Here is a 56,429-nt window from a genome sequence, read left to right on the forward strand (position 1 = left end):
GTCGATGATCTCCCACAGGCAGTGCATGAGTCCGCGGCCATCGGTCGAGCCGATGTACATGCCAGGGCGCTTGCGGACCGCTTCGAGGCCCTCGAGGACCTGCAGGTGGTGAGCGCTGTAGTCCGACGTCGACTTGGTGGTCGCGGCCTTCTTGGCAGTGGTGGCGGTGGCCAACGGTCCTGTGCTCCTGTGGTGGGTTCTGGCTCCCCCCGTGCTCACGGAGGTGGTCCCCACGCTATCCCGGTGACCCGCGCGCCCCGCGCAGGCACGCGGCATACGGTCCTCAAGCCCCGGAAGGGCAGATTTCCCATCCACCGGACGCCCGACCTACGAATCACCCATTGCGACATGAGATGACACACATGGTGACCCAATACCGCCCGGGAAGAAGTAGGCGTGCTTGACTGTTGACCACGGCACCGGATGGGCCACCAGGGAAGTACTCCCCACGGTGGAGCAACCAAAGTCCGGGGTAGGACGTCTCTAGGAGACAACGCGCCTCCGGGCGCAACGAAAGGAAGGCTGACGTGACCACTGCACTGGCACCCTCATTGAACGCGGCCGACCGCTGCGACCGCTGCGGCGCCCAGGCCTACGTGCGCGCTCGCCTTCACGCGGGTGGCGAGCTGCTGTTCTGCGCTCACCACGGACGCGAGCACCTGCCCAAGCTGCGCGAGCACGCCGACATCCAGGACGAGACCGAGCGGCTCCACGAGACGCCCCCAGTCGCTCCCCTCGAAGAGCGGTAGGAAAGCCACACCGGACCTCCCGCCGTGGAGGCCACCCTCTGGGTCCCCGCCGTCCTGATCCTGATCGGGATGGTGGGGATCGTCATTCCCGTCATCCCCGGGCTGTTCCTGTGCCTGGCCGCCGTGTTCGTGTGGGCCTTCGACACCCGGAGCACCCTCGGCTGGTCGGTGTTCGCCGTCTGCGCCGTCCTCTACCTCGCCGGGGTGGCGCTGCAGTATGCCGTGCCCGGACGGAGACTGCGCGAGGCCGGCGTCCGCCGGTCCACCCTGGTCATCGCCGTGGTGGTTGCCATCGTGGGGTTCTTCGTCATCCCCGTGGTGGGTGCGCCCATCGGGTTCGTGCTCGGGATCTACCTCGTGGAGCTCGGACACTCCCAGGACAGGGCCGCGGCCTGGGTCTCGACGAAGGCCGCGCTGAAGGCGGTGTTCCTGTCGATGGGGATCGAGCTGCTCGCTGCGCTGGCCATCGCCACGACGTGGGTCGTCGGCGTGCTGTTCAGCAGGGTCTGAGCGCCCGCGTCAGTAGCCCGGGGGGTCTGGATCGCCCTGGGTCCGGATCAGTCCGGGTCAGTAGCCGTCGTCGCGGCGGCGGTCCCAGCGCTCCTCGATGCGGTGCATGAACGAACCGCCGGACCGGGGTGCCTTGGACTTGGTGGGGGTGGCCCGACGCACGCTGCCATCGGGCTGGACGGTGCCCAGGGCGGCCTTGCGCCGCGGCGGCGTGAGGGCGAAGGCGACTGCCCCGACCATCACGGCGAAGCCGATCGCCCCGATCCACATGGTGGTGTTCACCCCGACCAGCACGAGCGCCAGCCCGGCGACGACACCCACCACCCCGACGGCCATCCGACGACGTGCCGACGCACGCGCCCCGGCGCCCTGCATCTGGGACGCGAACTTGGGGTCCTCGGCATACAGCGCCTGCTCCATCTGTTCAAGCAGCTGCTGTTCGTGCTCGGAGAGCGGCACGGTGACCTCCTGGACGTTCGGCGTGCACCCACTAAACGCATCAGGCCACCGAATCGTTGCCCATCTGGGAGCATCGTTGCCGGTCAGTGGCCGTCCGCTGACTTCTTCAGGATATGTCCCCGCGCGTGGTTGCACTACCCGTTCGTTCAGCCAGGTCTGGGCTGGCCGCGTTGCGTGTCGCGCTGCGTGTCGCGGGGCTTGTCGCGGGGCTTGTCGCGGTCGCTGCTGGCATCCCGATCGGGGATCAGGCTCGCCGGTCGCACGCTGCCGGCCCCGAACCGCGCACTGGCCCGGTCGACTGCCCGGTCGGCGTCGCGCCAGCCGTGGTCGGGCTCGTCCAGCGTGCCCTGGATGGGGGCCCCGACGCTCTCGACCAGGCCTTCCATCCGCACCCCGACCAGCCGGATCCGGGCCCGCTGCAGCCCCAGCGCGTCGTAGAGGCTCTTGGCGGTGTCGAAGATCTCGCGGCTCACATCGGTGGGGTCGCGCAGCGTCCTGCTCCGGGTGATGGTCGTGAAGTCGGAGAACCGCACCTTGATCGAGACCGTGCGGCCGAGGACCCCGGCCGAGCGGACGCGCGCCGCCGTGCGGTCGCTCAGCTTGAGCAGCTGCCGGTGGATGTATGCCGGGTCGTCGACGTCGAACTCGAACGTCTCGTCCGAGCCGATGCTGCGCTCGCGACGTTGGGTTTCGACGTGGCGCGGGTCGCGCCCCCAGGACAGGTCGTGCAGGTGCGGCCCGGCGCTCTCGCCCAGGGCCCGTCGCAGCGTGTCGACGGGGGTGTGGGCGATGTCGGCGACGGTGTGGAGTCCGAGGCGCAGCAGCGTCTCCTCGGTCTTGTCCCCCACCCCCCAGAGCGCCCCGACCGGGAGCTGTTGGACGAAGGTGACCACCTCGTCGCGAGGCACGACGACCATGCCGTCCGGCTTGGCCAGTCCCGAGGCGAGCTTGGCGACGAACTTGGTGGGGGCGACCCCGACCGAGCACGTGATCCCCTGCTCGTCGTGGACGATGTCGCGGATGAGCTGGCCGATCCTCGCGGGGTTGCCCAGCCGGCGCAGTGAGCCGGACACGTCGAGGAAGGCCTCGTCGAGCGAGAGCGGCTCGACCACCGGGGTGATCGTCTCGAAGGTCGCCATGACGGCAGCCGAGATCTGGCTGTAGAGGTGGTGGTCGGGGGCGATGACGGTCGCCGTGGGACACAACCGTCGCGCTCGGGACATAGGCATTGCCGAGGCCACACCGAACTTGCGGGCTTCGTAGGTCGCCGAGAGGACGACGCCGCGGTTGCCGCCACCGCCGATGATGACGGGAGTGCCCACGAGCTCGGGGCGGCTCAGCAGCGACGCTGAGGCATAGAACGCGTCCATGTCGACGTGCAGGACGGTGCACCCCGTGTCATCGGGTGGGTGCTCCGCCCCACGCTGCGGGAGCGCGTACTGGCGCCGGCTCATCGGTGGTCCCGGCTCGCCCTCAGCGTCGGGCGAGGACGTGGACGGCCGCGCCGAGCTGTCCGAGGAAGCCGAAGTCCGGGTGGCGGCTGGCGACCTGTTCGAGCTCGAGCAGGGCGATGCGGTCGGCATCGGAGTCGATCAGTGCCGACGGCACGAGGTCGCTGAACAACCGCACGCCGTGGACGTCCTCGACCACGAGCCCGGTCTGCTCGACGAGGGCCTGGAGCGCGGCGGCGTCGAACCGGCGCGGCAGCGGGTCGGCGCCACCCCAGCGGCCGTCTGCCGACGTCAGGGCGGTGTGGGCCTGGGCGAACTGGCCGGCCAGCGCCCGGGCCAGGACGACGGCGAGCCGCCCTGCGGCCACCAGGCTGAGGTACCCGCCGGGAGCCAGCACTGCGGCCAGCGCCGCGAGGGTGGCCTCGGGGTCGTCGACGACCTCGAGGGTGCCGTGGCAGCAGACCAGGTCGACCGGTTGGTCGCCCACGAAGTCGGCAAGGGAGTCTGCGTCACCCTGCAGTGCGGTGACCCGGTCGGCGACGCCACGCTCGGCGCTGCGCCTCGACAGGGAGGCGAGGGCGTCCGGACTCGGGTCGACGACGGTGACGTCGTGGCCGAGCTCGGCCAGCGGCACCGCGAGGCCGCCTGTGCCACCCCCGAGGTCCAGGACCCGCAGGGGGCGACCAAGCTCGGCCTGCTGGCGCTCGATGAGGGTGCGCACGGAGGCCCACACCGCCGAGGTCCGCAGGGCTGTCTCGACGCCACCGCGTCGGGTCCGCCACTGCTCTTCGGCCACGACGGCCACCTCCTGTGCTGGGTCTGCGGGTGCGCTGGCCAGCCTAATGGCCAGTCGTGTCGGTGACGGCCTGCCGTGCCCGACACGACTGGTGGTCAGTGACCAGAGCTGCCGGGGCTCGAGTGCCAGAGCTTGCGCGGCGGTGTGAACTGATCTGCCCCTCCCGCGTCGGGCACCGACGCCCCTTGACCGAGGCGGTGCGACCCCCGCACGTCCTCCCCCGGCGGCCGGGTGTCGGCGTAGGGCGACTGCCGGAATCCCGAGGCGTGCACCAGGACCCGCCTGCCTCCGTTCACCTCGTGCTGGTGGGCAGCCTCCAACGCCTCCGCCTGCTCGGTGGCGGCGCGCTCGCTGGCGTCCATCGCGGCATACACCGCCTCGAGGCCACCACCTCTCCACGCGTCCCACAACGGGGTGAGCTCCCACGCACCCGTCGCCCGCAGCGAGATGCCCCGCGGACCGGTGCGGCGCACGACACCACGGACGAGCAGCATCCACGAGTGGAAGACCGTTGCGGCATAAGGGCCTTGGACATCCTCGAAGAAGGTCGCGTCGATCGGTCCGGTGGAGTCGTCGAGGGTGAGGAAGACGACCCGCCGCCCTGACCGGATCGGTGGCGTCTGGGTGGCGACCTTGACCCCGCACGCCCACACGGTGGATCGGCTGCGCGCCCGCAACAGGTCTCGACTGCGGGTGACGCCGAGCGCATCGAGCATCGGAGCGTAGAAGTCGACCACGTGGGCGCTCGCGTCGAGGCCGAGGATGTCGAGCTCGGCGCGGACGCGTTCGGGGCCGCTCAGCTCGGGCAGGCCGGTGCCACTGGTGAGCTCGGGTCGGTCGCCGAGGTCGAGCGCGAGCTGGGTCGGCTGCAGGTCGGCTGCCCGCACCGGCTGCGCTGCCTGGGACTGCGCCGCCGCCCGGGCCCGCACCTGACCACCCTCGAGGTGCTGGTCCGACACCGGCAGGGCGCGGCTCCCCCTCGCCCGGCGTGGTGCCGCCCTCCGTGCGGAGCGGTCCAGCGCCCGGCCGTAGCGGTCGAGCTCTGCGACGTGCAGCAGCAGGTCACGACGGGTGGTCCTGCCACGGCGTCCCAGTCCCCCGGCATCGATGCCGGCGGAGGCCACCCGCATGCCGTAGAGGCTGTCGAACCCCCCTGCGAGGACGAGCCGTTCGGCGATCGGACGCGAGACGTGGGCGCGGTGCCAGAAGTCGGCCAGCCCGGCATAGGGCTGCCCGGCGACGATGCGGGCCACCTCGGCGTCGTTGATGCCGCGGACGTCGGCCAGGGACAGCCTGATGCCGTAGTCGCTGGCATCGGGCAGGTCGGGGTGCGGCGGGACGAACCCGGACGGGTCGCCGCCGTCCAGGCGCTCGATGCGGTAGCTGCCGGTCGAGACGTTGACGTCGAGGCCGAGCACGGCGATGCCCAGGCTCCGGGCGTCGTCGAGGATGAGCCGCTTGGGGTACATCCCCGGGTCGTGGGTGAGCACGCCGGCGAGGAACGCGGCGGCATGGTGGGTCTTGAGCCACGCGGAGTGATAGGTCGGCAGGGCGAAGGCTGCGGCGTGGGCCTTGCAGAACCCGAACGACGCGAACGCCTTGAGCACCTCCCAGATCCGGTCGACATCGGCCGGCGCATAGCCGCGGGCCGAGGCAGCCGGTCGCCACCAGGCCTCGATCTCGAGCTGTCCCTTGGGGGTGCCGAGGGCACGACGCACCTCGTCGGCCTGGGCCAGCGACACCCCGGTCGTCTCGGCGACGATCATCAGCACCTGCTCGTGGAAGACGACGACCCCCTCGGTCTCGCGCAGCGCCTCGATGAGCGTGGGGTGCAGGTAGCTGACGTCCTTCCAGCCGTGACGGGCCTCGAGGAACGGCGTGATCATGTCGGACTTCACCGGGCCGGGCCGGAACAGCGAGATGTCGATGACGAGGTCCTCGAACCGCTCCGGACCGAACTTGCCGATCAGCTCACGCTGTCCGGGGCTCTCGATCTGGAAGCAGCCGAGCGTGTGGCTGGTGCGGATGAGCCGGAACGTCGCCTCGTCGTCGAGCGGCACCTGGGCCTGGTCGTCGAGGTCGACCTCGATCCCGTCGACCCGCGCCACCTCCTGGACGGCGTGGGCCATCGCCGACTGCATCCGGATGCCGAGGACGTCGAGCTTGAGCAGCCCGAGCGTCTCGACGTCGTCCTTGTCGAACTGGCTCATCGGGAAACCCAGCCAGCTCGCCTCCACCGGCGTCCGGTCGAGCAGGCTGCCGTCGGAGAGGATCACCCCGCACGGGTGCAGCGCGATGTGGCGGGGTAGGCCGTCGAGCCGCTCGACGAGGTCGAACAGGGCTCGCAGCCGAGGACTGTCCAGGCCCCGCGAACGCAGCTCGGGCAGCTCGGCGATGGCGTTGCGGGCGTCCCGGGCCCGGATGTGCGGGAACGCCTTGGCGATCTCGTCGATCTCCACCGCGGGCAACCCGAGCGCCGCCCCGACGTCCCGGATGGCGTGCCGCACCTTGTAGGTGTCCATCATCGACACGCAGGTGACCCGCTCACCGCCGAACCGGTCGAGGATCCGCTCGTAGACCTCGGTGCGGCGGGCCGACTCCACGTCGATGTCGATGTCGGGCAGCTCGGCCCGCAGCGGCGAGCAGAACCGCTCCATCAGCAGGCCGTAGCGGATCGGGTCGACCCCGCTGATCCCGAGCAGGTAGTTGACCAGCGACCCGGCTCCCGAGCCGCGGGCCGCGACCCTGACCCCCATGTCGTGGATGAGGTCGACGACCTCGGCGACGGTGAGGAAGTAGGTCGGGTAGCCCAGCTCCGCGATGACCTTGAGCTCGTCGGTGAGCCGACTCTCCACGGCCATCAGGTCGCGCTCGCCGGCCCCGGGGTAGCGCCCGGCCACGGCCGCGCGGCACCGTTGCTCGAGCACCACCTGGGCACTCATGCCGGGATCGACCCCCACCCGCTCGGGTTCGGGCAGGTGGACCGACCCGATGCCGAGGTCGTGGCGGGCGCTCTGGGCGCAGCCGAGCCCGAGGGCAAGGGTTCGCCCGACCAGGTCGTCAGCCCGGCCGAGGTCGCCACCGGTGACCTCACGGGCGATGGCGTGCATCGTGTCGGTCGTCGCCAGGTGGGCGGCGTCGGTGACCCGGTCGAGGTGCCGGGTGTCGAGGGCGACCAGCCGCCGCGCGGCGTCGAGCACGTCGACGACGGCCGACTCCCCCGGGTCGACGTGGCGCACCGCCGCAGTGAGCACCGCGGGGACACCCTGCTCGTCGGCGAGCCCCAGCAGCCGACGGGCATGGCTGCGCGATGCCGGAGTGCCCTCGGGTCCCCCGTGGCAGACCACCTCGACGACGAGGGCGTCGGGCGGCAGCCTGCGTCGCCAGACGGCCAGCAGCTCACGCGCCCGGTCGGTGCGCTTGGCCAGCAGCGCCCGTCCCACGTCGGAGTCCGGGCCGAGCAGCACCACGAGTGGACTGGGCTCCCCTCCACCAGCTCCACCAGCTCCACCACCTCCACCAGCTCCACCAGCTCCACCTGCGCCGCCGCACGCTGCTGCGACCACGGCGGCGGAGCTCACGGGCACCCCCCGCTCGCCTCGCAGGTGGGTCTGGGTGACCAACCGGCACAGGGCCGCCCACCCCACCCCGGCGGGCACACCGGCCGCCCGCCCCCGCGCGAGGACGGTGACCCGTGGGTGGCGGGCGTCGCGCTCGGCGCCACCCCGGACCGGGGTCCGACCCACCGCAGCCGGGCCCATCGCCGGACCCATCGCATCCGGACCGACCACATCTGGGCCCACCGCGAGGTCGACTCCCAGAACGGGTGCGATGCCTGCCGCGGTGGCTGCCTGGACGAAGCGGACCGCACCGTAGAGACCATCGCGGTCGGTGAGCGCGAGGATCGGCTGACGGTGCTGGGCTGCGCGTTCGACCAGCGCCTGGGGCGTCGCGGTGCCGTAGCGCATCGAGAACCCCGACGCGACGTGCAGGTGGGCGAACTCGGTGCTCACGGGCCGGCCCCCGCCGTCACCGTGCTGGTTAGCGCGGTGGGCACCAGCAGGTGGTCGTGTGGCGACCTGGGCACCGGCAGGCCCAGGGTCCGGCAGACGAGGTCGAGGAAGAGCTCGGACTGGCGCAGCAGGTCATCGGCCTCCCGCGCACTGTGGTCGTGGTGGCGGCGAGCTCCCACGACGTCGAAGAACCCGGCCCACTCGGAGAGCTCGGGCGCGACCGTGGGCAGCAGCTCCCACAGGCTGCGTGGACCGGACTGGCCCGCGGACGGGTGGGTGGAGGTGATGCGGGTGGCGACCACGGCGGCAGCGGCGCGCAGTGCGCCGAGCTGTGCCTGGTCATAGCGTCGGGCGACCTCCTCGCTCTGGCAGGCCTCGAGCAGGGAGTGCCGCGCCCGATCCAGCAGGTCGAGCGTGGCGCCGGCTCCGGTGGCCGTCCCCTGGGCGGTCCGGGCGCCCATCAGTCCGCCACCCTCAGCAGCCGCCACTGGTTGCCTGCGTGACTGGCGGGGTCGGCGCACAGGTCGTAGACCCCGATCCCGGCGAGTCGGCCGGCGCTCGCCTCGACCCGCCAGACCTGCCGCTCCCGCGCGTCGGTGAGCACGTCGGTGCCCTCGCGCTCGCGGGCGTCGCGCCACCACGGCCGCCGCTCCTGCCAGCGGTCGAGCACGGCCCGGACGACATAGAGCCGGCCACGCCAGACGAAGGCGTTCGGGCCGCGCCCCGCCACCTCTCCCAGGCCAGGGGTGAGGTCCTCGCGAGCGCCCTCTCGGACCTCGATGGGCTCTTCGTAGCGGCGGACCACAGGTGCTCCTTCAGGGATCTGGTTCGGGTGGCGGTGGCTGTTCAGTGGTGGTGATGGTGATGTCGGCGGGCACGGGTGGAACAGAACCGGGCAGGGCACAGCGCCACCGGAACACAGCGCCACCGGGGCACAGCTCGGCTGCATCACACGGTGATGCGCTCTGGCCCTGTGAGGGGCGGGGTCGAGGCGCCTGCTCACAGGGCCAGAGCCGCAGTGGTCCCCGGGGTGACCGTCCGCCACGGTGTGGGGCCGTGTCCGGTGGATCGGTCGTCGTCGTGAACCACGAGTTCGAACAGGTGTTCGAACAAGGACAACGCTACACCCCGCCACGGACAGTCCGTCAACCCCTGGTGGACGACTGGTGACAGGCGTGTCCGGACGGCCCTAGTCTTCGGCCATGACAGCGTCCGACGTGCCGACGTCGGCCCCCGACCTCACCGGCCACCCTGCCGTCCGCAGGGTCCTGCAGACCCTTGCGGTCCACCACGTCGTCCCCGAGGTGGTCACCCTCCCGGACGCCGCGCGCACCGCGGCCGCAGCTGCCGCCGCGCTGGGCATCACCCCCGCCGAGATCGCCAACTCGCTCGTCTTCCGGGCCCACGCCCCGGACGGCACGGTCAGCCCGATACTCATCCTCACCTCGGGCGCGCACAAGGTCGACCTGGTCAAGGTCGCCGACCTCGTCGACGACGTCGACCACCTCGACCGGGCCGATGCCGACTTCGTCCTCGCGGCGACCGGGTTCACCATCGGGGGCGTGGCGCCGGTCGGCCACCGCAGCCAGGTCCGCACCCTCGTCGACGTCTCCCTCAGCCGCCACCGCCACGTGTGGGCGGCCGCCGGCCACAGCCACACCGTCTTCCGCACGACCTACGAGGAACTGCTCAGAGTGTGCGGACCGGGCGCCATGCCCATAGAGGTCTGCTGACGTCCGCAGCGCTCAGACACTCCGACGCCCATTGGTTCCGGACCCCGGATGCGATGCAGACGCGCTGGTAGGCGCCCGGCGGCGGAGGGGTCCGCGACGCCGCCACCCTGACGCTGACAGAACGACCCAGAGCAACCCGGCGAGCACGGCTGTCCACAGCGCCCAGAGCTCGAGCCTCCACCCCGGCGGATCCCACCGCACGGTGATCGTCGAGCCGGCCGCCCCTGCAGGCACAGCGGCCCGCACGAGCATGCCGTCGACCGGATCCGCGAGCTCGGCACCCTCGACCGAATAGCCCGGCCAGGCGAGTCGGCTGAGCGTGACCGTGCCGCCCTCGGACCCCACCGCGGTCACTCGCAGCCTGACCATGCGATCCGTCACGGACTCCTCCTCCACGGCGAGGTGGGCGGAGGTCGCCACCACCCCTCCGGCTGTGGCAAGGCGCACGTCACGCTTCCAGACGACGGTGAACTCCGTGCTCTCCGAGAGACTCCACCCAGGGGGTGGATGGGTGAGGTCCGAATTCGCGAAGGACGGGCGGTACATGACCAGGGTGCTGACCGAGAGCAGGTCGATCCACGGCCGCCCAGTGCCGGGCTCCGTCGACTGCAGGGCGTCGAGGGCCTTCGTGCACGTGGCACCGCTGTACACCCGGCAGAACTTGTCCTGGAACCTGCGGAAGTTGATGGTCGTGTACCCGTTCTGGACATCCTTGGTGTCGAGGTACCACGCCGACCCGATGAGCAGGTCGTGGGCGATGGCGGGATTCTGGTTGCTCTGGCTCTCCGCATTTCCCAGCACCATGACGTCGCCCCACGCCGACGTGATCCGGCCGCCGTACTGCGTTGGCGCCGCCGGCATGTGCCTGTCGGCTGCCGGAGGCACAGGTTGAAGTGCGTACTGGACGACGAACAGTGCGACCGTCCACACCGACACCACGCCAACTGTCGTTCGTGCACCCCGGTGAGCGAGCGACCACGCCGTCATCCAGAGCGCCACCACCAGCAGCACCACGCCCTCGAACACCACCTCCAGCTGCTGCGGATCACGGGCGACGACGACATAACCGGCGACACACACCCAAGCCACCGACAAGAGGAAGCGAAGCCGGGAGACTCGCGTCAGGAGGCATCGTGAGGCCACGACGGCAAGCAGCACGATGAGGGGCACCATCAGGGCCGGCATCACACGCATGGGCCACCGCAACGGCCCGACGGCGCTCGGACCCAGCACCCAGAGGGTGAGAACCACGGTCGAGACGAGCGCCCCAGTCAGGTCGCGGCGTGAGCGACGGAGCCGCCCGAAATCCATCCACAGGACCACGGGCAGGAGCCACACGAGGTAGTTCCTCTTCAGGGTCGGCAACATCGATGTGAAGAGACCCTGGAGGTCCGTCGTGAGCCGGCCTCGTCCGACGACCACCCACGGGGCGCGCGAGGTGAGGGGCGCCGTCAGCACCCCCGGCAGGTACACCGCCACCGTGACCAACCCGCTGAAGACGAGCAGGCCGAGGACCGTGAACAGCTCTCGTCGGGAGCGGGAGATCAGTGCGTCGACCAGGCAGCCCAGCAGAATCACCGTCAGGTACATCGCGCAGTAGACGTAGCCCACGGAGACGACCAGGTAGCACAGGACCAACGCGCCGGCAGGATTGCGCCCCGCCATGGCCCTGCGGGTCAACCACCACGCCCACGGGAGCAACGCGGCCCCCATCTGCCCGTTGACCCACGAGGGCCACTCGTTGAACACCGACTGGCCCGAGAACCCCACGACGAGTCCGGCCACCAACGCGAACGGCTCGCGCGCTCCGTAGCTGCGGACGACCAGGTACGTACCCAGACCGCCGAGCACGATCAGCCCGATCTTGAGAACCGTGACGAACACGACGACGTCGGGCACCACGGTGGTCACCAGACCGATGAGGATCGTCAGCGGGCTGAACAGACCCCACTGCCCCTCCGCGACGTAGTTCCCGGCCTCCCAGGCCAAGGGTTCCATGAGGGGGAGTTCGCCATCGCGCAGACGCTCGCCGAGGTGGTACCACCAGCCGACGTACGCGATCTGGGTGTCGCCACGGAAGTAGTACCGACCAACCCAGAACAGGGGGATGACACCGATACCGGTCAGCAGGAGCATGAGCACGCAGGGCCCGGCCGGTGGGCGCCACCGGTTCTGGACACGACGCGGCTCGGGTTTCGCCGACACGTGGCCAAACTACAGTCGAACCACCGCAAACGGCGGATGAGACCGCACGCAAGTGCTGTGCTGGGAACTGCAAAGTCGCAGGTCAGGGCGCTGGAAGCACCACCCCAGCGTCACCGCCGCCGCGTCGCACCGGCTCGGCGACCGCGACCAGGGCGCCGTCCTCACGCTGTTCGATCGCAGTCACCGCCCCGATCTCGGCCACAGTCACGAACGAGTGACCGCGCGCGGACAGCGCCGGCCCGAAGGAGGCGATGTAGGCCGCCTCTGCGGACACCGAAGCGGTGTTGCGTTGCGACGCCCGCGGGGCGGCCACGGCATCAAGGAGCTCGTCGCCGCGGTCGAGGCGGTTGAGCAGGGTCTGCAGCACGGTCGTGATGATCATCGACCCGCCCGGTGAGCCCACCGCCAGCACCGGCTCACCGTCGTCGAGCACGATCGTCGGGGCCATCGACGACCTCGGCCGCTTGCCGGGAGCGGGGAGGTTGGGATCCGGCGCCCCACCCTGGGTCGGGGCGAAGTTGAAGTCGGTGAGCTCGTTGTTCAACAGGAAGCCGCGTCCCGGGACGACGATGCCCGAACCACCGGTCTGCTCGATGGTCAGCGTGTAGGAGACGACATTGCCCCACCGGTCCCACGTGGTGAGGTGGCTCGTGGAGAGGCCCTCCTGCTGGCTCCGCTCGGCGCCGACAGGAGCCGGTGCGCAGGCGGCGTAGGCGCCGTCCGGCGAGCCCGGCGCCACCGGCTTGGTCGCCGCCGACGCTCCGATGAGGCAGGAGCGTTCGTCGGCGAACCCCTGCGACAAGAGCTCCGCCAAGGGGACGTCCACGTGGTCGGGGTCACCGACGAACCGGTTGCGGTCGGCGAAGGCGAGCGCCGTGGCCTCGAGGTAGCGATGCTCTGCCTCGACGCGGTCCAGCGCGCCGAGGTCGCTGCTCTCGAGGATGTTCAGGGCCTCCCCGACGGTCGACCCTCCGGAAGAAGGCGGCGCCATCCCCGCCACCGCCAGCCCGCGGTAACCGACCATGGTCGGGTCCCGGAACAGCGCCTCGTACCCCGCAAGGTCGGCGAGCCGCAGGAGGCCCGGTCGGACCGTCCTGGTCGATCCCGGGGCCACCGGCGGGTCCATCACCGTTGCCACCATCTCCTCCGCGAGCTGGCCGCGGTACAGGTAGCCGGTCCCTTGGTGGCCGAGTCGGTCGTACGTGCGCCCCAGGTCAGGGTTGCGGAAGACCGAGCCGACCTCGGGCGGAGAGCCGTCGGGCAGGAAGAGCGCTCCGGTGCTGGTGAAGTCGGCAAAGCGGGCCGCGTTGTCGATGGTCTGCTGACGGAAGGTCTGGTCGACGACGAAGCCGGACCGGGCCAGCTGCGCGGCCGGGCGAAGGGCCTCGCGCAACGACAGGGAACCCCAGGTGCGCAGGGCGAGGTCCCAGGTCGCGGGAGTGCCGGGAACGCCCACGGACAGTCCGCTGGTCACCGCCTCGGCGAAGGGGATGGGCGTTCCCCCCTCGACGAACGCGTCTGCTTCCATCAGCTGGGGGGCCGTTTCGCGGCCGTCGATGGTGTGGACCCTGCCGGATGCCGCGTCGTAGTACACCAGGAACCCGCCGCCACCGATGCCCGCGCTGTAGGGCTCCGTGACACCGAGGGCGGCGGCCGTGGCGACAGCCGCATCGACCGCGTTGCCGCCACGACGCAAGACGTCCAGGCCGATCTGGGTCGCGTAGGGATCGACCGAGGAGACGGCGCCGCCTCGACCGACGGCCAGGGGGTCCTTGGGTGGAGCGGCGGGGACGGCCGAGGCCTGGCCCCCGAACAGCAGGGAGGCCGCAAGTCCGGAGACCGCGGCCGTCACGAGTACACGCGAGCGCTGGATCATGGCAGTCCTTGGTGTGACCGAATGGCAAGCCAGCCATGGAACGACAGCCAGCATGCGCATGCTGATCGCTCCATCGTGGCCGTCCCCCGTGCGAAGCGCAACGCCAGGCGACGCCCAGGCGTGGCACAGGCGTGGCACAGGCGTCGCACAGGCGTCGCACAGGCGTCGCACAGGACGTTGCCGTCCGGGGAGCGGCACTCCCCCGAGCCGCGCACGCCACTCGGACACAATGGGCCGATGACCACACCGAAGCCCGTCGAGTGCTGGCTCACCGACATGGACGGCGTCCTCGTCCACGAGGAGAGCGCCATCCCCGGAGCCGCCGACTTCATCGCCGCGCTGCAGGAGTCAGGGCGGCGGTTCCTCGTCCTGACCAACAACTCGATCTTCACCCCGCGCGACCTGCGGGCCCGCCTGCTCGCGAGTGGTCTCGACGTGCCTGAGGAGTCGATCTGGACCTCGGCCCTCGCGACGGCGCAGTTCCTCGCCGACCAGCGGCCGGGCGGAAGCGCGTTCGTCGTGGGTGAGGCAGGGCTGACGACCGCGCTCCACGAGGTGGGCTACACGATGACCGAGCGCGACCCCGACTACGTCGTGCTCGGCGAAACCCGCACCTACTCGTTCGAGGCGATCACCAAGGCGATCCGGCTCATCGAGGCCGGGGCCCGCTTCATCGCCACCAACCCCGACGTCAGTGGGCCCAGCCCGCAGGGCATGCTGCCCGCCACCGGCTCCGTCGCGGCCCTGATCAGCGCGGCCACCAGCCACCGGCCCTACTTCGTCGGCAAGCCCAACCCGCTCATGATGCGCAGCGCCCTCAACCGGATCGACGCCCACTCCGAGTCGACCGTGATGATCGGCGACCGGATGGACACCGACGTGATCAGCGGGCTCGAGGCCGGCCTGCGGACCATCCTCGTGCTGACGGGGTCGACCCGGCGCGACCAGGTGCAGCGCTTTCCCTACCAGCCGACCCGCGTCGTCGACTCGATCGCCGACGTCGTACCGCTCGTCGGCGAGCTGCGTCCGCTGACCGGACCGTCCAGCGACTGACCCTCGACGGGCCGCGGACGGCCGGGTATGCCGCGTGGCCGGGTCAGCCGCGCGAGTCACCGAGCACGCTGGCGAGCAGTCCGGGGAAGGTCGCGTCGAGCTCCTCGCGGCGCAGCGACACCAGCCGCTCCCGGCCGCGGGGCTCGTTGCGGATGACGCCCGCCTCGCGCAGCACCTTCATCAGGTGCGACTTGGTCGACTTGGGCAGCGCCGGGTTCGTCGCACCGCACTGCGCCATCTCGAGCGGGCCGTGGGCCAGGTCGCGGACGATCTGCAGCCGGGCCGGGTCGCTGAGCGCGAAGAGCACGTCGGTGAGCGCCACGTCCGACATGGCGGGGTGTGGCAGCTCCTGGTTTGCGGGCATGGTTCGATAATACTCGAACCAATTTGGCGGAATCGGGAATGCCGCGGCCGGAATGACAGTTCGACAAATATCGAACCGTTGTTCTCGTCCGAGAGGCCCGTCATGAGTGCGACCAGCAGCATCCCGACCGGCACCACCAGCACGACCGTGACCGACACGACCAGCCCGAGCGGCAGCACACCGACGCCCACGACCGTCCGCGACCGGCAGGGCCGGCTGCGGCTCGCCCGTCGGCCCGCCTTCGTGCTCGCCCTGACGACCGTCGTCGCGATGATGGTCGGTGCGAGCGCCCCGTCGCCGTTCTACCCCGTGCTGCAGGCCGAGATCGGCTTCTCGGCCGGCACGATGACCACCATCTTCGGGGTCTACGCGCTCACCCTCCTCGCGACCCTGCTCGTGACCGGCTCCCTGTCGGACCACGTCGGCCGCCGCCCGGTGCTGGCGACCGGCTTCGTCGTCCTCGCCGTGAGCATGGTCGGGTTCTGGCACGCCGACGGCGTCGCGACCCTGATGGTGTCCCGGGCCGTGCAGGGCGTGGCCGCGGGCCTGTTGATGTCGACCATGTCCGCCGCGGTCGTCGACCTCGAGCCCCGCAACCGCCCCGGCCTGGCCGCCACCCTCAACAGCGTCACCCCGCTCTTCGGCCTCGCCGCGGGCGCCCTGCTCGCCGGGATCGCTCTCGACGCCACCACGCACGCGCTGCCGATCGTGTTCGCGACCCTCACGGTCCTCTACGCCCTCCTCGCCGTGGCGGTGCTGACCCTTCCCGAGACCTCGCCCCGGCACGAGGGCTGGCGCCGCTCGCTGCGGCCCCAGGTCGGCATACCTGTCGCTGCCCGACCTGCCTTCCGGCGCAGCGCCCCCGCGCTCTTCGCCGGCTGGGCCACGGGTGGCCTCTACCTGTCCCTCGGGGCGCCGATCGTCGGTCAGCTCCTGGGTGGCCGCAGCCACCTCGAGCAGGGCGCTGTCGTGGCGGTCCTCACCGGGGTCGGCGCGCTCAGCTCCGCGCTCGGCCGGCGTCGCTCACCCCGCGAGATCACGCTCTACGGCACGACCATGCTCGCCCTCGGCACGATCCTGACGCTCGTGGCCCTGCACGCCGAGTCGCTGGTGGGCTTCCTGCTCGCCGCCGTGGTCGCGGGCTCCGGCTTCGGGACGTCGTTCCTCGGGATCATGCGCTCGATCACCCCGACCGTCGGGCCGGAGCAGCGCGGCGAGCTGTTCTCCAGCGTGTTCGTCGTGAGCTACCTGGCGTTCGGGCTGCCGGCGGTCGCCGCCGGCTTCGCCGCTCCCCACCTCGGTCTCGAGCGGACCGCGACGATCTACGGCCTGGCCGTGGTCGTGCTCTCGGGCGCAGCCGCGCTCGCCCGGGCCTTCACCACGCGCGACTGACCGATCCGACGACTGACCGATCCGACGACCAGATCCCGCGACTTCTGGCCAGGGGTGGTGGATGCAGGCCCCCGATGCGGGCACAGATCCACCACCGGTGGCCAGAGGTTGCGATCGTTACGCGCGGGGGGTGGCAGTGCGGGCAGCGAGGTCGAGGTTGCGGTAGACCTCGAGGGTCGCCGTCGAACGGTTCATCGTGATGAAGTGCAGACCCGGCGCACCTTCGGCGAGCATTCGGTCGGCGAGCTCGGTGGCGATCTGGACGCCCACCTCGCGGGTCGCGGCGGGGTCGTGGGAGGCCGCCTCGAGCCGGCTGACGACGGCCGGCGGCAACGGGGTGCCCATCAGCTCGGACATCCGGGCGACCTGCTTGAAGTTCGTCACGGGCATCAGGCCCGGCGTGATCGGCAGGTCGCGCCGAGCCGCCACAGCGTCGCGCAGCCGCAGGTAGCTGTCGGCGTCGAAGACCATCTGGGTGATCGCGAAGCTCGCTCCTGCATCGGCCTTGCGGACCATGACCTCGACGTCGTGCTCGAAGCTCGGCGACGCGGGGTGCACGTCGGGGAACGCCGCCACCCCGATCGTGAAGTCCCCCAGGGTCCGCACCAGCGCGACGAGGTCGGTCGCGTGGTTGAGGCCCTCCGGGTGGGCCACCCACTCGCCGCCCACGTTGCCCGGCGGGTCACCCCGCAGGGCGAGGATGTTGCGGACGCCGCTCGCGGCATACAGGCCCACGACCTGGCGCAGCGCCGCCACAGACGCTCCGACACAGGTGAGGTGGGCCAGCGGCGTCAACGTCGTCTCACGAGCGATCCGCTCGGTGACGCGCACCGTGCGGTCCTGGTGGGAGCCGCCCGCGCCGTAGGTGACCGAGACGAAGTCGGGTCGCACCGACTCCAGCCGCCGGATGGCGTCCCACAGCGTGGACTCCCCCGCGTCGTCCTTGGGCGGGAAGAACTCGAAACTGATCGAGGGACGCGGCGCCGCGAGCATGCCGGGGATCGACAACGGCTGCTGCGTCGGTCGATTCACTCCCGAGGTGTGCCCCAAATCCATGGCGGTGACACTAGTGGAGGCCCTACGCCGTAGGCTCAGTGCCAGCACAGGATGAGACATTTCGCGGATCGACAGACGCCCGGGAGGAACGCGTGGTGACCAGCCCGCTCGACGCCGCCTCCCTGCGTGAGCGGGTGCAGCGCACCGTCGACGACGTCCTCGCCCACCAGGCGGGCATCCTCGCCGAGGTGGGGCCCGACGCGCAGGAGCTGCTCGGCGCCGTCGCCCGCCTCCTCACCGGCGGCAAGCGGCTGCGGGCCGCCTTCCTCTACTGGGGCTACCGCGCCACAGGACAGCCCGACTCCGACGCCCTCGTCCGCGTGGCCACCGCCATGGAGTTCTTCCAGGCTGCAGCGCTGATCCACGACGACGTCATGGACGACAGTGACACCCGCCGGGGTATGCCGGCTGCGCACCGTTCGCTGGCGGCTCGCCACGAGCGCGAGTCCTGGGCCGGCGACGCGGACCGGTTCGGCGTGGCCGGCGCGATCCTCGCGGGCAACCTGTGCCTCAACTGGACCGAGGAGATCTACGCGACCTCGGGCCTGCGCTCGGACCACCTTGCGCGGGGGCGCGGCGTCTTCGACGTGATGCGGACCCAGCTCATGGGCGGACAGTTCCTCGACGTCGTGGAGTCCGCCCGGTCGTGGGACGGCGTGTCCACCCAGGAGCGCATCGACCGGGCCGAGCACGTGATCCGGTTCAAGAGCGCCAAGTACACCGTCGAACACCCCCTCCTCATCGGAGCCACCGCCGGCGGCGCCTGCGACGAGGACCTCTCGGCCCTGTCCCGCTACGGCCTCGACCTGGGCCAGGCGTTCCAGCTGCGTGACGACCTGCTGGGCGTGTTCGGCGACCCGGCCGCGACGGGCAAGCCTGCCGGCGACGACCTGCGTGAGGGCAAGCGCACGGTGCTGATCGCGCACGCCCTCGCCGGTGCCGACCAGGCCGGGGTCGAGCTCATCGAAGCCCGACTGGGCGATCCCGCGCTCGACGACGAGACGGTGCAGCGGCTGCGCGAGGCGATCACCGCCGCGGGCGCGGTCGACGCGGTCGAGGCCGACATCGCCCGCCTCGCCGGCTCGGCCCGGATGGCGCTCAAGTCGACCCGGGAGCTGTCACCCGAGGCCGCCGGTGTGCTCGACCAGCTGATCGACAGCTCGACGACCCGGGCCCACTGACCCCGACCCCCCACCAGTTTCCTTTGCTAGCCAAGGAAACTGGTTGACGTACAGGTTGCAACCTGTCCGTCAACGAGCAACCTTTGCTAGCAAAGGTTGCTGGAGGGGAGCTAGAAGGCCTGCTCCATCGCGCGGCGACGCACTTCGGTCTTGAACCCGGCTGCGAGGTTGTCGACGGGAGTCCCGCCGATCCGCAGCGTCTCGTCCGGGGTGAACAACCAGCGGAGGATCTCCGCGTCGTTCAGGCCCCCGTCCGCGAGCACCGTGAAGGTGCCCCGCAGGTGACGGAAGACGTCCTCCTCGAGGAACTGCGCCGGGACCGCGACGACCTTGCGCTCGCCGATCCTGGAGCTGAGCAGTTCCCGGTCCTCGATCAGCTTGCGCACCGAGGACAGCGGGATGCCGAGGCGCTCGGCGATGTCGGGCACGGTCAGCCAGGAGCCGACGAGGTCTTCGAGCGGGGTCTCGGCGGAGGCCGCGGGCTGATCAGTCACGGGACAAGAGTGCCAGCGAAGTCAGGCAAAGCAAATCGCGTCCCCAGGAGCGAATTACATCGATGTAAGTCGATATGGAGGGCCCAGATGGTGTACCTTTCACAATCGTCACAGAAGTCCCACTGTTCACTCCACCACCGGCTCCACCACCTGCCCCACCACGTCTCGCCTCACCTGTTCCATCACGTGCTCCACACCCGTTCCACCGCCTGTTCCGCCACCGCCCGAAAGGCAGCCCCCGATGTCCCCAGTGATCGCTCCGGCAGCGCTCCCTTCGGCCACCCCCCAGGCGGCGGTCGCCGTCGTCCAGAAGGCCAAGCCGGCTCCCTACGGCTGGGCGACCTACACCGTCCGCAGCGGAGACACCCTGGCCGACATCGCCGCCCGCACGAGCACCACGACGGGCACCCTGGCGGCGCGCAACCACCTGAGCCACGGTGGCAACCACCTGTCCGTCGGGCAGCGCCTGTCGGTGCCCAAGACCGCCGCGCAGGCCCGCGCCGAGGCAGCCAGGGCGCGTGCCGCGGCCGCTGCGAGGGCCGCAGCGATCAAGCGCGCGACCTACGTCGTCCGATCCGGTGACACGCTGAGCCACATCGCCGCGCGCAAGGGCGTGTCCCTTGCTGCCCTCCTCAAGGCCAACAGGCTCTCCACCCGCTCGGTCCTGCACATCGGCCAGAAGGTCCGCATCCCCGGTGTCGGCGCCGCCAGCGCCAGCCGCCCGGCGGCAGCCGCAGCACGGTCCATCACGACCTACCGCGTGCGCAGCGGCGACACGCTGAGCGCCATCGCCACCCGCACCAGGACGGCCCTCGCGACGGTGTACTCGCTGAACCGGCTGAACGCCCGCAGCGTCATCCACCCCGGACAGGTGCTCAGGGTCCACGGCACCACACCGGCGGCCACCCGCCGTGCCGGCACCGCGGCATACGCGGTCCGCGCCGGTGACACGCTCAGTGGCATCGCCACCAAGCACAGCGTCACCCTCGCCGCCCTGCTCAAGACCAACCGGCTGTCGGCGGCCTCTGTCATCTACCCGGGCCAGCGGCTCAAGGTGCCGGCCAAGCCGGCCAAGTCGGCCGCGAGCGCCAACTCGTTCGCAGGACGCACCTACCCCAGCTCGATCGTCAACGCGGCCAACCGCAACCGCGCCGCGCTGGCCCGCCACGCAGTCCCCAGCCGTAGCCAGACCAAGGCGATGATCGTCGCCACAGCGCGCCGCCACGGCGTGGACCCCAAGCTCGCGCTGGCCGTCGGGTGGCAGGAGTCGGGCTGGAACCAGCACCAGGTGTCGGTGGCCAACGCCATCGGCGTCATGCAGGTCATCCCGTCGTCCGGGCAGTGGGCCTCCGAGATGGCCGGACGCCGCCTGGATCTGCTCAAGACCCAGGACAACATCACGGCAGGCGTGGTGATCCTGCGCTCACTGACCCGGTCCGCGAGGACGATCGACCAGGCCATCGCCGGCTACTACCAGGGGCTCTACTCGGTCCAGAAGAACGGCATGTACGCCGACACCAAGGTCTACGTGTCCGCCATCAAGGCGCACCGCTCCAGGATGTGAGCCCGCCTGACGAATGCGGTCGGGACACCACCCACGGACCCGCCTGCGCGAGATGACCAGCGAGACCTCCTACACTTTGCGGGTGTCTTCCGGTGTCACCGAGTCGTTGCTCGGGCGTGTGTTCGACGGGCGTTATCGCGTCCAGTCGCACATCGCCGACGGCGGAATGGCATCGGTCTACCTCGCACTGGACACCCGGCTGGACCGTGACGTCGCGCTGAAGGTGATGCGCCACGACCTCGCCCAGGACGAGGCGTTCGTCAGCCGGTTCAAGCGTGAGGCGCGCTCCGCGGCCCGGCTGTCGCACCCCAACGTCGTGTCGGTCTTCGACCAGGGCGAGGACGACGGCCACATGTTCCTCGCGATGGAGTACGTCCCCGGACAGACCCTGCGCGAGGTGATGAAGGCCGAGGGACCGCTCACACCCCGCGCCGCCCTCGACATCATGGGCCCGGTCCTGCAGGCCCTCGGCGCGGCCCACCGCGGCGGCATCATCCACCGCGACGTCAAGCCGGAGAACATCATCCTGCGCGAGGACGACGGCACCGTGAAGGTCGCCGACTTCGGCCTCGCCCGGGCCGTCTCGACCCAGACCACTGCCTCCCAGACGGGAGTCCTGCTGGGCACGGTTGCCTACCTGTCTCCGGAGCAGGTCGAGCGCGGCATCGCCGACGCGCGCAGTGACGTGTATGCCGCGGGGCTGATCCTGTTCGAGATGCTCACGGGCACGAAGGCGTTCACCGGCGACACCCCGATCCACATCGCCTACCAGCACGTCCACGGGTCCATCCCCGCGCCGTCGTCGAGGGTGACCTCGGTGCCTGCCGAGCTCGACGCACTGGTGGCCCTGGCGACCTCGCGCGACCCCGACCACCGGCCCTACGACGCCGAGGACTTCCTCACGGAGGTGCGCAAGTCGCGGGCGATGCTGACCCCGACCGAGCTGGACCGCCGCCCCGAGGGCCCCGCTGCGCTTGCCGGTGGAGCGAGCACGGTTTCCGTCGAACGCACCAGCGCGCTCCCGGTACCGGCTCGCCACGAGTCGGCTGACGACCAGGCTGGCTACGAGGCCGCTGGCCAAGGACTCGCTGGTCACGCGCCGCGCCACGCCGCCCAGCCCGGCCGCCCGGTGCCGCGGTTGTCGCTACCCATCGACCAGACCCCCACCGCTCCCCCGGTGCTGCACGGCCGGGTGCTCGACACCATGGGGAGCGACGACGACTACGACCGTGCCGGGGGACCCTGGCGCTGGATCTGGATCGCCCTCGGCGTCGCCCTGGTCGCCGGGGTCGCCGCCTGGTGGTTCCTCGCGGGTCCCGGCTCCCCCACTCTCGTGCCCACGACCACCAGCCTCACCTATGCCCAGGCCGAGGCGAAGCTGGAGGTCGCCCACCTGGGCGCCGACCGGGTCGACAGCTTCGACGAGTCGGTGCCCAAGGGTGTGGTCATGTCCACCGACCCCGGCGCCGGCGCCGAGGTGCGACGCGGCACCGACGTCAAGGTCACCGTCTCCAAGGGGCCGGAGCGGTATGCCGTGCCCAACGTGGTCAGCAAGTCCGCCGCCGAGGCGCGCGACCAGATCACCGCGGCCAAGCTGACGCTGGGCAAGAGCACGGAGGCCTTCGACGAGGCTGTCACCGCGGGTCTCGTGGTCAGCGTGGACCCCAAGGTGGGCACCCCGCTCAAGCGCGGGACCAAGGTCAACATCGTCGTGTCCAAGGGCAGGCAGCCGATCCCGGTCACCGACTTCACCAACAAGCCGGCCGCCGAGGCGGTCGACGCGCTCTCCAAGGCCGGACTCACGGTCGACGCGACCGAGCAGGCCAACAGCGACACCATCGCCAAGGGCAACGTCATCTCGCAGTCACCGGCCGGCGGCACGCTGTTCAAGGGCGAGACGGTCAAGCTGGTCGTCTCCAAGGGCCCCGTCCTGGTCAAGGTGCCCGATGTCTCCGGCAAACAGGCCGACGAGGCAGAGGCGATCCTGCGAGCCGCTGGCTTCGACGTGAAGCGTGAGAACGCCCTCGGCGGCATCTTCGGCACCGTCCACCACACCAACCCTGCAGCCAACACCGAGGCGCCCAAGGGCTCGGTCGTCACCATGGTGATCGTCTGAGCCTGTCCCCGGCGCGGCTGGCGACGCTGCTGCTCGTGTCGGTCACCGCGGTGTGGGGCTCGACGTTCTTCCTCATCCGCGACCTCGTCGAGCACGTGCCGTCGGCCGACTTCCTGGCCGTGCGTTTCGCGATCGCGGCGGCCGTCATGGCCGTGCTGTTCCGGCGGCAGCTGCTCGCCCTGACCCGGCGCGAGGTGCTCATCGGTGTCGTCCTGGGGATCCTCTACGGCCTGGCCCAGCTGCTGCAGACGGTCGGGCTCGAACACACCGGCGCCTCGGTGTCCGGGTTCGTCACCGGCACCTACATCGTCCTGACCCCCGTGCTCGCAGCAGTTCTGCTGCGCGACCGGATCCCCCGGACGACGTGGCTGGCCGTCCTGCTCGCCACCGCCGGGCTTGCGGTGCTCTCGCTGCGCGGCGTCTCAATGGGCTACGGCGAGATGCTCACGCTGGCCGCAGCGGCCCTGTACGCGCTGCACATCATCGGGCTCGGCAGGTTCTCGACCGCCCAGTCAGCCACCGGGCTGGCGACCGTCCAGGCGGGGGTCATCACCGTGGTGGCCCTGGTCGGCGCGCTGCCCGGAGGCGTCACCCTGCCCGCGACCGGCGGCCAGTGGACCTCGTTGCTCTACATGGCGCTGGTCGCCGGTGCCGTAGCCCTCTGGGCCCAGACGTGGGCCCAGTCGCACCTGACGGCCACCCGCGCCGCCATCGTCATGACCATGGAACCGGTCTTCGCGGCGTTCTTCGCGGTGCTGTTCGGGGGCGAGTCGCTCACGGGACGCATGCTGCTGGGTGGCGCCTTGGTGCTCACCGCGATGTACGTCGTCGAGCTGCTCGGCCGCCGTTCCGGCGCCTCAGCCGAGGAGGACCGCCCGGCCGAGCTGCTGCACCACGAGGTCTGAGGTCCAGGTCTGAGGGCTCGGTCTCTGGGCAGCCCTGGGGGCTAGGTCAGATGGCTAGGTCTGCGGACCCTTCTCCAGCAACGGCACCAGCTCGGTGACGGCGCGGTCCGTGCCCGCGTCGTCGACGTCGAGGTGCCAGACCAGCCGCACCGCCGTGGTGCTCACCGGATAGAGGCGTATGCCGCGTCGGCCCGCCTCCTCGACGAACCCCGCGGGGGTCCAGCCCGCGCCCGCCACGTCGAGCACGACGATGTTGGTCTGCACCCGCTGCGGGTCGATCGAGCCCGGGACCGCGGCGGCCGCCGCCTCGGCGAAGCGCCGGGCCCGGGCGTGGTCGTCGGCGAGACGGAGCAGGTGGTGGTCGAGGGCGTGCAGCCCGGCTGCCGCCAGGATGCCCACCTGTCGCATACCGCCCCCGAACCGCTTGCGCCAGATGCGAGCCTGCCCCATCAGGTCGCGCGAGCCCACGAGGACAGAGCCGACGGGGGCGCCGAGGCCCTTGGACAGGCACACGCTCACGGTGTCGAACAACGCGCCATAGGTCGCGAGCGGGACGCCGGTGGCGACGTGGGCGTTCCACAGGCGCGCGCCGTCGAGGTGCATCGCCACGCCCCGCGTTCGGGTGCCCGCGCGCAGTGCCTCGATCTGGTCGAGCGGCTGAACCGTGCCGCCGCCGAAGTTGTGCGTGTTCTCGACGACGACCAGGCGCGTGTTGACCTGGTAGGTGCCGCCGTCGGGGATCATCAGCGCCAGCGGCTGGGCCGCGTCGAGCACGCCGTGGTCGGCGACCCAGGACCGCGACGAGATGCCGGACAGCACCGCGGCGGCGCCCATCTCGGCCCGCAGCACGTGGGCGAGGGAGTCCGCGATGAGCTCCTCGCCGTGGGCGACGTGCAGCCGCAGGCACAGCTGGTTGGCCATCGAGCCGGTGGGCGCGAAGAGCGCGTCCTCGTGCCCGAGCAGCTCGGCCACCCGCTCCTCGAGCCGACGGACCGTCGGGTCCTCGCCGAACACGTCGTCGCCGACGGGGGCGTCGGCCATCGCCCGCCGCATCGCGTCGGTGGGCTGGGTGAGGGTGTCGGAGAGCAGGTCGACCAGGGGTGCAGCAGGCATGCGAGCCAGCCTAGGAGGTCGGCCGGCTTCGACGGCCGGCGACCCGGCGGCATACCTGCTCGAGGCTCACCCGGGCGGTGGGCTCGGGCGGTGCCCGAGAGGTGGGCCCGAGAGGTGGGCCCGGGCGGTGGCCCCGCGAGAACCGGCGCGGACGTCAGTCCTTGGACAGCATCTCGGCGACGAGGAAGGCCAGCTCGAGGCTCTGCTGGTGGTTGAGCCGCGGGTCACAGACCGTCTCGTAGCGCTTGTTCAGGTCGGCGTCGAGGATCTTCTCCGCGCCGCCGATGCACTCGGTGACGTCGTTGCCGGTCAGCTCGACGTGGATGCCGCCGGGGACGGTGCCCAGGCCCTGGTGCACCTCGAAGAAGCCGCGCACCTCCTCGACGACGTCGTCGAAGTCCCTGGTCTTGTAGCCGCTGGCGGACTCGAAGGTGTTGCCGTGCATGGGGTCACAGATCCAGGTGACCTGGGCGCCCGAGCCGGTGATCTTCTCGACCAGGGTCGGCAGGGCGTCGCGAACCGTCTTGGCACCCATCCGGGTGATGAAGGTCAGGCGGCCCGGCTCACGGTCGGGGTCGACCTTGTCGATGAGGCGCAGGACGTCGTCGATCTCGGCCTTGGCGGACAGCTTGATGCCGATCGGGTTGAGCACCTTGGAGACGAAGTCGATGTGGGCGCCGTCGATGTCGCGGGTGCGCTCGCCGACCCAGATGAAGTGGCCGCTGGTGTCGTAGAGCTCGCCGGTGCGGCTGTCGACGCGGGTCAGCGGCCGCTCGTAGTCGAGCAGCAGCGCCTCGTGGGACGAGAAGAACTCGGTGGTGCGCATGGCATCGAAGTCCGCGCCACAGGCCTGCATGAACTTCATCGCCTTGTCGATGTCCTTGGCCAGCCGCTCGTAGCGGTTGTTGGCGGCGTTGGCCACGAAGCCGCGGTTCCAGTCGTGGACGTGGCGCAGGTCGGCGAAGCCGCCCTGGGTGAAGGCGCGCACGAGGTTCAGCGTGGCCGTGCTCGCGTGGTAGGCCTTCACGAGCCGCTGCGGGTCGGGCGTGCGTGACTCGAGGGTGAAGTCGAAGTCGTTGACCATGTCGCCGCGGTATGCCGGGAGGGTGACTCCCTCGCGCGTCTCGGCTCCGCTGCTGCGCGGCTTGGCGTACTGGCCGGCCATCCGGCCGACCTTGACGACCGGGACGGAGGCGCCGTAGGTGAGGACGGCGGCCATCTGCAGGATGGTCTTGACCCGGTCGCGGATGTTGTCGGCGGTCGCGGAAGCGAACGTCTCGGCGCAGTCCCCGCCCTGCAGGACGAAGGCCTCGCCGCGGGCCGCGGCGGCCATCCGGGACTTGAGGACGTCGCACTCCCCGGCGAACACCAGCGGCGGATACGACGCGAGCTCGGCGACGGCGCTGGAGAGGCGGGCGGCGTCGGGCCACTGCGGCTGCTGGGCAGCCGGAAGGTGTGCGCCGGCCGCGAGGCTGGCGAGGGCGTCGTGGTGCTGCGTGGTGCTCACCGCTCAAGGATAGGCGGGAGCGCGCGCACCCCGTCCCGTGGCCCAGATCCCGATACCCTTCGACGCGAAGGAGGGCACCCATGACGCCTCGACTGACGGTTCCCGGCAACCCGGTGGCACACCCCGACGCGGTGGTTGCCGGCGAGTGCTGGCGGATCACCGTCCTCACCCCCGGGCTCCTGCGGATCGAGTGGTCGGAGTCGGGCGAGTTCGAGGACCGGGCCAGCACCTTCGCGGTCAACCGCACCCTGTCGGTCCCCGACATCGAGGTGCACCGCCACGGTCAGCGCATCGAGCTGTCGACGCAGTGCCTGCACCTCGACTACGACGGCGAGGCGTTCAGCCCCAGCGGTCTGGTCGTCACGGCGACCTCCGCCATGCCCGACGCGCACACCAGCGAGTGGCGCTACGGCGAGCCGGCCGACGGTCTCGGCGGCACCGCCCGCACCCTAGACGACATCGACGGCGCCGTCCCCCTCGGCCCGGGGGTGGTCTCCCGCACCGGCATCGCCGTCATCGACGACTCCGACTCCTTCCTCATCGAGGACGGAGCTCCGGCCGTGCGTCGCCCGGGCACGCAGGACCTGTACGTCTTCGTCCGTGGCCACGACTACCGCGCCGCCGTCGCCGACCTCTACGCCGTGTCCGGTGCGGTGCCCATGCTCCCCCGCTGGGCGCTCGGCAACTGGTGGAGCCGCTACCACCCCTACTCCGCCGACGAGTACCTCGAGCTGCTCGACACCTTCGACGCGGAGCGGGTGCCGCTGTCGGTCGCGGTGCTCGACATGGACTGGCACTGGGTCGACATCGACTCACGTTTCGGCACCGGGTGGACCGGCTACTCGTGGAACCGCGACCTCTTCCCCGACCCCCCGTCCTTCCTCGCCGAGCTGCGCCGGCGGGGCCTCGCGGTGACGCTCAACGTCCATCCGGCCGACGGGGTCCGCGCGTTCGAGGACGCCTACCCGCAGGTCGCCTCAGACATGGGGATCGACCCGGCCAGCGAGCGCGCGGTCGCCTTCGACCCGACCGACCCCCGCTTCATGGACTCGTACTTCCAGCGGCTCCACCATCCGTTGGAGGACGAGGGCGTCGACTTCTGGTGGCTGGACTGGCAACAGGGGTCCTTCAGCCGCACCCCTGGCGTGGATCCGTTGTGGTTGTTGAACATCGAGCACTTCAACGACTCCGCCAGGCGCGGTCAGCTGCCCATCACGTTCTCCCGGTATGCCGGGCCGGGCAGCCATCGCTATCCGGTCGGCTTCTCGGGCGACACCCACATCACCTGGGACTCGCTCGCCTTTCAGCCCTACTTCACCGCGAGCTCGTCCAACATCGGCTACGGCTGGTGGAGCCACGACATCGGCGGTCACTGGTACGGCAGCCGCGACGACGACCTGACCGTCCGCTGGGTGCAGCTCGGGGTCTTCTCCCCGATCATGCGGCTGCACTCGACCCTGCACCCGTTCATCCGCAAGGAGCCGTGGACCTTCCCCGACCAGGCCCGCGCCACCATCGACGCCTTCCTGCGGCTGCGGCACCGGCTCGTCCCCTACCTGCACACGATGAACGCCCGCGCCGCGCGCGAGGGGGCGCCGCTCGTCGAGCCGATGTACTGGGGGGACCCAGGAGCCATCGAGGCGTATGCCGTGCCGAACCAGTTCCGCTTCGGCACCGAGCTCGTGGTGGCCCCGATCACCAGCCCGCAGCAGGAGGTCCTCGGGCTCGGCAGTGCGCAGGCCTGGCTGCCGGACGGTGTGTGGACCGACCTGTTCACCGGCACGCGGTACCGCGGAGGCAGGCAGGTGCGACTGCACCGGCCCCTGGAGACCCTGCCGGTGTTGGTGCGGGCGGGCGGCCTTCTGCCGCTGGCTGGCTCGGAGGACGCCACCGTGGGCACGGCGCTGCCCGAGCACGTCGAGCTCGTCCTTGCCGTCGGGGCGGACGGCCGGTTCGACCTCGTCGAGGACGACGGGAGTGGCGGTGCGGACGACGGAAGCGGCGCTGCTGCCGGCGACGGGCGCAGCGGCGAGGATGACGGAGGCGGCGCTGCCGGCGACGAAAGCAGCGGTGCGGACGACGGGAGCAGCGGCACGGACGACGGGAGCACCGGGGCGCACACCGCGGTCACGACGATCACCTGGGACGAGGCCAGCGGCACCCTGGTGATCGCGGCGCCCACTGGCGCCGTCGACGTCCTCCCGGCCTCGCGCACGTGGACGCTGCTCGTCCTCGGCGTCGAGGCGGACGCGACCCTTTCCACCCAGGGCACAGACGAGCCGACCCTCTCCCCCGCACCCACCACCGCGGGCACGCGGTTCGCCCTCGGCGAGGTCGCCAGCGGTGACAGCCTGACGGTCACCCTCGACGACGTCCGGCCCTTCGACTGGTCGCGGACCGTCGAGCGACTACGCCAGGTGCTCGACCGGGCCAGGATCGACTACAACCTGAAGAGCACGGCGTTCGCTCTGGTCGGGTCGGCCGACGGACCCGCAGACGCGGCAGCGCGCCTGCGCGGCCTCGAGCTCGACCGCGAAGTCGAGGCCGCCCTGCTCGAGCTCGTTCTGGCCCAGTACTAAGCCGCGGCGATGGGGCGCGTCACACCGCCCACAAAGAAGCAGGCACCTGTCGCCCGCGAAATCTGCCGGGGTGGCTAGTCGTGAGGCGGTTGTTGCCGGCGAGGCTGACCTTCGTGAGTCGAGGTGGTCGAGGGACGGCGTGGTTCCGATGTCGGGGCCGGAGTTGTGGGTCGGCTCGTCCTCGGTGGGGTGAAACCGAAACCGTCGACGGCACCCCTCATTGGCTCCGGTCACCACGGACGTCGGGCTGACGACGACGTTGCGCTCGGTCAGCGCGCCGGCATGCGAGAGCGCGGCTGCTCGAGTGCCCTACCCGACCGGCCCAGAAGCCGAATGAGAGCGTTGAGCTGCTTCCGGGTGGCTCGGCGGCCCCGCGCTCGAGTACCCCGTCCGGACCGGTCTGTGCGACTCAGACCCTACCCGCCGACGCACTGGCTGAAGAACGTCTCGATGCTGGTCACCCCGTGGCAGGGATCCCCGTTTGACTGGGCGTTATCGGGGACCTCGTCATCAGGTCCCACGATGTACGTGGCAACGTCGACCACTCCGTCGCCGTCGAAGTCGAGGCCGACCAGGCCATGGAAGCCCACCCCGTCGGGGCTCACGAGTCCGCGGTCCAGCCGGTTGGCCAGGCCAGGCGTCGTCCACACGATCTCGCCGGTGTTGGCGTTGATCACCACCTGGACGCCAGCGGCCTGGTTCTGTTTGCTGGCGTTCATGCACTCGTGCGCCAGCGAAGGCCCTGCCGAGAGCACCAGAGCCGTGGCGGCGCCAAACGTAGCCAGAACGGTCATTCGTGTTGCCTTCATTGTGTTTCCCCTGTTCCTGGTCGGGTGGCCGGCCGGACACCCGCAATTACGAGGATGGCCCGGTCTCAGTCATGCCGCCTCCGACAATTGGCAGATCTTTCGGCAGAGACGCTGGGGGAACCTCCTGCTGGCGCGGTCTTCCTGGCGCGACCTTCGGGCGGCGCAAGGTGCCCAGCTCCCTGGCTACCTGGCTACCTGCGTGGAGTCCTGGCCGCGGCGATGTTGAAGTAGGCCGACACCCAGGCGTGGTTCCACGCCACGACGCGGTAGCGGTAGTTCGTGTTGGCCTTCAATCAACCCGTGGACATCGCAGCACCCTTCGACCGAACTACTGTTCTCCGCCGTTCTCGGCGGCCCGTTGGCCGCACGAACGGTCACGTGTCATGCACGCCCGACTGCCTATTGACGAAGTTCCCGCTCCGGAGTATTCCTTAGAGATCTAATGATCGGACTTCTAAGGAGTCCGCCCACCAGGGAGGTAGAGATGACGGCAACACTGCTCGTGCGCCACACCGTCGACAGCTACGACGACTGGAAGCACGCATTCGACGGCCATGAGGCGAACCGCCGCCAGCATGGCGCGACCGGGCACCGGGTGCTGCACGACGGCAACCAAGTGACGGTCCTGATCGACTTCCCCGATCGCGGCTCGGCCGAGGGGTTCGCCTCCGATTCCGCTCTGCCCGAAGTGATGCGCAAGGGCGGCGTGACGGGTGCGCCCGACATCGCATGTCTCGAGTCGTCCGAACAGCTCGACTACTGAGCAGGTCCAACACCGAGGTGGCCCCGGACGACGGGGGGCACGAGCCGACTGCCAGACGGGTCGACCGCCGCGCGTTCGCCCGCGAGTTCCCCTCCGGTGATCCAACTGCCACCGAGTGCGCTCAGAACCTGATGCTCGCCTCGAGCCGGTTCACCGAAACCGACACCCGCGCGCTGCGTCGGCACGGCCTGTCCCTCGCGGCGCGGATTCTTCTTGCCACCGTCGAAGGTGCCGGCGAGCCGCTGCCCGCGAACGTGCTCGCCGAACGCCTGCTCGTCAGTGGCGCGAGCATCACCTCGCTGGTCGACACCCTGGAACGCCGGGGCCTGGTCCGGCGAGTGCGGCCCAACCACGATCGCCGGCTCGTGCTCATCGAACTGACCGATGCGGCCCAGCCCGTGATCGACGCGTACCTGGCCGAGGTGACTGCGCTGCACGCCGCAGAATTCTCGATCTTCACCGCCGATGAGCGGGAGCAGCTCACCGATCTGCTCGCCCGTCTGTCGGCACATCTCAACACCCTTGACCTCGAATCGATCACCGCAGCGGCAAAACCACGCAGGGCCAAGGCGCGCCAGCGGAAAGGAGCACCCCATGACTGACATCCCGCAATCGGCGACCCGCCCCAACCGGCGCGGCTTTCTCGGACTCGCCGCGCTCGTGGCGGCAGCACCGGCCGCAGCCGCCATCCTCGGCCCGACCCTCATCCCGGCAAGCGCCGCGGCCGCAGACGCGGCCTCGGCCGGCGACCTGCCGTCGTTCGCGCCCGTTCCACCGAGTGCCTTCGGTCCACCGCTGAACGCCGATGGGTACTTCGTCGGCCCGATCAAGGACAACCTGTACTGGGTGACGGACGGCTTCTACCAGTCGATGTTCCTTGCCACCGCACACGGCGTGGTTGTGGTGGACGCGCCTCCCACCATCGGTCACAACTTGCTGCGGGCGATCAAGCAAGTCACCAACAAGACGGGCACACCGTCCACCGTGACCCACCTGGTGTACTCGCACTTCCATGCCGACCACATCGGGGCCTCCTCAATTTTCGGCGACCACGTGCTCCGCGTCGGACATGAGCAAACCCGACGGCTGCTGCTCGAGACCGGCGACCCGAACCGTCCGGCCCCCACGCTGACGTTCAAAAACCGGCACGTCCTCGAGTTCGGCAGCGATCGGCTTGAACTGGCCTACCACGGGCCGAACCACACGCCGGACAACATCTTCATCTACGCGCCGAGGCAACGCACGCTGATGGTGGTCGACGTCCTCTTCCCGGGCTGGGCGCCGTTCAAGAATCTGGCCGTGTCACAAAACATTCCAGGCTGGGTGCGCGCACACGACACCGCCATGGACTACCGCTGGACAACCCTCGTCGGCGGCCACCTCGGCCGCCTCGGTGTCCGCGCCGACGGCGACCTGCAGCGACAGTACATCCGGGATCTGGACGCAAGCACCAAGCAGACGCTGGCATCCCTCGACCCCACTCCGTTCTTCCAGAAGTACGGGCCGTCGGGCAACGCCTGGGCGATCTTCAAGACCTATCTCGACGCGGCCGCGCTGCAAGCAGCCGCCCCCATCGTCGACAAGTACCTCGGCAAGCTGGCGGGAGCAGACGTCTTCACCGTCGACAACGCCTACGCGTTGTTCGAGTCACTGCGCGTCGACGCCGGCGCGCTGGGACCATTCGGGATCAGGCCCTAGAAGCGGCACTCGTCGAGAGGGCTCTACGCCCCGGGACAGGGCATTCCAATCGAGAACGAACTCGAGTTCGAAATCCTTCTGGACGCCTAAATCCAGCACCGTTCCACCAGCATCAGACTTCGCTTCCGGTCGACTCACCAGAACCTGCGTTCGAAGTGTCAACCTCCACGGCTCCTTGGGTCTGTTAATGGGTAGACCGTGCGACCGTCGCGCACGGCACCTGGAGGAAGCCATGGACCGCACCAGCAGTCTCCGTGTCGCCGTCGCGCTCGCCGCTTCCGCGCTGGCCTTGATCGCAGCCCCCGTCACCGCCATCGCTCAGGCCCCGCCGGGCCCCGTGGACGCGTCGAAGCTGGTGCCGAGCCTGAGCCCGACCTTCGCCCCGTCATGACCCGCTCCTCCATCTGCAGGTGGTGCGCCGGCACGGCTTCCTGCAGCCTGAGTCGAGGTGTCCCATCCACGCTCGGGGGATGCGATGCAGACCGATGAACGGCGTGACTACGAGCTGGTGTTCCGCGGCAGCTTCGCCTCGATCACGCGCACCGTCTACCTGATTGTCCACAACCAGGGTGCGGCGGAAGAGATCACCCAAGACGCCTTCGTCACGCTCCTCGCGAAGTGGGGGTCCGTCGCGGCATACGACCGTCCCGAGGCGTGGGTGCGCAAGGTGGCCATCCGGATGGCCGTTCGCCACGTCGGTCGCGAAGCGCGCCGACCGGTCAAGGAGGCCACTGCCCAGTCGTTCCCGCGCACAGCCGCGGTCCCCGACCACGATGTCGCCCTCGCCGTCCAGCAGCTTGCGCCCATGCAGCGCGCTGTCGTGGTGCTGCATTACTTCGAGGACCGGCCGGTCCTGGAGATCGCCCGGACCCTGCAGGTGTCGGAGTCGACCGTCAAGCAGCACCTGTTCCGCGCCCGCGCGCGGCTAGCCCAAACCCTCGGAGAGGAGGTCGGGTCCGATGCCCGTTGACGACCGCCTGCGAGTGGGCCTGACCGCCAATGCCGCAGCCCTTCGCGAACCAGACGTGGAGCTGCTGCTCGGCCAGGCTTTCGCCGCCCACCGCCGCCGACAGGCGCGCCGCTGGGCTGGCGTCGCCGGACTGGCAGCAGCCGCCTGCGCCGCGCTGGTGGTCACCCTGATGGCGCAGACGACGCCGAAGCCGGAGCCCGCCCCGCCAGTCGGTCCGACACCGACAACGCTTCAAGACCGGTATGCCGGCCTGGTCGCCCCCTTCGCCGAGGCGCCCCAGGCCTCCGGTCGATGGGCGCTCGCTGTCGGCGCCGACGGCAAGGTTACCGCCACCCCTCCCAACAAGTACGGCAGGGGGGAACCGTTGGTGGCCGGGCGGTTCGGCCGTGGAGGGGTGTTCGGAACGGACGCGTTCAGCCAGAACAACCACATCTGCGACTCGCCCGGCGGCAGGTACCGCATGACCACTCGTGGTGACCAGCTCATCTTCGAGTCGGTCGCCGACAGCTGTGTGTCCCGAGTCCAGTTCTTCACCAAGACCACGTGGATATCCACGAGCGTCACCGCCTACACCGGTCCGGGCATCCCGGATGGCCGATGGGCTCGGGACGTCACCGTGGGGCAGTTGAACGATGTGCACTTCTGGCCCGACCCAGCCTGGAAGACCTCCAACGGCTTCTCCGACGGCTCCGGCCGCTTCGTCATCGAGTTCGCCGGGAGCCGGTGGTTCATCTTCGTCGAGAACGACCAGGGCGGGCTCGAGATCGGCGACCAAGGAACCGTGAGGTACGACGGCCTCGGCCGTTGGGTGCAGAACGACCTCACGGCCGTCGAATGGTCGATCCGGGGTGACGCCCTCACAACGCGCAACGCCGTCCCGGTGGAAGGTCTCCATCCCCTGCCGGCCCGCGATGCCGATCGAGCGGTGCTCGAGGGGAGCTGGCAACGGGTTCGTTGACTCGCGCCGCGCGCGCCCCCAAGGCGACGCATTTCCAACCAGGACGTCGGAATACCAAGTTGCATGCGCCATGCGTCACTTCGCCGCGAGCTGGGCGGGTCGAATGTGCACTCACATGGCGATGAGCGGACGCCTGTGGCGAGTGTCGGGCCTTGATTCGGATGGAGATCGGGCAAGATCCCCAACATGACAGCGCGGCCTGCTCTGCCCCCCACTCGCTCACTGATGTCCACATACCTTCGATGCGCACTCGGAGGCGAAAGTCAGGTTCGCGCCTACTACGACGCCACCGAGAGGCACAGCGTCGCCGTGATTGAGGCAGCATCGACGCCCGCCCCTGCGCTTGACACCTACTCGACGGCGTCCCTGCATGCCTCGCGCAACATGCTGGAGGGCCGAGATGTCAGGGTCGAGCTCATGCTGGTGGCCGCGAGGGGGGCGCTACAGGCGGCCAATGTCGTGGCGACTTCGGCATTCTGCGTCATGAAGGACGGCTGGCTCGCTGCACCAGGGGTCGTTTTTCCCAACGCCATTCGCGAGTATTTCCCGGATACAACCGTGCCCCACGTCATGTGGAGCGAGCCATTCGACTTCGAGGGCCTCGGCACAGTCACCGTGGACGGAGTCGACCACGATGTTCACGCCTTGCAAGGCGTACCGCTTTCAGACGGCGAACACGACTTGCTTCTGAGGCGCGGATTCGACGTGCTCGAAAGCCGACTCGCTTCGGCGAACGTGGCCCACTTCGACTTCCATCGGGCTTCAGTATGCTGACCGACGCCATTGCGGCCCTTCATCCTGAGGTGCGGACGTTACCGGATCTGCCGCGATGGGTGTTGTGCGTCCTTCCGCCGCGAGCTGGGCGGTCCCACCCTGCACGAGTGATGTGAACTACGTCGGCCCATGCCGCTGAAATGACCTGGGGCCCTACTCTGCCCGAATGGATGTCCACATTCTCTGGCACGTCAGTCACGCTCGAAACCTGGACGGTTCGCCAGTCGAACATCGAGTCGCGAACGGGGAACTGCTCATCGACGAGGAGTTCGACAACGTCAAGATCATCGGCGTGTACAGCGACGACCCGAGCGTGCAGGCCGCCATCGGCAGGGCGCGGCTCCGTGAGGGATTTCGCGACGAGCCTGACTGCTTCATGTCCGACCGGTACACGCTGGATGAAGACAACTGGACCGACGGGTTCGTGACGATCCCGCGCGGGAGCGAGTAGACGCCACGGGGCGCGCACCTGCGGAATCGCCGCCTGCGGCTCGGGTCCGTGGCTCCGCAAGCGCGCACCCAACGCTTCGCTAGATCCCCTCGCCCTCTGAGTGAGGCATCCACGACATGCCGCGATCCGAGCGGCGCGTCATACCGCTTGTCGGTCCGCTGAAAGCGTCCGCTCATGGCGCGTGGGGACAACTACCATCGCCCGGCTCTGCCGATGCGTGTCGCAATGTTCTCAACGGCGGACTGTTGATTCTCGTTGACGATCGGCTGCCTTCACGGCCCAGCGCACGCCCCAGCCCAGCGCAGCCAGGGGAAGCATCATGCCCAGCGCCGCCCCTACGGCAGACGGCCAATCCTCGGTGACCTGATCCCACCTGGTGACGCTCTGCCCGATGCTCGCCACCAGCAGGAAGGTCAAGACGGTGATCACCAGCCACGTTCCCGACGGCGTCGCCCGAACTCGCCTGCGCCACTTGTCCAACACGCGGGCAGCGTAGCCTTGCCACCGCGTCGGACCGCAGAGAACGTCCTAATGCCTCGCGATCCGGGTGTGTCTTTTCGCCGCCAGCCGGGCTATCCAATCTGCACTCACATGCCGACGAGTGGGAAGTCAGCCCATCCCTTGCCGCCGCAGTGTCTCGTCGATTGCACGCCGGTGGCGCCTCTGACAAGGATGCAATCCGCAACATCCGAGGACGCAGTTGATCTACAACCAGACCCTCGACCTGTACGGTCCGGCGAGGTCACCGAGATCGACAACGCCGACGACGAGGCGATGCCGGCCTGCCACACGATGTTCCAGTTCTACGTGCGCGAGGCATGTGCGACGCCGACGACAAGACTGGTGGCACGCCCATCTACATCCAGTCGCCTGATGAGGGTTGCCGAGTACTGGTCACGACGGTCGTCAACACCATGGAGCTGCGGGAGGAGACGCTCAACGAGATCGAGTTCGTAGTCATCGACTACATCCCGAAATGGCCCTTCTGAGCACAGTACGCCGACATCATCAACGCCGGAGGGTGGAGTTCTACAACGTGCTACGCGAGCCCAAGGAGGTCGCCTACCTGCGCTTCGCCAGTGTCTGACAGGACGGGAGACAGCACGAGCAGTCCTGTCCAGCAGCAACTGAAACCCCGGAAGGGGTGAGAGCAGGAAGCTCGCGACGAGGAGACATATGCGTGCTCAGGCACCCGACGGGTCCGTTTGCCCGCCGTTTCTGTCCATGGCCACTGGCATGCTCATGGGTGAACTCATGAAGGAGGTGGACTAGATGGGCTGGTCTACGAACCTGGCGCTCGTGATGCTTCTCGCGTCCCTGGTGGGATTGGCGAAGCAGGTGCTCTTCGTCTCCTATGCCAAATGGCTCCGAGAGCGTCACAACGTCACGGACGCTGAGAAGCGGACCGCAATGCTGATGCGCTCAGCATCCTTCTTGGGGGACCGCCCTGCCAGGCTTTCTCGTGGAGAACGTTCAGACGTTGACACCAACTTCAAGCGCCGTCTGCCGCCCGCGGCCTAGCGTCGCCGCATGACTGAGGGGAAGAAGTCGGTGTCCGAACACATTGAGAGCTGGCTCGAGACGAGCGGTAACGCCTTGGAGCTGAGGACAGCGCAGGCGTTCTTGAAGACCACCCACTTGGTTCAACACTCCTATCACTACGTCCTGCGCGAAGGGGGTACTAGGGAGGTCGACGTCGTTGCCCGCTATATCAATGGGTCGAGCGGGCCGGGTTCCGTTGAGGTTCGCGTCATCGTGGTGGTGGAGTGCAAGTCACTGAAACAGCCGTGGGTCCTCTATCCGGCAGACCGTCGGAAGCTCGACGCGGACGACTCGCTGTACAAGCTCTACTTGAAGCGTGAGTCGAAGCCCAACGGCCACGTGATTAGGGCTGAGGGATTGCACCACTCACCCATCTTCCAGTCGCAAGAGCACTACTACGGCATCGTTGACACGAACCAACAAAAGGACATGACGTACGCCGCCGTAAATCAAGCCTGGAGTGCTGTTGCTGGCGTGGCCAGGATGATCACCAGTCAAGATGCCAATGACGCGATCGTCACGATTGTGGTGCCGGTGGTGGTCACAAACATCCCGCTGTTCTCAGTCCGCCTTCGGGAAAATGGTGAGCCCGAGATCGAGCCCATCGAACGGGCTCTCCTCATCACACGGATGGGAAGCCATAGAGGGGACCGTCCCGTTTGGGTGCTGAATGAGTCCGTTCTTGAGGACTTCACACATGAGATCGCGAGCTTGTCCCAGCAGCTCTTCTTCAGCGTGCGTCCGCAGTGACTCCTAGCTACTTGGCTTGCTTGGGCTAAGGGCAGCCGGCTACAACTCGTCGTCAGAGGCCTGCCGCCGCTGCCGCTCCAGTTTGCGGCGCAAACTTCTCGTCTCTGCGGCGCTCCTCTTCGCGATTGTGGGCGGCGATGTCCCGACGCTCTTGAGCACGCAGGCGGACGTCAACGATGTAGTCGTCGAGGATCGAAGCAGCACCCTTACCTGCCGAAGACATGATGGGCCCGGCGATGTAGATGATCACAAGGCTGCCGGCAACTGAAAGCGCTGACGCCGTGATGCCCATGTCCTTGACCGTTACCAGGGCGGCGGTCACTGGGGCGCTGGCCGCACTCGCAGTCAGTTGGACCCAATCATGCGGCGGACTGCCAAACACCGGCAGGGGAGTCTGCCTGAGGAGTGCCTCGAGGTAGAGCTCAGAAGTTGTCGGCATCATGCTGACGTCGAACTCGTGAGGTTCCAGCCCCGAAAGCGCCAACTCCGTGACCAGGTTTCGTTGGACGGCGACGTGCAGTACCTCTTGAAGGGCTCTGGGGCCGTTCTCAAGCTCGCCGACAACGAGTCCCTGCACGTCGGCTTTCGCGAGGTCGACTGCCTCGACATCCGGGATGGAGGTCACCGAGACCGTCATCGATCGCCATTGCTCCGGCATCGACGTGGCGAAAGTCGGCTCGAGAAGGTACTGGACCTTGACGCTCCAGTTCGAGTTGTCCATTGAACAGCCCCCGCTTCGTCCTTGATTCGCTGGCACAGGCTAGCGGCTAGACCGGCTGTTTCTCGATGACCTTGATGTCTTCGACAGGGGTGACGAGCTTGATGGCATTACGGACCTGCTGTCCGCTAGCTACGATCACGGGATAGGTCGCTCAGGGGCGTGGCCAACTCCATAGGTGTGCTGGAACCCATCAGTCGCGCTCTCTCCGAGCCTCGGCTGCTCACCTGATTCGGGGCGCATCCGCGTCCAGCCGACCGTCATCCGCACGTGCGTCATTCCGCCGCGCCCGCCCATCCGCGGATCCGCGCGGGCTCGGCGAGCTTCAGTTCATGCCAGAAGAGTCCGTCTCGGTGGGCATCACGCCCTCTTTGGAGACACGGGCTACATCTTGGCCGAGCCCTCCGGCGACGAAGGCACTTCTGTCGGTTGCGCCCGTGTGACGTCAGGGCTCTGCGCTAGACAGGAGGCGTGAGTTGCGCGGAAGGCGCGCACCTCCCGAGAGAAGGACGCCCGCCCGTGGCTGCTCCCCTGATGGCCCCAATGACGGGGGCTCTGGTGTGGCCGCACCTCCGCCGACCGTGCATTCCCCTTGTGTACTTGGACTTAAACCACATCATCGCGATGGGGCGAGTCCTTACCCAACACCCGAAGGCGGAGCGGCGCTACGAACGCCTCTTTCAGTGCGCTTCGCAAGCCGCCAACGAAGGTCGTGCCATCTTTCCGCTCAGTGACTCCCACGTGTGGGAGATCAACAAGATCGCCGATCCAAGACAGCGTGGGGACCTCGTCGAGGTCGTTGCACGGTTGTCGGGGTTCCAGTACCTGCTGTGTGGGGTGGTGATGGCGCGTCTTGAGCTCGAGGCGGGCATCGCGGCTCTTCTTCGTGAGCCAGTTCGGCCTCCCATCCCCTTGGTGCGCCCCACTATGGGTCATGCCTTTGGCGTGGTTGGCGGCCTCAAGTTCACCGACCGCGACGGCAACGATGTGACCGATCGGACTACGAAAGAGATGGGTGAGGCACGCACAGCTCAGTTGAACGTTGAGTTCGAACGTCAGGCATTGCGGGGGCCGCTAGATGACGAACTACCACGACTCCGCCAAGAGTTCGGCTACCGACCAGAGCGAGCCATCGAAAGCCACGAGAGCCGCGTCGGCTATGAGCGCGAGACTGCTCGGCTGCTAGACGAAAATGGGGAGTGGCGGCGAGGCCGGCTTCGGGACTTCATCAGTGCTCGCGAGTTCATCCACGAGTGGCTCGATCTCTATACCCAGATCAAACTGGAGCGGCTCGAGCAGGGGCGACCAGCGTTCGAGCCGTCGGACAGCGACTCGCGACAGCTAATGGGCGGCTTGCCCCACGTGCAGGTGGCAATCAGCATGAAGACACGATTCCACCAGAACCCTCGACATGTGTGGACCAGCAATCACCTCACCGACATCGACGCACTGTCCTTGGCCGTCCCCTATTGTGACGCGGTGCTCACGGACAGGGAGGCCCGCAATGCTGTCCAGATGTCCCGCGAACTGCGAAGCCTGGGCACCTTCATCCCTACGGGTCCAACCGAGCTTGCCGACTGGCTCGACGATCGGCCGACCGTAGACGACCCGGCGGCTCTCGTACGGCATCCCGTTTTCCCTGCCCGACAGTAACGCTCATGCGAACGCCGAGAATATCCCTGGCCTGCAGTGGCCCGTGAATCGTTCGCCCATGCCGCGATAGAAGGGAGGCGCGGGACGAGTCGGCACATCCCGCTTCGCTCGGCGGCACGCCCGTAGGCTCATCGCCATGCCAGGCATCATGTTCCCGCGCGGCGCAGAGTTGCGGCTCCCTCCCGGTTCGCTCGCGATCCGGATGACGGATGACGGACGGGTTGAGATGGACCCAGTGTCGCCGGAGTTGCGCGTCGAGATGTGGACGCACTGGCTGCAGGAGTCCGTGGACGGCGCCGTTGCCGCGCTCGACGCGCAGGTGGCGATTGCGGCCGAAGTCGCGGCGCTCGCCGGGGTAACTCCGGCAGGCGACGAGCAGGGACTCCAGGACCTCCTCGACGCCGAACTCCGAGCGTCTATGCGGACGATCTCTGCCTCGGCGTTCGCCGTCGACGCCTTCTACGCATCCGTGCAGGCGCGCTCGCCAGACCACCCGCACCGCGAAAAGTGGCGCACGCCCAGGGCTAACGGTCGTCGCACTTCCCGGCACACCATCGTCTTCGAGACGCTGCGCTACCACCTGAATATTCGCCCGGCCGCGGCACCCGAGTATCGACGACGGGTCACCGACCTGTTCCGCTTCCGCGGTTGGGCGGTTCACGCGGACGCCAAGTTCCGCCCGGCGATCCAGCGGACAGACCTCGACCGCGGGGTCGACTGGCACTACGTCGCGTTCCGAGCCGAAAACGCGGTCGCTGTAGTCGGTGGCACGCTTCAGATGCTAAGCGCCCTAGTGGACGTGTTCGGCAGGGGCTCGCACGAGATGCGGGAGTGGCAGCCTCACGCCCGGGATGCCTTGGACGCGGTGATCGCCCGCTACGACGCCGAGGGCAGGCTGCCGCGTATCCAATGGCGGGAGGGCGACACCTCCGGCACCGCAAGCTGACGCCGAGACACAGGTAGGCAACTTGCCCTACGGCCGACGGGGCGTGAATAGCTTGGGCGGCGTCGGTGGTCAGCTGCGAGCAACAAGGCGCAGCCAATTCGAAGTTGGCACGGCGCGTCTTACCGCCGCGTTGCGTCGCAGCCGGTCAGGCCGCTCGCAGCGACCGTGCGAGCGTTCGGTGTATCTCAGCGACCACATCGGCTGTGAGCGGGCCCGCACCTTGCAGCTGGGGATAGAGCTCCTTGGGCCACAGTGCCTGCACGCTGCGCGTGGTGAAGGCGCCACCGATGAGTGGCCAGTCGGCTTCGACGAAGCACAGCACCCCGTGGACTGGAACGTCGTCCTTCAGCACCGCGCGCACGACGTCGATCTGCTTGAGCACTCCATCAACGAGCTTCGTGCAGTCGCGCGTGCCGACGAGCAGTCGTTCAACGCGAGGGCGGAGAATGCCACCCTCGATCTTGAGGTGAGGACGTCCACGGTATTTCTTGGCGTCGATGACGTACACGCCGCTGGCAGTCACGGCCAGGTGATCGATGTTCGCAGTACTCCTGGGGATCCGCCGGTCATGCAGCAGCCGAAGCCTGTCCGAGGCAAGCGCGTTGAGCCCCTTGCCAAGTCGTTCCTCCCCCAATGCGCCGACGTCCCAGGCTGCCGTCGACTGCGGCTCGTCGCTGATCGCGAGTAGCAGGCCACCGAGTTTGGGGTGCTTGGCTCGGACGCGTTGGTCACGTCGCGCCTTGCGCCGCTCGAACTCTCGGCGCGCTGAGGCGCCCGCAGTGCCGCCGTCGAGAACCTCAATGGCGGCCGAATCGAGAACCTCCAAGTCGACGGGCCCCACCACCTGCGGGGTTTCGGGCACCACCGACGGGCTGACGCCATGACTGACACACCGGACCGTCCTCGTTGCTCGCTCGTAGATCGCCTCGCACCTGGCGGGAAGCTCAACACCGCACACCCGGCACACCCCGGCATAGCGCAGACGCATCTGCTTCTCTTCCGATCCCCCGTCCACGCTGACACCGTAGGGCGACCAGTTCTACGAGGAAGGCGATTTCCGTCATACGCCTTGGATGCGTCACACCGCCGCGTTCAGGGCAGTTGCCTCGGCGCGGAACCTGCGTAGACCGCGCCCGCGTGCGCGACCTCAGCGCAGCCCTCATGGTGGTCATGACCGGACGAGGCGCACGCCCGTCGCGACGAGCCAGACCAACCAGGCGGCGAACCCGGCGAGCCCGACGAAGATCAGCGCTGAGCCGTCGGCGATCGCAAGGTTCCCGACCCCTGCGACGAGCAGCAAGCTCCCGCCGCCCAGGCCCAGCCGCCGCTGCCAAGGCGGAGTCAGCCCGCTCGCGTGCGCGGCGAGGGCCGCGCCGACAAGGGTGGCGCCGACCATGGGCAGTGCAAGGGCGAAGGCCGCCGCGTGCAACTGCCAGACGAGCTCGAACGCGGCCGTCGGCTCCGCGAGCCCACCGGCAGAAAGGGCGAGCCCGACCTGCAGCACATTGACCACCACGAAGATGGCCGACAACGCTGCGCCAGCGGCCACGGCGACGCGCGACCAGTCGGCGCCCGCTCCGCCACCCCGTTCCACCAGGCCGTGCAGGCCGGTCACGAACACGAGGAGCAGCGGCAGATACACCGCCACCAGGCCGGACGCGATCGCGACCGCGCCGCGGTTGGCCGCGTAGTAGGCCAGCACTTCTTCGATCGGAGCGCCGAAGGACGTTGCGCCCGTTGCCGCCAGCACGACGTTTTCGATCATCACCGACACTGCGAGCGCGATTGCCGCGACGCCGACGAGCCGGCCTCGATTGAGCCGACTGTGGCCTTGCGCGGCGGCGGTGGCGGCGGCGGTTTCCTGTGGCGATCTCATCTCATGCTCCATGTTTCAGACGGTTCGTACACCGTACTCGTACGTCGTACTATGAACGTACGCCGTACCATTGTCAACAACCGTTGGAGGGAGCGAAGTAGCCCGTGGCTGCAGGGAAGCAACGACAGGTCGCGTCAGAGGTAGGGCTCAGCAAGCAGCGGGTGGTGGTCGAGGCAGTCCGGCTCGCCGACCGCGAGGGCGTCGGCGAGTTGAGCATGCGCCGCCTGGCGGGCGAGCTGGGCGCCGGCGCGATGTCGCTCTACCACTATGTGGCGGGCAAGGAGGAGTTGCTGGACGCCATGACCGACGTCGTGTTCGCGGAGATCGAGCTCCCGCCTGAGGGGGCCGATTGGCAGTCGGCGATGCGGAAGCGGTCGGTCTCCGCCCGAGACGTTCTCGCCCGCCACCCCTGGGCGATCGGCCTGATGGAGTCGCGGACCTCGCCGGGGCCGGCACACCTGCGCCACCGCGAAGCGGTCACCGCCTGCTTGCGCAAGGCCGGCTTCTCGGTGGTGATGGCGACGCACGCCCACTGGATGCTCGACGGCTACGTCTACGGCTTCGCACTCCAGGCAAGCAGCCTGCCGTTCGACAGCGCCGATGAGTTCGCGGACATGGCGGCGGACGTCTTCCTGCCCCAGCTTCCTCCTGACCAGTTCCCCTTCCTCAACGAATCCGCCGCGGCGCTCGTCGCTGCCGGCTACGACCCGGCAGAGGAGTTCGTCTTCGGCCTCGACCTCGTCCTGGCCGGCCTCGAGCGCCTCAGAGCCTCCGATTAGGACCCTCGCGCCGCTACAAGGCCACACGGACCGTAGAGAGGGCCCATGCGAATAGGAAACGTCGACGTCCGACCCCGCGGGGCGCTGCAGGCTGCCTCAGGGATGATCCTCGTGTCGGTGCTTCTCTCGGTGGTGCTGATAGTCCGGCTCAACTTGCTCCTGCGCTGAGCTGCGTGTGCCGGATTACCCAACCCGTTGGACGTATGCGGGTCTTTCCGCCGCCTAACCGCCTACTCCCTTGGCGTACTCAACGGCGAAGTGCTCCGCGATAGTGGCAGTCGTCTCGCAACCCCAGTCGCGCCTCTCAGACCAGGACATGGCATCGCCCTCGTCCGAGTCGCAGACTCCGCTCCCCGATCCGCAATCTTGATGCAACGCCAGCACGCGGCGCGAGAGAGGGTCCTGAATCGTGTTGAGGCGTCGCATGGATTCGATCCACTGCGATTCGGTGCCCGGCGAGTCATCGACCTCATGCACCACGTCTACATTGAGCCTCTCGCTGGCTTCCTCGTCGTACTCGTACTTGGTCATGAACTGACCATATGAGACACGCAGCTTTTGCGGGCGTGAATCGCGGCACCCTTGAGTTGGTGTGCAGACGCGTGGCCGGTGCGGCCCGTATTGCGCTCGCCGACGTGCGTCACATCGCCGCGAGCCGGTCAGCCTCCCTGGGTTAGGTCGCGGCCGCTGACTGCTCCTGCCCGGACTGCTGGTTGCGCAGCCGCGCGAGTGCGTCGCGGGTGTGCGACTTGACGGTTCCCACAGAGATGTCGAGCGCCGCGGCCGTGTCAGCCTCGGTGAGGTCATTGAAGTAGCGCAACACCAGCACCGCGCGCTGCTGATGTGACAGGCTGCGTAGGTCCTCGAGCAGCCCGATTCGGTCGGCGAGGTCTACGTCTTGGTGCATCGGCTCCGCGAGCACCTCGGTGGGTACCTCTCGCCAGCGGCGACCGCGCCACCGGTTCACCGATTCGCGCGCGAGTACCTGCCGGATGTATCCCTCCGGATGGTCCTGGATCCTGGACCATTTGGGCACTACCTTGATCAGCGCTGACTGGACCAGGTCCTCCGCGTCGTCACGGTTGCCGGTGAGCAGGTACGCGGTGCGCAGCAGCGCGTCCCTGCGCGCGACCACGAACTCCTCGAAGTCGGCGTATCCGGTCATGACGCACCCCGCTGAGTCTTGAGCGCGCCACCGACCAGGTCAGCGGCCAGCGAGACGTGTTCAGGTGCTCCCGCGGCGACGACCACCCGACGCAAGGCAGGGTCGTCGAACTGCGTGTCGGGCTGTGCAGGTTCGCTGCCGAACGCGGGGATCCTGATGTGACGGACATCCAGAGCAACCACAGTCCGGTTGTGGTCCGGCTGGTCTTTCCAATGCCCGAGCACGAACTCGTTCCCGATGTACAGGACATCGCACAACACCGGCACCTGGACCCGTCCGGGCCGACCTGACGCTGGCCGCTCGTTACGGAGGGTGGGCGGCGAGCACGAGTACGGGCCGCCTCCACTGATGTTCACCTCGAGGCCGTTGTCCTTGTACGGCGCCCCGATGAATGCGCTGCCCAGGTACGGACGGGAGAACGCCCCCACGTACGAGTAGTGCTGGACCAACCTCGGCGCCGATCCCGGCTCCCACACCCATCCGTTTGCGTCGTTTACACCGCCGTCCTTCGAGTAGTAGCCGAGGTGGTGCGTGGCATCGATCCACGCGCCCACCCCGAGCCGAACGCCGGTGATCGCGTTCGCGTCCTCCTGGCCGGTCACCAGGTCGTGCACGATCACGTCCGCCGGCTCGCGCGCCCCCACCGCACCAGGGCCGCCTGGATAGGCGATCCTGCGGCCGTCGGGCGACAGGCTGACGCGCACCCGCGTCAAGGGGTCGGGGTTCCCGGGGTCGCCGGGTTCGGCGGGTAGCTCGATGGGCAATGTCCCGAACGTGCCGGTCTGCGCAACGAGGCCGACCGCTGTCGGCCTGCCGCCACCCACGCGAGGAACCAACCAGACAGCGGTCAGCGGACCGGGAGTCTCGCCGAGGTCCGGTAGTGCTTTCCCGATGGGGTACTCGATCGGCAGTCGGACGCCAGATGTTGCCGCAGGCAGTGGGTGCGCGCGGTTGCCGTCACCATCGACCAGGCGCACGCCAATTCCGGTCCCGACGACGCTCACCACCAACACCGAGGTCGCAACTGCCGCGACCCTGACGCGATGAGCGCGCTTGCCGCGGGCCCACAGCTCAGCTGCGGCCACGCCTCCCCTGGGTGCGTCCTCGGCCAACTCGGCCAGCCGGTCGTGCAACGTGTCCATGCCGTCCTCCCAATCCGAAGCCTCACCCATCAACACGCAATGAGCGAGGCATTTGGAGGGGGGCCATTCGAACGAAGCCAAAGCGACGTCATCCTCGACCCCACCAGCAATCAGCGCCACCCGCGCCTGCCCACCTGGTTCCCGCACCCAGGAGCGCACGCATCTGCCGCGATCCGCGCGGTGCGTCATTCCGCCGCGAGATGACCACAGGCAGGAGCCGATCTATGAGCCGCCCGCGTGATTGGTCGAATGTGCCTCTCCTCTTGAGAGTTCGGCTCGCCACCAAGCGCCGCCCTCGATCCGCTCGACCCGGCGCAGGATGAGGTCGCCGTGAGCAAAGTCCTCCAGCTCTACACGGGACAGCGGCCACGGCGGTCCCTTCACCTCGGACCCTTCGTCCCGGGTGGTCGCAAGGACCAGCAGCGTGCCTTCTGGTGCCACTAGCGAGCCGATCTTCTGCGCAGCTTCCATGTGCTGCTCTGGCGGCATCGATTGCACGGTGAGACTTTCTACGACCAGGTCGAACCGACGCTGCCACTCACCAGGAAGATCCAGGACATCGGCAACGAGGTACTTCACCTCGCTGGCGGGATACTTCCGCCGCGCTGCAGCGATCGCGGTCGGCGCGAAGTCGAACCCGGTGGTGCGATATCCCAGCGAGGCAAGGTACTCGGCGTCAGCTCCGTAGCCACACCCGACGACCAGCGCCTCGCGGCCACCCCCGGCCAGGTTCTGCGCCTCAGCCCACGCCACGAGCTGTGGACGAGGGGCGCCGTAGTCCCAGGGCGGCTTGGCCCCGCCCGCCTCCGCGCCGGCGTACATCCCCTCGAACATGCCGAATGGCTCGCTCGTCACCGCTCGACTCTACCGACCACGTTGTTTCAAGGCACCAGTCCAGACCAGAGAGGAGGCATGAGGGACTGATCCACCAATCGGTGACGACTCGTGCCTGTCCCATTCCGCCGCGAGCCGGCTAGACGGAGGCGTCGCTTGCCGGCGGTCCACGACAGTGCTAGCCGAGGCAGGGTAGGTGATTACCCGATCCACCATCGGCCGTTTGCCAGTGGAGTCCAGCCCATTGCCCGATCAGTCGAAGCCGGCGTCAGGCGTTCAATGGAATGACCGACGACCTCCGCAAAGGCGGGCCCGATGTTCCACTCGACGCACACACAGTCCAATGACCCGGTGGCCGCCTGCACCGTCGACGCGGTCCATCGACGAGACCACCACCACGAAGGTGAAGAGACCTGCCACCCCCACCTGATCGAGATCGTCCACCTCGGCCGCAGAGCCGTCGCGGTATGCCACGACTGTTGCCGGGACTCCGGCTTCCTACCGGAGCGCGACGCCGACCGGCTGGCCTCCGCCCACCGCCACGAGACGGCCGCGGACGGGGACTCCAGCTTCTCGCGGGTGGCGTGAGCCCCACATCGCTGTTTGAGTCAGCCGCATCGGGCGCGAAGTCGGCGAAGTCCCTGGGTCACACCGCCGCGAGCAGGTTAGTCCGGAACCCAGGCGTGGCGATGGCGTCGGGTGGCTTCTAGGAGGAGGCTGCGGAGATGGCCCGAGCGCTTGACCATTCCTCATCCGAACGCGCCGAAGATGGCACCAGGACGGAGGTTGATCTCGAGGCCGCTGCTGAGCGATTGCGCGAGGAGCGGGACGAAGTGCGCGCCCGGCTTGCCAGCATGACAAGAGATCTCGAGGCACTGTTCGCCGCATCGGCGGATTCGAATGCCGATGACGAGCACGACCCCGAGGGTCAGACCATTGCCTACGAACGGTCACAGTTGGCGGCGCTGATTCAGGGGGCGCAGGACCATCTGGCCGGTATCGAGGCCGGCATGCTTCGACTGAAGCAGGGCAGCTACGGGATCTGCGAGGTGTGCCACCAGCCATTCCCGCTGCACGGCTGGACGCCAGACCAACCGCACGAACCTGCATTCAGCACGCCACGCCCGTCAGAGGTTGAGGGAGACGGTGCGGCTGTAGCCCGTTGCGGCCCCGATGCCGCAGCCTCCGGCTCGGTTGGATCGTCCTCAGGGAAAGCTCGGTCCTCCCCCGCATTCGCTGGCCTGCATTGTTGAGGCGCCCCGTTCCTTGTCGCTGTGACGCACCTCGTTCATGGAGCGTCGGGGCGCGCTTGAACGTCTCATCGACGTGCGCGTACGTGGAGTACTCACCGTTGCCCTTGCCGGGTTGCTTCTCGCCGGTTGCGGCGACCATAGCCCTGGGACGACTCTCGACCAGTCGGGCGTTACTGGCCGTGTCCACCTGGGGCCTCAGTGTCCCGTCGAGACCGAGGGTGAGCCATGCGAAGACAAGCCGGCCGCAGGCTCGAGGGTCACCGTTGCCAAGCAGCTGTCCGGCGACTCGTATGCCGGTGGGCACGTGGTCGCGCGCACCACGACCGACGCAGACGGCGGCTACCGCGTTGTCGTGGCACCCGGAAAGTACGTCGTCACAGCCGACGCCGGCATGTCCTGCGAGCTGATGGACGCGCAAGTCGAGGCCGGCGCGTACTCGAAGGTCGACATTTCCTGCGACACAGGGATTCGCTGACCGTCGGGTGACAATGTCCAGGCCGCAAGCCGAACGGCCGGTCTCAGCGAATGCGATCAACCCCTGCGTCTTCGGAGACCTCAGGGGGCTCATGCCCGCGGAGCGCTCAAGCCCGACCAAGCAGGCGGACTAGGAAAGCTGCCCGATTCTCGTGACCTTGAACGGAGACGCCACCAGGTCGAAGACCGGTGCGTAGACACCCGTGCTGAGAGCCAGTTCTACCGCTGCCCTCTGCTCTTCAGGGGACTCCCACTCGGCGATCTCGACCAACCCATCAGGGTCATCGATCGCCTCGTACACCGTGCTGCCCAGAAACCCGGGCGCCTGAGGCCCGTGCGCCGCTGAGATGTCAGCGAGCAGCTTCTTGAGCTCTGCCCGCACGCCGGGCTTCGCCTGAAACTCGATGACGACCTTGATCGGCATGAGGCTCTCCTTTCGATCCATTGACGTGGGTCCTGGTGCAGAGGCGGGGTGGCAGCCCGAATGCCCCTACGCGTCACGTAGCCGGCGCGTCGGCGAAGAATGCGTCAACCTCCTCTTGGTTGGCGCACCAACCCCAAGCCTCGACGATGCGCGCGTCTTGGTCGAAGCGGAGGACGTGCCCACCCGTCGTGTCGAGCGCGCGCCCCAGCCTGCGTCCCTGAATTCGGCAGACAGACACCACGATCTGTTGGTTGGCGGCCAGGGACTCGACGAAGATCTGCCACTCCTCAAGCGGCTGCATGCGTGCGGGCATGTCGGTGAAGTAGGCGTCCCCCGAGTAGTCACCGGAGAGGTCGGTGTCACCCGGAACGTGCCACACGAAGTGGCTCGCGAAGAACCGCTGTCTTTCCTCGTCGGTCGCGGCCGAGCCGGCTGCGTAGAACGCACTAGCGGCTGCCAAATTGCTGCGCTCGGAATCACCCATCACGTCATTATCGCCAGATGCAACGAGCGCCGGAAGCAAGTCTTTGGTGAGCGCTTGGGGGTCTCAGCGACCGAATTGACGTGCCGCTGCGCGAGACCCCAGTGTGAATTGCGCCGCCTCGCTGCCGTGAGCACTCGCCGCTTCTGACCCACTTCGCTCTGGTTGCCGTGGGCCTTCTTGGTCTTGGTCAGCGGCCGACCCGTTCCGCGGATCAGGAGGTGCGTCATTTCGCAGCAACAGGGGCGGCCTCCCGTACGATCACGCGTTGGGGCGCGTGGAAGGACAGCAGGTTCACCATCGGCGGTTCGCGTTCGACCAAGCAGAGGCCGGGGAGCGCGGCCGAAGTAGCCGCGATCACGACACGGGCCTCCATGGTGGCCAGGCTCGCCCCGAGGCACCTATGGCTCCCAAGTCCGAACGCCAGGTCGGCGGTGCCTCCAGTCCCGGTGAGCCGCAACAGAATCGGTGCTCCTGCGGGCAGGCGCACCTCCCCGATGGACGATGACCCTTGCGACTCTCGTCGCCACGTCGGAACGGACGATTCGTGCCGGAGCAGGTCGTCGACCGCGGCCGCCGCACGGCCGCTGTCTCCGCCGACCTGATGCCAGCGCTGGGGGTCGCCGATCAGCCTGAGGAAGGCCGTGGCGATGAGCTGGGACGTGGTCTCGTGTCCCGCAACGAGCAGGAAGTATGCCGCGGCGCAAGCTTCTCGAGTGGACAATGGGGAGGCGGCAAGCTGCCCGAACAGGTCCGAACCGCCCACTCGTCTTGCTGGAGCGTCCTGTGCGCGAAGCCAGGTGTAGAACTCGGCGGCACTCTCGGCCAGCTCCTCCTGTCGCTCCGGGGTGGGCCACCCCCAGAACAGCTCGAGCGAGTCACGGCTCCAGCGCTTGAGGGCCTCGAGCTCCAGACCGCGCTCGTGCAGGCCAAGCATCTCCAACAGCACGGTGGCGGGGACCACGTCGGCCAGCAGCGCGACCAGGTCGGCGCGCCCGTCACGGTCAAGCCACTCCGCGACGACAGCCAGGCGCGCCTCGGCAAGGGCTTTGATCCTCGGCTCAGCGGCGGCGACGCGGGCAGGGCTGAAGAAGCCGGCCACGAGGCGGCGGGTCGGACGGTGGCTCGGCCCGGCATTGTTGGCCAACGCGGAAGGCAGGCTGAACCCCACCGACGCGAGCGTCCGCATCGCCACTGGGCTGATGGGCGTGTGCGCCGACAGGGCGCTGTTCGGCGGGAACGCCACGGGGTCGAGCAGCACTGCCCGGACGTCAGCAGGATCCTCGACCACCCATGAGCCCAACGACGGATCGAACCGGGCAGGGCAACTCATCCGCGCCGTCCTAGGGGCGTGTCGAACCACTCCACGCCGGATGCGCAATGGACGTCCTGAGTCATGGGTGCCAACCAGCTCAAAGCCCGCCCCCACGCTTCCAAGTTCGACGATGATTTCCTGACGGTAGGGAATGGGCGGTGACCGCTCTCTGGCGTCTCAGTCTTCGGAAGCCATCACCTCGTCGAGGCGAAGTCACTCGAAGTTTACGAGCCGCGTCTTTCCGCCGCCTGCCGGGCCGTTGTTGGCGTCCTCGAGTGCCGATGAGCGCGCGTCCAGAGACGCTTTCACGCCGACGGGTCCGGTTGGAGCTCCCTGAGCAGGACCAGATGCATCGCATGCGACCAGAGCAGCGGCGTGGCGGTCGCTCCCCAGCGCTGCCGCCAAAACGCCAGCATGTGCGGCGAGTACACATCGGCGGCGACCTGCTCAGGCAGGAACCCTTCGCTGGTGGCCGCTCCCTGAATCCAGGTCAGCAGCTCAAGTGCCTCGGCCACCTTGCCCTCGGCCAAGGCCACCCGCCCCAGGGACGCGGCCAGCAGGACCCACTGGCTGCCCCCGTAGAAGGAGTCGCCAAGGTAGCGGCGCACACCACCACCGGGCGCGCGCAACTCCTCGCGGACTCTCTTGACAGTGACCCGGAAAACGTCGCTGTCCACGGGCACGAGGTCGAACGGAACGCCCAGCCAGAGCAGGGACCCATCCACGCGCGTGTCGCCGCCGGCGGACCTGACGAAGCCACCCGCCAGGATGAACTCCTCGCCCAGCAGCCGCTGTCGGATGACTTCCGCATAGCCACTTGCAGCAGCATCGCCGAGCAGCTCGCCCGCATCACGCAGCCCAGCCGACACCGCCGCCAGCGATGACGTGTGCAACAGGCCGGGGTACTCCTCCCAGCAGTCGTAGCAGGGCGTCTCACCGGCGCCCATCAGGTACCGCACGACCAGCCGCATGGCGCGTTCGACTGTCGAATCCACGCGACCACCGTTGCGGCGCACGTGGTCGACGGCGGCCCAGAGCCAGAAGCCGTAGCAGTCGGTCTGGAAGTTGGGCCACTCCTGCGCGGGGTCGACTGGCTCCTCCTCACCAGCAAGCGTGAAGCGGGCCGGCATCATCACACGCCCATCAACGGTGCCCGCTGCAACAGCGTTCAGCGCTTCATCTACCCGGTGCTCGTGCCGCAAAAGGGTCTCTGCCACCCAGTGGTGCCAGCGCGCCGAAGCGTCGGGCCGACCGCCGCGATCCATGGCGTAAGCGCACCAGGAACCGTCCCGCAACCATCCGTACCGATACACCTCGTGCACCGTGCTCGCCGGTATCGCCCCGTTCGGGGACTGAGCATCAACAAGAAGGTCAAGGCTGAATCGAGCATCCAAGATCGCCGGCATCGCCACATTGTCGCCGAGGTGCCAGCCAGCGCCCGCTCATGCCGCGATGAGGACGAGCTTCGCCGCGTAGACCCTGCAGTGTTGCGAAGACTCCCGGTGGGCTTCGTAGGCTGCCGAGCCGCATGAATCAAACCAGCAGGGGCCGCCTAGCTTGCTCGCGCTGCGGCGAATGCAGCAGCCACGTCTCGCGACGGCACGATCTCCCGGCCCAACGGCATCAAGGCGACCGGGACGAGCTTGAAATTGGCCACGCCCAGGGGGATCCCGATGATGGTCATGCAAAGCAGTACACCCGTGATCGCGTGACCAATCGCAAGCCACAAGCCCGACAAGATGAACCAGAAGAAGTTGCCCACGCCACTGGCGACGCCGGCACCAGGCTTCTTCACCAAGTCCCGACCGAACGGCCACAAGGCATAGATACCCACCCGGAAGGACGCGACCCCGAACGGGATGCCCACGACGGTCACGCACCAAAGCGCTGCAACGAAGACGTATCCCAGGAACAACCAAAAGCCAGCGAGCACGAGCCACAAGACGTTCAGCAGGGTCTTCATGCAGCGACTGTCGCACGTGAGCCCGCCGCAAGGACTCGGAACGGCGCGACGCGCACGCACATTGCGGTCAGCACGGCACGAAGCCAGTTGTCTCCTGGTATCTCAGACGCGTCATTTCGCCGCTCATGCCGCAGCGGGCCAAGGTTCGGAGGCATGGCAATGAAGGCCGGGTACGACACTGGCGGAGACCTTGGGAACTAGGGCTTCGGTGCCGTGCCGTTCACGGGCGGCGGAGGCTCCTCAAGCTGACCGTGACCGGCGTTCGCTGGCGCCGCGCCTCTAGCGCACGTTTGAGCGTGTGAAGCCCCCCTCGTGCACCGGCATCCGTGTGACTTCGACACCGGGCTCGTCCCACTTCGCCAGCTCCGCGCCGAGGGCGTCGGAGATGGTCCCGTAGAACTGCTCCTTGAACTGGGTGTCGAGGAACTCGAACGAGGTCGCGAAGTGCTTCGCGTTGACCTGCATGTGGAACTCCATCGAAGCGGAGTCGGGGTGCACCTGGACCACAGTGAACTTGCTCCCCTCCTCGTCCAGGAAGCAGTGGAAGGCGATCATCCGCGGCTCGTTGGTCTCGACGAAGTCGACCAGGTCCGCGATTCGCTTGCGGGCCACGTCCAGCTGGCCCGGCTTGATCGAGTAGGTCCCGATGTAGATGAACGGTCCGGTCATGGCTATCTCCTCTGCCCGTCGAGGGCGGCTGCTCGCACCGCCCTGGCGTAAATCCCTAATGCCATACTGATGGCGGTCGCTAACGACCCGCTAACGGCGTTGGAGGGCGTCATGGAGTTCCGCCTCCTGGGGATCATGGAGGTCCGCGACGCAACCGGGCCGATCGAGCTTCCCTCCGGCCGTGGCCGGGCCCTGCTGGCGATCCTGGCACTGCACGCCGGTGAGCCAGTCGCCGCGGAACGGTTGACCGACGAGCTTTGGAGCGGTACACCACCGGCCACCGCCGCCACGGTTGTCCACGGCCTGGTGTCCAGGCTCCGCCGGGTGCTGCAGGGGGATGGCGGAGCCGGGCAGCGGGTCCTTGAGACCGTCGGGAAGAGCTATCGCCTGACCGTGGATCCCGATTCCGTCGACGCGATCCGGTTCGGGCGGCTGGTGACCGAGGCGCGTGGTGCTGATCCGACGATGCGATCCGAGGTGCTGTCGAGCGCCCTCGCGCTGTGGCGCGGTCCGGCACTCGCCGACTTCACCTACGAACCCTTTGCGCAGCGCACGATCCGGGCGCTCGAGGAGGCGCGGATCCAGGCGAGTGAGGACCTCCGCGCCGCCGAGCTGGAGTTGGGGCGCGCGGACGAGGTCATTCCGAGGGTGCGCGAGCTCATCGAGGCGCACCCGTTCCGCGAACGGCTGCACGGCCTGCTGATGACCGCGCTATACCGGTCCGGCCGCCAAGCCGAGGCCCTGGCCGCATACGCCGCGGCGCGCGAACTGCTCCGCGACGAGCTCGGCATCGAACCCGGGCCGGCCCTGCAGTCGCTCGAAGCCGCAGTCCTCCGGCAGGACGCCTCGCTCGCGACTCCGGCACGCGAAGTGAGTGCGCCGCCGCGCGGCGAGACGCCCGGGTGGCTTCCACGCGAGCGTCGCAGGGTGACCGTGGCGGTGGTCGACGTGGCTCCCTCCGCCGACGTGGACAGAGACCCGGAGACCCTGGCGCGAGCAGGGGCCGTGGCGGTGCAGGTCGCCACCGAAGTCCTGACGAGTCACGGCGCCCGCGTCGAGCGGTCGCTCGGTGACGAGCTGATCGCCTTCTTCGGATTCCCGGTCAGCCACGAAGACGATGCCCTGCGCGCGGTGGGGGCGGTGCTCGACGTACGGCTGAAGGTGCACACGCACGAGGCCGGTGGCGGAGTTCGACCGAGGACGCAAGCGGGGATCGATACAGGCGATATCGTCATCGCCGGGCCCGCCGGCGCCCTGCCTGACGTTGTCACTGGGCCGGTCATCTCGACAGCCCGGCGGCTCGCGCTGGCTGCGGCGGACGGCGAAGTACTGATCGGGCCAGGCACGTTCCCACTGGTGCGCGGGTCGGCCATCGTCAGGCCCGTGGAGAGCGCGGGTGGCTGGCTGGTCTTGGAGCTTGCCGCGAGCATCGCACCGATCGCCCGCCCTTCGGACGTCCCGATGGTCGCGCGCGATGTGGAGATCAGCCTGCTGCGTGCGGCGTTCCGGCGGGCGGTGCGTTCCGGCGCTCCGGTACGGGTCACCGTGGTCGGCGACGCGGGGATCGGCAAGTCCCGGCTGGCCCGCGAGGTCGTGGCGTCCCTCGCTGCGGACGCGCGTGCGATCACGATCCGCTGCGGGCCACCCGACGGCGCGTTTGGCTTCCATCCGGTGCGCCAAGCCGTGGTCGAGGCCGCGGGCGTCCTAGGCTGGCGCGGCCTGCACACCCTGCTCGAGACCGCGGCCGATGGAGCGAGTGCAGTGGACGAGGTCGCGTCCGCAGTCGCACTGCGGGCCCCGTCCGCGACAGCCGACGAGCTCGCGCCCCCGATGGTGCACCTCCTCGAGGCACTGGCCAGTCAGTCGCCGCTCGTCGTCGTACTCGACGACCTCCATTGGGCCGACGCCGCCTTTCTCGAGCTCGTTGAGAGGGTCGAGGCGATGGGGGGAAGCGTCCTGCTGCTCGGGCTGATGCGCCCCGACGACAGCACTCAATCGACGGCACCCGACCTGCTCCAGCTCGAACCGCTCGAATCCTCCGACCTCGCGCGGCTCGTGATCGGACACGGCGGCCCGGTGACCCCCGGCGCTCTGCACCGGATCGTTGAGCTCGCCCAGGGAAACCCGCTCTACGCCGAACAGCTCCTCGCCGCGAGCGAGGACGGCGAGCTCGACACGATCCCGGCGTCCCTGGTCGGTCTGCTGTCGATGCGCATGGATCGGCTCGGCCCCGGCGAACGCGACCTCCTCCGCTGCGCCTCCGTAGGTGGCCTCGAAGTCGATCTCGACGTGGTACGCGACCTACTCCCACCCGAGGCGGGCCCCTTCATCGAGACTCACCTTGACGCGCTCGTGAAGAAGCGTTTCCTCGACGCAGGTTCCGGGGGCGGGCTGAGGTTCGCCCACGTCCTCCTGCAAATCGCGGCGTACCAAAGCCTCACAACGCAGGACCGGATGCGATTGCATGCAGCCTTCGAGTCACATGCCACTAGACACTCCGCGCCCCCGATGAGTACCTCGAAATAGTTTGACGAGGGCAACTCAATGGTTGCGTCATATCGCCGCGACTGGCCGCGCATGTGCGTCTTTCGCCGCCGGGGGGTCCTGATTTCCGACCAGTCCTCTCATGCACGCCGTCGTCTCCTATGCTCCGCAAATGGCCCATGCGGAGTCGTCCGGCAGGTTGTGGCGTGTACTGGACGCCGCGGAGGCCGCCTCACCGGTGGATGCGGTCAAGGCAGTGACCCGGGAGCTCGGCGTGGCTCTGGGCGCGACGGAGGTGTCTTTCCTCATCGCCGACCTGTCGGGGCGCGCCCTGGTCCGGCTCGCGCACGTTCCCCTGCAGCAGGTTGATGCGAACAGCGGTAGCCAGATGCTCGCCCCCCGCGAGCGGCGCGATGACGAGG

Annotated in this window: 56 protein-coding genes (1 of these 56 running past the window's edge); 28 read left to right on the plus strand and 28 right to left on the minus strand. The window is 68.7% G+C overall.

Annotation, left to right across the window (positions count from 1 at the left end; translation table 11 throughout):
- Positions 1-527 precede the first annotated feature (527 nt).
- Together AC1DVZ_RS09740 and AC1DVZ_RS09745 are read left to right on the plus strand one after the other, a co-directional pair.
- Positions 528-749: a DUF7455 domain-containing protein gene (locus tag AC1DVZ_RS09740; RefSeq protein WP_477613175.1), complete on the plus strand. Its 222-nt coding sequence runs from the start codon at positions 528-530 to the stop codon at positions 747-749.
- 24 nt (positions 750-773) lie between these two features.
- Positions 774-1,259, plus strand: a complete 486-nt coding sequence (locus tag AC1DVZ_RS09745) for a DUF456 domain-containing protein (protein WP_477617988.1) — start codon at positions 774-776, stop codon at positions 1,257-1,259.
- Between the two features lie 57 nt (positions 1,260-1,316).
- Here the strand turns inward: AC1DVZ_RS09745 and AC1DVZ_RS09750 are convergent, their stop codons facing one another.
- The 6 genes from AC1DVZ_RS09750 to AC1DVZ_RS09775 form a co-directional block, all read right to left on the minus strand.
- Entirely contained in the window at positions 1,317-1,718 is a 402-nt protein-coding gene (locus tag AC1DVZ_RS09750; protein ID WP_477617989.1) for a DUF3040 domain-containing protein, read from the minus strand.
- Between the two features lie 146 nt (positions 1,719-1,864).
- Complete coding sequence (gene dinB / locus AC1DVZ_RS09755; RefSeq protein WP_477617990.1) at positions 1,865-3,172, minus strand: DNA polymerase IV; 1,308 nt, start codon at positions 3,170-3,172, stop codon at positions 1,865-1,867.
- A gap of 19 nt (positions 3,173-3,191) precedes the next feature.
- Entirely contained in the window at positions 3,192-3,965 is a 774-nt protein-coding gene (locus AC1DVZ_RS09760) for a methyltransferase domain-containing protein (RefSeq protein WP_477617991.1), read from the minus strand.
- Between the two features lie 95 nt (positions 3,966-4,060).
- Positions 4,061-7,978: a DNA polymerase III subunit alpha gene (locus AC1DVZ_RS09765; RefSeq protein WP_477617992.1), complete on the minus strand. Its 3,918-nt coding sequence runs from the start codon at positions 7,976-7,978 to the stop codon at positions 4,061-4,063.
- The gene (locus AC1DVZ_RS09770) at positions 7,975-8,439 is read right to left on the minus strand and encodes an SAV_6107 family HEPN domain-containing protein (RefSeq protein WP_477617993.1); all 465 of its coding nucleotides are present in this window, start codon (positions 8,437-8,439) and stop codon (positions 7,975-7,977) included. Before AC1DVZ_RS09770 ends, AC1DVZ_RS09765 begins: the two co-directional genes overlap by 4 nt.
- A complete protein-coding gene (locus AC1DVZ_RS09775; protein WP_477617994.1) occupies positions 8,439-8,783 on the minus strand; it encodes a DUF6504 family protein in 345 nt (114 codons plus the stop codon). The genes AC1DVZ_RS09770 and AC1DVZ_RS09775 overlap by 1 nt, the downstream gene beginning before the upstream one ends.
- Before the next feature lie 397 nt (positions 8,784-9,180).
- Between AC1DVZ_RS09775 and AC1DVZ_RS09780 the strand changes: the two genes are divergently transcribed.
- The gene (locus AC1DVZ_RS09780; protein WP_477617995.1) at positions 9,181-9,711 is read left to right on the plus strand and encodes a YbaK/EbsC family protein; all 531 of its coding nucleotides are present in this window, start codon (positions 9,181-9,183) and stop codon (positions 9,709-9,711) included.
- 12 nt (positions 9,712-9,723) lie between these two features.
- Here the strand turns inward: AC1DVZ_RS09780 and AC1DVZ_RS09785 are convergent, their stop codons facing one another.
- A complete protein-coding gene (locus AC1DVZ_RS09785) occupies positions 9,724-11,916 on the minus strand; it encodes a hypothetical protein (RefSeq protein WP_477617996.1) in 2,193 nt (730 codons plus the stop codon).
- 82 nt (positions 11,917-11,998) lie between these two features.
- On the minus strand, positions 11,999-13,792 hold the full coding sequence (gene ggt / locus AC1DVZ_RS09790) for a gamma-glutamyltransferase (RefSeq protein WP_477617997.1): 1,794 nt from the start codon (positions 13,790-13,792) through the stop codon (positions 11,999-12,001).
- A 237-nt stretch (positions 13,793-14,029) separates the two neighbouring features.
- Between ggt and AC1DVZ_RS09795 the strand changes: the two genes are divergently transcribed.
- Positions 14,030-14,845 carry an HAD-IIA family hydrolase gene (locus AC1DVZ_RS09795; protein WP_477617998.1) on the plus strand — a complete coding sequence of 272 codons (816 nt, stop codon included), beginning with the start codon at positions 14,030-14,032 and terminating at the stop codon, positions 14,843-14,845.
- A 43-nt stretch (positions 14,846-14,888) separates the two neighbouring features.
- Here the strand turns inward: AC1DVZ_RS09795 and AC1DVZ_RS09800 are convergent, their stop codons facing one another.
- A complete protein-coding gene (locus AC1DVZ_RS09800; protein WP_477617999.1) occupies positions 14,889-15,209 on the minus strand; it encodes an ArsR/SmtB family transcription factor in 321 nt (106 codons plus the stop codon).
- A gap of 102 nt (positions 15,210-15,311) precedes the next feature.
- On the opposite strand from AC1DVZ_RS09800, the gene AC1DVZ_RS09805 reads away from it, so the two are divergent.
- Positions 15,312-16,601, plus strand: coding sequence for an MFS transporter (locus tag AC1DVZ_RS09805; RefSeq protein WP_477618000.1), 1,290 nt, complete (start codon positions 15,312-15,314; stop codon positions 16,599-16,601).
- Positions 16,602-16,718: 117 nt separating this feature from the next.
- Here AC1DVZ_RS09805 and metF read toward each other — a convergent pair whose 3' ends face one another.
- Positions 16,719-17,657 (minus strand): methylenetetrahydrofolate reductase [NAD(P)H], encoded by a 939-nt coding sequence (metF, locus tag AC1DVZ_RS09810; protein WP_477618001.1) that lies wholly within the window; start codon positions 17,655-17,657, stop codon positions 16,719-16,721.
- 95 nt (positions 17,658-17,752) lie between these two features.
- Here metF and AC1DVZ_RS09815 point away from each other — a divergent pair, with 95 nt between their 5' ends.
- Complete coding sequence (locus tag AC1DVZ_RS09815; protein ID WP_477618002.1) at positions 17,753-18,838, plus strand: polyprenyl synthetase family protein; 1,086 nt, start codon at positions 17,753-17,755, stop codon at positions 18,836-18,838.
- Positions 18,839-18,948: 110 nt separating this feature from the next.
- On the opposite strand, the gene AC1DVZ_RS09820 is transcribed toward AC1DVZ_RS09815, so the two are convergent.
- Positions 18,949-19,332 (minus strand): Rv2175c family DNA-binding protein, encoded by a 384-nt coding sequence (locus tag AC1DVZ_RS09820; RefSeq protein ID WP_477618003.1) that lies wholly within the window; start codon positions 19,330-19,332, stop codon positions 18,949-18,951.
- Between the two features lie 241 nt (positions 19,333-19,573).
- Between AC1DVZ_RS09820 and AC1DVZ_RS09825 the strand changes: the two genes are divergently transcribed.
- The 3 genes from AC1DVZ_RS09825 to AC1DVZ_RS09835 all read left to right on the plus strand — a co-directional run bounded on the left by AC1DVZ_RS09825 (position 19,574) and on the right by AC1DVZ_RS09835 (position 23,917).
- Positions 19,574-20,896 (plus strand): lytic transglycosylase domain-containing protein, encoded by a 1,323-nt coding sequence (locus AC1DVZ_RS09825; RefSeq protein WP_477618004.1) that lies wholly within the window; start codon positions 19,574-19,576, stop codon positions 20,894-20,896.
- A gap of 82 nt (positions 20,897-20,978) precedes the next feature.
- Positions 20,979-23,012: a Stk1 family PASTA domain-containing Ser/Thr kinase gene (pknB, locus tag AC1DVZ_RS09830; protein WP_477618005.1), complete on the plus strand. Its 2,034-nt coding sequence runs from the start codon at positions 20,979-20,981 to the stop codon at positions 23,010-23,012.
- Between the two features lie 35 nt (positions 23,013-23,047).
- Positions 23,048-23,917 (plus strand): DMT family transporter, encoded by an 870-nt coding sequence (locus AC1DVZ_RS09835; protein ID WP_477618006.1) that lies wholly within the window; start codon positions 23,048-23,050, stop codon positions 23,915-23,917.
- Positions 23,918-23,971: 54 nt separating this feature from the next.
- On the opposite strand, the gene AC1DVZ_RS09840 is transcribed toward AC1DVZ_RS09835, so the two are convergent.
- Positions 23,972-25,030, minus strand: a complete 1,059-nt coding sequence (locus AC1DVZ_RS09840) for a threonine aldolase family protein (protein ID WP_477618007.1) — start codon at positions 25,028-25,030, stop codon at positions 23,972-23,974.
- Positions 25,031-25,184: 154 nt separating this feature from the next.
- Positions 25,185-26,537, minus strand: coding sequence for a class II 3-deoxy-7-phosphoheptulonate synthase (locus AC1DVZ_RS09845; protein ID WP_477618008.1), 1,353 nt, complete (start codon positions 26,535-26,537; stop codon positions 25,185-25,187).
- Positions 26,538-26,617: 80 nt separating this feature from the next.
- Between AC1DVZ_RS09845 and AC1DVZ_RS09850 the strand changes: the two genes are divergently transcribed.
- Positions 26,618-29,116, plus strand: a complete 2,499-nt coding sequence (locus AC1DVZ_RS09850) for a glycoside hydrolase family 31 protein (protein ID WP_477618009.1) — start codon at positions 26,618-26,620, stop codon at positions 29,114-29,116.
- Positions 29,117-29,532: 416 nt separating this feature from the next.
- On the opposite strand, the gene AC1DVZ_RS09855 is transcribed toward AC1DVZ_RS09850, so the two are convergent.
- Positions 29,533-29,910 carry a hypothetical protein gene (locus AC1DVZ_RS09855; protein ID WP_477618010.1) on the minus strand — a complete coding sequence of 126 codons (378 nt, stop codon included), beginning with the start codon at positions 29,908-29,910 and terminating at the stop codon, positions 29,533-29,535.
- A gap of 499 nt (positions 29,911-30,409) precedes the next feature.
- On the opposite strand from AC1DVZ_RS09855, the gene AC1DVZ_RS09860 reads away from it, so the two are divergent.
- The 8 genes from AC1DVZ_RS09860 (at position 30,410) to AC1DVZ_RS09895 (ending at position 35,539) form a co-directional block, all read left to right on the plus strand.
- The gene (locus tag AC1DVZ_RS09860) at positions 30,410-30,688 is read left to right on the plus strand and encodes a hypothetical protein (protein ID WP_477618011.1); all 279 of its coding nucleotides are present in this window, start codon (positions 30,410-30,412) and stop codon (positions 30,686-30,688) included.
- A 17-nt stretch (positions 30,689-30,705) separates the two neighbouring features.
- Positions 30,706-31,290, plus strand: coding sequence for a MarR family winged helix-turn-helix transcriptional regulator (locus tag AC1DVZ_RS09865; RefSeq protein ID WP_477618012.1), 585 nt, complete (start codon positions 30,706-30,708; stop codon positions 31,288-31,290).
- A complete protein-coding gene (locus AC1DVZ_RS09870) occupies positions 31,283-32,386 on the plus strand; it encodes an MBL fold metallo-hydrolase (protein WP_477618013.1) in 1,104 nt (367 codons plus the stop codon). Before AC1DVZ_RS09865 ends, AC1DVZ_RS09870 begins: the two co-directional genes overlap by 8 nt.
- A 232-nt stretch (positions 32,387-32,618) precedes the next feature.
- Positions 32,619-32,777, plus strand: a complete 159-nt coding sequence (locus AC1DVZ_RS09875) for a hypothetical protein (RefSeq protein WP_477618014.1) — start codon at positions 32,619-32,621, stop codon at positions 32,775-32,777.
- Between the two features lie 84 nt (positions 32,778-32,861).
- Positions 32,862-33,356 (plus strand): RNA polymerase sigma factor, encoded by a 495-nt coding sequence (locus AC1DVZ_RS09880; protein ID WP_477618015.1) that lies wholly within the window; start codon positions 32,862-32,864, stop codon positions 33,354-33,356.
- Entirely contained in the window at positions 33,346-34,314 is a 969-nt protein-coding gene (locus tag AC1DVZ_RS09885) for a hypothetical protein (RefSeq protein ID WP_477618016.1), read from the plus strand. The genes AC1DVZ_RS09880 and AC1DVZ_RS09885 overlap by 11 nt, the downstream gene beginning before the upstream one ends.
- 309 nt (positions 34,315-34,623) lie before the next feature.
- Positions 34,624-35,088: a suppressor of fused domain protein gene (locus AC1DVZ_RS09890; RefSeq protein WP_477618017.1), complete on the plus strand. Its 465-nt coding sequence runs from the start codon at positions 34,624-34,626 to the stop codon at positions 35,086-35,088.
- A 166-nt stretch (positions 35,089-35,254) separates the two neighbouring features.
- The gene (locus AC1DVZ_RS09895) at positions 35,255-35,539 is read left to right on the plus strand and encodes a hypothetical protein (RefSeq protein WP_477618018.1); all 285 of its coding nucleotides are present in this window, start codon (positions 35,255-35,257) and stop codon (positions 35,537-35,539) included.
- Between the two features lie 231 nt (positions 35,540-35,770).
- On the opposite strand, the gene AC1DVZ_RS09900 is transcribed toward AC1DVZ_RS09895, so the two are convergent.
- The gene (locus AC1DVZ_RS09900) at positions 35,771-36,022 is read right to left on the minus strand and encodes a hypothetical protein (RefSeq protein WP_477618019.1); all 252 of its coding nucleotides are present in this window, start codon (positions 36,020-36,022) and stop codon (positions 35,771-35,773) included.
- Positions 36,023-36,357: 335 nt separating this feature from the next.
- Between AC1DVZ_RS09900 and AC1DVZ_RS09905 the strand changes: the two genes are divergently transcribed.
- On the plus strand, positions 36,358-36,528 hold the full coding sequence (locus AC1DVZ_RS09905) for a hypothetical protein (protein WP_477618020.1): 171 nt from the start codon (positions 36,358-36,360) through the stop codon (positions 36,526-36,528).
- Positions 36,529-37,069: 541 nt separating this feature from the next.
- The gene (locus AC1DVZ_RS09910; protein ID WP_477618021.1) at positions 37,070-37,831 is read left to right on the plus strand and encodes a hypothetical protein; all 762 of its coding nucleotides are present in this window, start codon (positions 37,070-37,072) and stop codon (positions 37,829-37,831) included.
- Between the two features lie 52 nt (positions 37,832-37,883).
- On the opposite strand, the gene AC1DVZ_RS09915 is transcribed toward AC1DVZ_RS09910, so the two are convergent.
- Entirely contained in the window at positions 37,884-38,552 is a 669-nt protein-coding gene (locus tag AC1DVZ_RS09915; protein WP_477618022.1) for a hypothetical protein, read from the minus strand.
- 597 nt (positions 38,553-39,149) lie between these two features.
- Between AC1DVZ_RS09915 and AC1DVZ_RS09920 the strand changes: the two genes are divergently transcribed.
- On the plus strand, positions 39,150-40,202 hold the full coding sequence (locus AC1DVZ_RS09920) for a hypothetical protein (protein WP_477618023.1): 1,053 nt from the start codon (positions 39,150-39,152) through the stop codon (positions 40,200-40,202).
- 136 nt (positions 40,203-40,338) lie between these two features.
- The gene (locus tag AC1DVZ_RS09925; protein ID WP_477618024.1) at positions 40,339-41,148 is read left to right on the plus strand and encodes a hypothetical protein; all 810 of its coding nucleotides are present in this window, start codon (positions 40,339-40,341) and stop codon (positions 41,146-41,148) included.
- 145 nt (positions 41,149-41,293) lie between these two features.
- Here the strand turns inward: AC1DVZ_RS09925 and AC1DVZ_RS09930 are convergent, their stop codons facing one another.
- On the minus strand, positions 41,294-42,163 hold the full coding sequence (locus tag AC1DVZ_RS09930; protein WP_477618025.1) for a nuclease-related domain-containing protein: 870 nt from the start codon (positions 42,161-42,163) through the stop codon (positions 41,294-41,296).
- A 153-nt stretch (positions 42,164-42,316) separates the two neighbouring features.
- The gene (locus AC1DVZ_RS09935; protein WP_477618026.1) at positions 42,317-43,036 is read right to left on the minus strand and encodes a hypothetical protein; all 720 of its coding nucleotides are present in this window, start codon (positions 43,034-43,036) and stop codon (positions 42,317-42,319) included.
- A 92-nt stretch (positions 43,037-43,128) separates the two neighbouring features.
- On the opposite strand from AC1DVZ_RS09935, the gene AC1DVZ_RS09940 reads away from it, so the two are divergent.
- Positions 43,129-43,803 (plus strand): TetR/AcrR family transcriptional regulator, encoded by a 675-nt coding sequence (locus tag AC1DVZ_RS09940; protein ID WP_477618027.1) that lies wholly within the window; start codon positions 43,129-43,131, stop codon positions 43,801-43,803.
- A 222-nt stretch (positions 43,804-44,025) separates the two neighbouring features.
- Here the strand turns inward: AC1DVZ_RS09940 and AC1DVZ_RS09945 are convergent, their stop codons facing one another.
- The 4 genes from AC1DVZ_RS09945 to AC1DVZ_RS09960 form a co-directional block, all read right to left on the minus strand.
- Positions 44,026-44,334: a hypothetical protein gene (locus AC1DVZ_RS09945; RefSeq protein WP_477618028.1), complete on the minus strand. Its 309-nt coding sequence runs from the start codon at positions 44,332-44,334 to the stop codon at positions 44,026-44,028.
- Positions 44,335-44,476: 142 nt separating this feature from the next.
- Positions 44,477-44,968 (minus strand): SigE family RNA polymerase sigma factor, encoded by a 492-nt coding sequence (locus tag AC1DVZ_RS09950; protein ID WP_477618029.1) that lies wholly within the window; start codon positions 44,966-44,968, stop codon positions 44,477-44,479.
- Positions 44,965-46,230 carry a hypothetical protein gene (locus AC1DVZ_RS09955; protein WP_477618030.1) on the minus strand — a complete coding sequence of 422 codons (1,266 nt, stop codon included), beginning with the start codon at positions 46,228-46,230 and terminating at the stop codon, positions 44,965-44,967. Before AC1DVZ_RS09955 ends, AC1DVZ_RS09950 begins: the two co-directional genes overlap by 4 nt.
- A gap of 102 nt (positions 46,231-46,332) precedes the next feature.
- On the minus strand, positions 46,333-46,965 hold the full coding sequence (locus tag AC1DVZ_RS09960) for a class I SAM-dependent methyltransferase (RefSeq protein WP_477618031.1): 633 nt from the start codon (positions 46,963-46,965) through the stop codon (positions 46,333-46,335).
- Positions 46,966-47,259: 294 nt separating this feature from the next.
- Here AC1DVZ_RS09960 and AC1DVZ_RS09965 point away from each other — a divergent pair, with 294 nt between their 5' ends.
- From AC1DVZ_RS09965 to AC1DVZ_RS09975, 3 genes are all read left to right on the plus strand, one after another.
- The gene (locus AC1DVZ_RS09965; RefSeq protein WP_477618032.1) at positions 47,260-47,532 is read left to right on the plus strand and encodes a hypothetical protein; all 273 of its coding nucleotides are present in this window, start codon (positions 47,260-47,262) and stop codon (positions 47,530-47,532) included.
- Positions 47,533-47,669: 137 nt separating this feature from the next.
- The gene (locus AC1DVZ_RS09970) at positions 47,670-48,197 is read left to right on the plus strand and encodes a TraR/DksA family transcriptional regulator (protein WP_477618033.1); all 528 of its coding nucleotides are present in this window, start codon (positions 47,670-47,672) and stop codon (positions 48,195-48,197) included.
- Between the two features lie 37 nt (positions 48,198-48,234).
- Positions 48,235-48,672 carry a carboxypeptidase-like regulatory domain-containing protein gene (locus AC1DVZ_RS09975; RefSeq protein ID WP_477618034.1) on the plus strand — a complete coding sequence of 146 codons (438 nt, stop codon included), beginning with the start codon at positions 48,235-48,237 and terminating at the stop codon, positions 48,670-48,672.
- A 129-nt stretch (positions 48,673-48,801) separates the two neighbouring features.
- Here the strand turns inward: AC1DVZ_RS09975 and AC1DVZ_RS09980 are convergent, their stop codons facing one another.
- From AC1DVZ_RS09980 to AC1DVZ_RS10005, 6 genes are all read right to left on the minus strand, one after another.
- Complete coding sequence (locus AC1DVZ_RS09980; protein WP_477618035.1) at positions 48,802-49,095, minus strand: antibiotic biosynthesis monooxygenase family protein; 294 nt, start codon at positions 49,093-49,095, stop codon at positions 48,802-48,804.
- Between the two features lie 73 nt (positions 49,096-49,168).
- Positions 49,169-49,579 carry a nuclear transport factor 2 family protein gene (locus tag AC1DVZ_RS09985; protein WP_477618036.1) on the minus strand — a complete coding sequence of 137 codons (411 nt, stop codon included), beginning with the start codon at positions 49,577-49,579 and terminating at the stop codon, positions 49,169-49,171.
- 223 nt (positions 49,580-49,802) lie between these two features.
- Entirely contained in the window at positions 49,803-50,909 is a 1,107-nt protein-coding gene (locus tag AC1DVZ_RS09990; protein ID WP_477618037.1) for a cytochrome P450 family protein, read from the minus strand.
- 287 nt (positions 50,910-51,196) lie between these two features.
- Positions 51,197-52,297: a glycoside hydrolase family 15 protein gene (locus tag AC1DVZ_RS09995; RefSeq protein WP_477618038.1), complete on the minus strand. Its 1,101-nt coding sequence runs from the start codon at positions 52,295-52,297 to the stop codon at positions 51,197-51,199.
- A gap of 146 nt (positions 52,298-52,443) precedes the next feature.
- Positions 52,444-52,854: a YccF domain-containing protein gene (locus tag AC1DVZ_RS10000; protein WP_477618039.1), complete on the minus strand. Its 411-nt coding sequence runs from the start codon at positions 52,852-52,854 to the stop codon at positions 52,444-52,446.
- 279 nt (positions 52,855-53,133) lie between these two features.
- Positions 53,134-53,523, minus strand: coding sequence for a hypothetical protein (locus tag AC1DVZ_RS10005; RefSeq protein WP_477618040.1), 390 nt, complete (start codon positions 53,521-53,523; stop codon positions 53,134-53,136).
- 111 nt (positions 53,524-53,634) lie between these two features.
- Between AC1DVZ_RS10005 and AC1DVZ_RS10010 the strand changes: the two genes are divergently transcribed.
- Together AC1DVZ_RS10010 and AC1DVZ_RS10015 are read left to right on the plus strand one after the other, a co-directional pair.
- Entirely contained in the window at positions 53,635-56,049 is a 2,415-nt protein-coding gene (locus AC1DVZ_RS10010) for a BTAD domain-containing putative transcriptional regulator (protein WP_477618041.1), read from the plus strand.
- Between the two features lie 130 nt (positions 56,050-56,179).
- On the plus strand, positions 56,180-56,429 hold the beginning of the coding sequence (locus AC1DVZ_RS10015) for a PP2C family protein-serine/threonine phosphatase (RefSeq protein ID WP_477618042.1). The gene runs 1,070 nt beyond the window's last position; the window shows 250 of its 1,320 coding nt (coding positions 1-250); its start codon is at positions 56,180-56,182; its stop codon lies beyond the right edge, outside the window.

The organism is Pedococcus sp. P2_E5 (assembly GCF_056403895.1).

Excerpts from the sequence above, each read along its gene's own strand:
- AC1DVZ_RS10010 (WP_477618041.1), top strand. The coding sequence starts at position 53,635 with ATGGAGTTCCGCCTCCTGGGGATCATGGAGGTCCGCGACGCAACCGGG.
- AC1DVZ_RS09860 (WP_477618011.1), top strand. The coding sequence starts at position 30,410 with ATGACGGCAACACTGCTCGTGCGCCACACCGTCGACAGCTACGACGAC.
- AC1DVZ_RS09970 (WP_477618033.1), top strand. The coding sequence starts at position 47,670 with ATGGCCCGAGCGCTTGACCATTCCTCATCCGAACGCGCCGAAGATGGC.
- AC1DVZ_RS09995 (WP_477618038.1), bottom strand. The coding sequence starts at position 52,297 with ATGCCGGCGATCTTGGATGCTCGATTCAGCCTTGACCTTCTTGTTGAT.
- AC1DVZ_RS09805 (WP_477618000.1), top strand. The coding sequence starts at position 15,312 with ATGAGTGCGACCAGCAGCATCCCGACCGGCACCACCAGCACGACCGTG.
- ggt (WP_477617997.1), bottom strand. The coding sequence starts at position 13,792 with ATGATCCAGCGCTCGCGTGTACTCGTGACGGCCGCGGTCTCCGGACTT.
- dinB (WP_477617990.1), bottom strand. The coding sequence starts at position 3,172 with ATGAGCCGGCGCCAGTACGCGCTCCCGCAGCGTGGGGCGGAGCACCCA.
- AC1DVZ_RS09870 (WP_477618013.1), top strand. The coding sequence starts at position 31,283 with ATGACTGACATCCCGCAATCGGCGACCCGCCCCAACCGGCGCGGCTTT.
- AC1DVZ_RS09780 (WP_477617995.1), top strand. The coding sequence starts at position 9,181 with ATGACAGCGTCCGACGTGCCGACGTCGGCCCCCGACCTCACCGGCCAC.
- AC1DVZ_RS09945 (WP_477618028.1), bottom strand. The coding sequence starts at position 44,334 with ATGACCAAGTACGAGTACGACGAGGAAGCCAGCGAGAGGCTCAATGTA.
- AC1DVZ_RS09975 (WP_477618034.1), top strand. The coding sequence starts at position 48,235 with ATGGAGCGTCGGGGCGCGCTTGAACGTCTCATCGACGTGCGCGTACGT.
- AC1DVZ_RS09895 (WP_477618018.1), top strand. The coding sequence starts at position 35,255 with ATGGATGTCCACATTCTCTGGCACGTCAGTCACGCTCGAAACCTGGAC.
- AC1DVZ_RS09800 (WP_477617999.1), bottom strand. The coding sequence starts at position 15,209 with ATGCCCGCAAACCAGGAGCTGCCACACCCCGCCATGTCGGACGTGGCG.
- AC1DVZ_RS09885 (WP_477618016.1), top strand. The coding sequence starts at position 33,346 with ATGCCCGTTGACGACCGCCTGCGAGTGGGCCTGACCGCCAATGCCGCA.
- AC1DVZ_RS09840 (WP_477618007.1), bottom strand. The coding sequence starts at position 25,030 with ATGCCTGCTGCACCCCTGGTCGACCTGCTCTCCGACACCCTCACCCAG.
- AC1DVZ_RS09795 (WP_477617998.1), top strand. The coding sequence starts at position 14,030 with ATGACCACACCGAAGCCCGTCGAGTGCTGGCTCACCGACATGGACGGC.
- metF (WP_477618001.1), bottom strand. The coding sequence starts at position 17,657 with ATGGATTTGGGGCACACCTCGGGAGTGAATCGACCGACGCAGCAGCCG.
- AC1DVZ_RS09910 (WP_477618021.1), top strand. The coding sequence starts at position 37,070 with ATGACTGAGGGGAAGAAGTCGGTGTCCGAACACATTGAGAGCTGGCTC.
- AC1DVZ_RS09915 (WP_477618022.1), bottom strand. The coding sequence starts at position 38,552 with ATGGACAACTCGAACTGGAGCGTCAAGGTCCAGTACCTTCTCGAGCCG.
- AC1DVZ_RS09905 (WP_477618020.1), top strand. The coding sequence starts at position 36,358 with ATGTGCGACGCCGACGACAAGACTGGTGGCACGCCCATCTACATCCAG.
- AC1DVZ_RS10005 (WP_477618040.1), bottom strand. The coding sequence starts at position 53,523 with ATGACCGGACCGTTCATCTACATCGGGACCTACTCGATCAAGCCGGGC.
- AC1DVZ_RS09770 (WP_477617993.1), bottom strand. The coding sequence starts at position 8,439 with ATGGGCGCCCGGACCGCCCAGGGGACGGCCACCGGAGCCGGCGCCACG.
- AC1DVZ_RS09950 (WP_477618029.1), bottom strand. The coding sequence starts at position 44,968 with ATGACCGGATACGCCGACTTCGAGGAGTTCGTGGTCGCGCGCAGGGAC.
- AC1DVZ_RS10000 (WP_477618039.1), bottom strand. The coding sequence starts at position 52,854 with ATGAAGACCCTGCTGAACGTCTTGTGGCTCGTGCTCGCTGGCTTTTGG.
- AC1DVZ_RS09980 (WP_477618035.1), bottom strand. The coding sequence starts at position 49,095 with ATGCCGATCAAGGTCGTCATCGAGTTTCAGGCGAAGCCCGGCGTGCGG.
- AC1DVZ_RS09925 (WP_477618024.1), top strand. The coding sequence starts at position 40,339 with ATGCCAGGCATCATGTTCCCGCGCGGCGCAGAGTTGCGGCTCCCTCCC.
- AC1DVZ_RS09855 (WP_477618010.1), bottom strand. The coding sequence starts at position 29,910 with ATGACCGTTCTGGCTACGTTTGGCGCCGCCACGGCTCTGGTGCTCTCG.
- AC1DVZ_RS09965 (WP_477618032.1), top strand. The coding sequence starts at position 47,260 with ATGTTCCACTCGACGCACACACAGTCCAATGACCCGGTGGCCGCCTGC.
- AC1DVZ_RS09825 (WP_477618004.1), top strand. The coding sequence starts at position 19,574 with ATGTCCCCAGTGATCGCTCCGGCAGCGCTCCCTTCGGCCACCCCCCAG.
- AC1DVZ_RS09875 (WP_477618014.1), top strand. The coding sequence starts at position 32,619 with ATGGACCGCACCAGCAGTCTCCGTGTCGCCGTCGCGCTCGCCGCTTCC.
- AC1DVZ_RS09880 (WP_477618015.1), top strand. The coding sequence starts at position 32,862 with ATGCAGACCGATGAACGGCGTGACTACGAGCTGGTGTTCCGCGGCAGC.
- AC1DVZ_RS09850 (WP_477618009.1), top strand. The coding sequence starts at position 26,618 with ATGACGCCTCGACTGACGGTTCCCGGCAACCCGGTGGCACACCCCGAC.
- AC1DVZ_RS09935 (WP_477618026.1), bottom strand. The coding sequence starts at position 43,036 with ATGGAGCATGAGATGAGATCGCCACAGGAAACCGCCGCCGCCACCGCC.
- AC1DVZ_RS09990 (WP_477618037.1), bottom strand. The coding sequence starts at position 50,909 with ATGAGTTGCCCTGCCCGGTTCGATCCGTCGTTGGGCTCATGGGTGGTC.
- AC1DVZ_RS09985 (WP_477618036.1), bottom strand. The coding sequence starts at position 49,579 with ATGGGTGATTCCGAGCGCAGCAATTTGGCAGCCGCTAGTGCGTTCTAC.